Source organism: Methanothrix thermoacetophila PT (assembly GCF_000014945.1).
GTDB lineage: Archaea > Halobacteriota > Methanosarcinia > Methanotrichales > Methanotrichaceae > Methanothrix_B > Methanothrix_B thermoacetophila.
Window position 1 is genome coordinate 1,091,703 of record NC_008553.1, and the last position, 57,671, is coordinate 1,149,373.

The window sequence follows — 57,671 nt, forward strand, 5'->3', positions numbered from 1 at the left end:
ATGCTGAGCAGGCTTTTAAGCGCGATTGTTGTGCTGGAGAAACACAAGGATTTCTGGAGGACCCATGACATCAGCGCGATTCCGGATGATCTCCTTGTGGACATAGGTCTTCTAAGGGATGGTGAGATAGTCAGTGGAGACCCGGCCGCGATACTCAGGACGCAGCAGATATTCGTATCACAGCTCATCTCATCAAGAAGCATATATGGGGTATCGCCCATCATAATTCCAGAGTATCCCACAGCGATAGATACTGCTGTGAAGAACGGTGCGCATGTGGAGCTTGTTCTCACAGCTCCCATTGTTGAGATCGTTGCGAGAGAATACAGGGATATCCTGAAGGATATTCTCAGAAAGGATAACTTTGAGCTCTACAGGCTCGATGCTGAGGTCAGAGCAGCGTTTACAGTCATCGACTCCTCCCTCTCCCTCGGACTCTTCAGGCTCGATGGTGGCTATGATATCGGTCATGACCTGATATGCACAGGTCCTGGGGCCAGAGAATGGGGAATGAGGCTCTTCCTGCACCACAAGAAGAGGGCGGAAAGGATCACTTCAATATAAACATGTGCATCAGCAAAGCAGACTCATGAGACAGCCTGCTGCAGAATATTAACATTGAGGGCGGGCAGATCCCGCCTCGCCGCTCATACCAGGCCAGCGCGCTGGAGCCTCAGCAGGGCTGTTGTATCCAGCTTCTCTCCCTTCTTGAACTGATTCAGGATCTCCTCGGCCTCGCGCTTTGCAGCTTCCTTTGCGCGATCCTCTCTGGCATCGCGGCTCTTCTTCTTGAGGCCCATGATGATCTTATCAAAATCGCGGATCTCCCTCTGTGTCCTTATGAACTCTCTGTGCTGCTCATCCGCCGCCTCCTGAGCCTTTATGAACTCGCGGTGTGCAGCATCTGCCTCGGCCCGCTTCTGATCCGCCTCTTTGAACGTGGCAATCATCTTGTCGTGATACTCCTGGGCCAGCTCAGCGTATCTGGTGACGTCCTCGTGATGCTTCGAGGCCTGCTCGCGCAGCGCCTGCGCCTCCTCAAGCAGCTTCTTCAGCTCCTCGTTCTTCTCGAGCTGCTCCTTGCGGAGCTTGAACTCGTTGTGGAGCATCGCGATCCTCTCGACGAGCTGCTTCTCCTTATCCGGGCTGAGCACCTCGGTCTGCTGCCTGAACTCCAGATGGTCTATCTCCCTGCGAAGCTCGCGGATCGATCTGTCTCCTGAGAGATTGTACTTCTTCCTGATCTCGTCGATCTTCGCATAGATCTGGTTCGTCTTCTCGTTGAGCTCATCGCGAAGCCTCTTTGACTCCGCGACCTTGGTGTTGTACTCGTCGCGAAGCTTCTTGAGCTCCTGTGCCTTCTCTATGAGCTCCTTGGTCTCCTTGTTCAGCTCGTTCCGCTTCGCAGCCCACCTGCTGGCCTCCGCGTTCAGCTGGCTGCGTCTTTCCTTGAAGATAAGCGACTCCTGTTTGAGCTTGGCCTTCTTCTCTTCCAGTTCTGCAAGCATCCTCCTTTTTTCCTCCTTTTCCAGCACATGGCTGGGGTTCTGTCTGGGCCTGCTGCCCAGCACGCCCGTAGGCGTATCTACACCACTCTACGCTATGGGGTTCCCTCGACAGCACATCAGCAGGGTCCTGCACGTCAGATATCAGCAAATCAGTATTACCGCAATGCTATGGCGATGTTGTGATCGTATCGCATGTGCTCTCCACCAAAATACTTCCCTGTTGCGGACCATGCTGGCCAACTACTGCACAGACGTCAGATATCTTTAACGTATTAATCTTTTGGTGGGTCTATGGACCTGTCCGAATAAGGGCTGAATTCAGAGATCTGTTGCTTGCTGCTTTTGGATATGGTGGAGATACTTAATCCCTGCTCGGATCTATGGCAGGCGGAGTTTGCCACTCATGGAGACCTCTGCAATGGTGTGTATTTTGTATGTGATATCTGGCCGCTGCGATGACTGGGCTGAATTGTATGTCAGCGAAATGACCGTTCACAAATCCTGCGGCATCACATATTGATGAGCACAGTGATGATGTGTATAAGAGCGTCCTGTGATCTGTGATAACAACTGTGCTGCGGCATCACATATTGATGAGCACAGTGATGATATGTAAGTACAGGAGTGTGGTAGGCCATCATTTTACTTACAGACAATTATTTAATATCAGAATGCCATTAAAATACTGTTACCGGGATATTCCCGCCATACAGGACCTCCAATCCTGTTTCGGCGTGGCTTTCCTGTACAATATGTATCGCATGCAGAATGGTGTGGGGGTTTTCAGATAGCAGAGCTGCAACCACATTCCAGACATACAGAGGATGTACTGCATGAGCTGAACACTTCTGCAACAGGTCTCAGCCAAAAGGAGGCAGCTGAGCGACTAGAGCGCTTTGGCAGAAACACGCTTCCAAGAGCGAAACCTCTGGGTATATGGTCGCTATTTCTGCGGCAGTTTCTGAGCCCTCTCATTTACGTGCTCCTGGTAGCAGCAGTGGTATCTTTCTTCCTGGAGAGGCATACGGATGCCTTCTTCATCCTGGCTGTGCTTCTGATAAATGCAGTCATCGGCACGGCTCAGGAGTACTCAGCTGAGCGGAATCTTGAGTCTCTTAGAAATCTTGTCAGGACGTACGCACGTGTTGTCAGAGAGGGCGAGAGCTTCGAGGTGGATGCAGAGGAGTGTGTGCCTGGGGACATAGTCCTCCTGGAGGAGGGCATGAAGGTGCCTGCGGATCTCCGTCTCATTGAGACGCACGCGCTCAACGTGGATGAGTCCCTGCTCACAGGAGAGTCAGCCCCTGTATCAAAAGATGCATCTGCTGTGCTGAAATGGAATGCTGCTCTGGGCGATCGTGTCAACATGGCCTTTGCTGGGACCATCGTGACGCGTGGGCGTGGCAAAGGAGTGGTGGTGGCGACCGGCATAGAGACCGAGCTTGGAAGGCTGGCTGAAACCCTTACAGATGTGGAGTCTGCAAAGCCGCCTCTTACCCGGAGAATGGAGGTGTTCTCCGGTAATATAGCGAAGGCAGTCTTGATCGCTGTGCTTCTGATAATCGCCATCGAGGTCAGAAGAGGCATGGATCCGGCACAGGTCTTCGTTCAATCGGTGGCCCTTGCAGTCTCCGCGATTCCAGAAGGACTGCCTGTAGCGCTCACAGTGGTGCTTGCGGTTGCAGTCAACCGCATGGCACGGCGTAACGTCATCGTCCGTCGCATGGTTGCAGTGGAGACCTTGGGATCCTGTGACTTCATAGCATCTGACAAGACCGGCACGCTCACAATGAATGTGCTGACGGCGCGGCTGGTGGCCATACCAGGGCATGGATACATGGAGGTGACAGGAGACGGCATCTCACCAGAGGGGGAGATCAGAACAGCTCACGGGAGACCCACCGAGCGGGAGGAGCATCTCATTAAAAGAGTTGTTACTGCAGCGACTCTCTGTAACGAGGCATTCTTCGGTATGCGCAATGGTCGCTGGGTCCACCATGGGGATACGGTCGACGTGGCGCTTCTTGTCATGGCGCACAAAGTGGGAGTGATGCAGGCGGATGTTACCGCGAAGCACCCCATGGTCGCACAGATACCATTTGCCTCGGAGAGAAAGTTCGCAGCCACGCTTAACAGGGTGGGCGAGAGGCACCAGGTGTTCGTCAAGGGTGCGCCTGAGATACTGATAGAGATGTGCGATAGGATGGTGACAATAGATGGAGATGCACCACTGGAGAGAGATGCGATCGAGAGATGTGCGGCGGATATGGCGAACAACGGCTACAGGGTTCTTGCGATAGCTGATGGTGTGGTTGAAAGCGATGAGGAATTCTCGGACAAGCAGCTCAGAGGGCTCACATTCCTGGCACTGATCGGAATGATCGATCCCTTGAGACCCGAGGCAGAGCATGCGGTGGCAAGATGCAGAAAGGCCGGAATACAGGTTGCGATGGTGACCGGCGATCATCCGATTACTGCGCTGGCCATAGCTCGTGAGCTGGGGCTGGCCCAGAGCATGGAAGAGGTGGTGACAGGCCCGGAGCTCAAAAAGGCGGAACATATCGGAGATGAGGCGTTTGACGATCTCATTCGCCAGGCCAGGGTCTTCGCAAGGGTTGAGCCCAGACAGAAGCTGGACATCGTTCAATCTCTGATCCGCCTGGGGCATACAGTTGCTGTAACTGGAGATGGTGCAAATGATGCGCCTGCTATGCGCGCAGCCCATGTTGGCGTCGCTATGGGGATGAGCGGGACGGATATTGCAAAGGAGAGCGCGGAGCTTGTCATAACAGATGACAACTTCGCATCCATCGTAGCAGGCGTGGAGGAGGGCAGGGTCGCATACAGCAATGTGCGCAAGGTCATATTCCTCCTGGTATCGACAGGTGCTGCGGAGATAGTGCTGTTCTTCCTGTCTCTCTTTGCAGCGGTGCCCCTTCCGCTGCTTGCAGTTCAGCTCCTCTGGCTCAACCTCGTGACAAATGGTATACAGCACATAGGACTCGCTCTGGAGCCGGCTGAGGGCGATGAGATGAGGAGACCGCCAAGGCCTCATGGGGAAGGCATCTTCAACAGAATAATGGTCGAGAGGATACTGCTCTCATCCATCGTAATGGGCGGAATTACATTCATGCTTTACAGGTATCTCCTGAGCACCGGATCGAGCATGGATGAGGCGAGAAACAGCACCATGCTTCTCATGGTGCTCTTCGAGAACTTGCAGGTATTCAACAGCCGCTCAGAGCTGCGCTCCGCATTCAGCCTGAGCCCGATGAGAAACCCCATTCTGGTGATCGGCACTCTCGGAGCACAGCTGGTCCACATAACAGCCATGTACACTCCATGGCTCAGCGGTGTGCTGAACATCGGGCCTGTATCACTTGAACACTGGGCCAGACTTCTGGCACTTGCTCTCACGATACTGGTTGCGATGGAGGCGTACAAGATGGTGCGCCGCAGGGTTCCCAGTGCCTGAGGCTATCTCAAAATAGACTATCACATCGGATTGTTTTTGAGTGTGTCTCAGGGCGTGATCTCCCCGGAGTTCGCGCCATGCTACTCTGTCACTGCTCCTTCCTGAATCTCGGGTTTTCCGCAGACCCCTGCGCATCGGGATGCTCTATAAATCGGATTGCGGAAAAGGATTGCTGGCAGAACCTTTTGCAGCTCGGTTCTCCGAATCATCCATTCCGTTTTCAGCAGCTCTTCTCAAATCCGATATAATCTCTCGAACCTCAGGTCCGAATGTGAGATATCTCACAGGGTATGGTATAACTATTCCGTTCCTGTCGAACTCCTTTTTAATCTCGAAAAGCAGGTCTCGTGTCATATCGAATGCTGTGGACTGATCTTTTGCCCTGGTTAGCAATCTGAGGCTGATGCCCGAGTCCTCGAACGCCATGACTACTGCATTCGGGAGTGAGCCGGTTGGGAGGCAGTCTGGATGTCTCCTCGCCACGTCCACCATTATATCCATTGCTTTTTTGAGATCTGAGTCGTAGCTCACCTGCACATACACCGGAACGAGGACTGATGGATCAACTATGCTGTAGTTGGTCAGAACCTCGCTCTGGAGGACTGAATTAGGGATCACTAGCCTCCGGTTATCCCAAGTCCTCAGGACCGTATGCACAAGTCTCATATCCTCCACATAGCAGTACTCGTCGCGGAACATCACAGCATCGCCGATCCGGAATGGCTGAGATATTGATATCAAGATACCGGCCACCACGTTAGACAGGCTCGACTGGGCTGCCAGGCCCACGACTATTGATGCAAATCCAGCAGCCACAAATAGCGAAGTTATCATGCCAATGGCCTGTGGAAATACTGTAGTTACTGTCGCCATTGCACCGATCAGAGCCACAGATAGAACAACGACTCTTCTGAGGATGCTCAGAGTGGTCATCAGCTCGGGATGTGGTAAAACCAATTTGCTGATTAAAAATTTGTTTAAATAGTGTGCCACGATAAACGTTAGCGTCAGACCTGCTGCTAATTTGATCACAGAGAGCAGAAAGCCATTATCTATGTATGGTATTTGCATCGTGCAGCCTCCTGTGCCCCATATCTGCTGATCTCTCCTGAATATGGCTCACTGAATGAGGGAATAATGCAGGCAGCCGGTGTTATAGGCATGTTCCGGGGAGGTGATGCAGCTGATTTACGGATAATCGAATACATGAAACCCTCTTTCACAGTAGCCTCTCATTAATTTTATAACTTGCCCCGGCAGTAAGCCAGACTGGCAGGGAACTCGTCCCAAAAGGCTCATGAACCCCCAAACTTTTATGGAACAATCGATTACCCAGAATCCGGCATCGAGGCAGGGAAGAGCATGATGGTGAACCTCGGCGGCGTTGTGCCCCTATCCACAATCGACTGGCCCGGGAGACTCTCCGCAGTCGTCTTTCTGCGAGGATGTCCCTTCAGATGTCCATTCTGCCAGAACGCGGAGCTTCAGAGCGGCTGGACGCCAGTGGAGATCTCGGAGCTGATAAACCACCTCTTTCCCAGAAGGGGCGCAGGCCAGAGCATACTCCATGAGTTCAGCGGATCAGTGTGCATCGATTCCGTTGTTCTCTCCGGGGGCGAGCCGCTCGCGCAGAGTGATGCCGTCGTCGCGATTGCAAGGGAAGTCGATGTGCGCGGCCTCGATCTGGGGATTGAGACGAACGGTTACTATCCAGAGAGCCTGGAGGTTTTGATATCAGAAGAATATCTGGACATGGTCTTTCTCGACATCAAGGCAGCTCCTAGGGAGGATATGTATCAGAGGGCCACGGGGATCAGAGACGCTCTCCCACGGGTTCTCAGGAGCCTGGATGTGATCGTGGAGCACGGTATACCTTTCGAGATAAGGATCACGGTCTTTCCCGGGATGCCCTCGGAGGATGAGCTGAAGGAGGTCTCAGATCTTTTGTGGCGCCTGCAGCCCCGCTCCCTCGAGTCGGTCGTCCTCCAGCAAGGCCACCCTCCGCGTGGCGAGTTCGAGCCCGTGTCTGAGGAGGATCTCATCAGGCTTGCGCAATTGTTAAAGTTCAATATCAGGATCAGATCTGTGAGGGGGAGCCTTCCGTGAGGATCATCGGATTCGTGGGGATGCCCGGCTCTGGAAAGAGCGTGGCATCCGATGTTGCGAGGGAGATGGGCATCAGAGTCGTTGTTATGGGTGATGTGGTCAGAGCTGAAGCGAGGAGAAGAGGCCTGGAGCCGACGGATGCTAACCACGGGATGGTAGGGGATGAGCTCAGGCGATCCGAGGGGGAGGATGCGATCGCGAGAAGGTGCCTGGAAGGTTTAAGCAGGGATGAGACGATCGTGGTCGATGGAATAAGGAGCGGTGCGGAGGTTGAGTACTTCAGATCTGTTGCGGATCGGTTTCATCTCATAGAGATATTCACCCCGCCGGAGCAGAGGCTGAGGAGGATCGCGGCCAGAGGCAGGTCTGATGATAATAATTGCGGAGACCTCTCCGAGGCGCTGGAGAGGCGCGACGCCCGGGAGCTCGGCTGGGGGATGGGCGAGGCGATAGCCGCAGCCGGGATGAGAATATGCAACGACTGCACGCTCGATGAGTTCAGGGAGCGAATAAGGGTGGTGCTGGAGGAACTCTGCAGGTCTTGAACAACCTGAAAGGCATCCCTCGTCGGAGCGCCACCGATGTCTGCGGAACTTCATGGCATCGCTGGCAGTTTCATCAGTGAAGTGGGGTTTGCGTCTTCGCCCCCGCAAGTTAAATATCTTTGCAGCAAACAGACTCATGGAGGTGAGATCGAATGTGTACAGTTGGAGGTGGCCCGGATCTAGGCGCGATCGAGGAGGGTCTGTCCGCCAAGGATTACATATGCCTGGACTGCGGAAACAAGTTCAAGGGGATGGGCAAGAGGCCGATGTGTCCCTCATGCAAATCCAGAAACGTAAAGCTTGAGAGATGAGGATCAAGATTGCAGACGATGAGATAGCGTACCTTCGTGGCCGTACGGGAACGCTTGCGCTGGCCAGGACGCTTGGCAGGTATTTCTTTCTCGAGACCGAGCGAGAGGAGATCGTTTTATTCACAGATCCAGGGGATCTGATAGTCGCCTCATCATTCGGCACCGGCGATGCGGTTGAGCGGGGTTTGAGGTGCACGATATTCCACATCCGCGAGCTTGGCTCTCCTCTCATAGTGCTTCCGAAGGGACACCCTGCCTCCCCCAGGCTCAAGGTCGTCGTATCTGTGGGAAAGAGGACGCGCATCAGCTGCAGAATACGGCCAGGGACCCATCCTGAGCAAGATGTGCTCTGCGGGGCTGAGGAGATGGATGGGCTTGAGATACATGGAACGAATGATGGCGCAGAGGTCATTGGATTTGCTGGAGAGGTTTGCGTAGAAAGGCTATGACGCTATCAGCACGCCGCACCACATACGAGACCGACGTGGACGTTTGCATTGATCTCCATGGCAGGGGAGAGGCAGAGGTCTCGACGGGCATAGAGCTTCTCGATGATATGTTGAGGATAATTGCATCATCCGGGCAGTTCGATATCAGAATCAAAGCCAGAGGCGATGAGACCGGAGATCACCACCTCGTCGAAGATGTCGGGATAACACTTGGAATGTGCCTCTCAGCTGTGAAGAGCGGCACCGGTAGCGCGATAGTGCCATATGGGGAGTGCACAGCTCTTGCTGCCGTGAGCTTTGGAGCTCCTGGGTTCAGGGGGGATCTGAAGCTCTCCTTTGAGAAGATCGGCGGAATGGCGATGGAGAACCTGGTACACTTCATGCGGTCTATGGCATACAGCGGATCATTCACCCTCCACGTCATCACAGACGGCGGCGATGACAGGGAGAAGATAGTCTCCGCGATGAAGGCCCTCGGAGCTGCGCTCAGAAACGCGATAGGGGACGGCGGATTCGAGGAGCGACAGCTCTAATAGGAGGCTCTGTTTTGATGTTTCAGTATTGTCAAACTCCTTCCGCCCCTTGAGTTCCTTACCTCATCACTTTCGTGGAAAAATCATCGTGTATCTCAGCATGGCCGAAAGATGGAAATCCTGGATTTTCGTGTCAGAGACCGACAGAACGAATGCGATCGGGATGCATGAGTCTGCAGCTTTGAATTAGAGGGATGTGTGGCGAACGATGATGCTTGAAGTCAGCTCTTCCTGATGGGGTGGCTGAGCGCTCGCCCACACCGGGAGGTATTATGAAGGATATCGTGGAGGTTCTCAGGGATGAGGGCATAACAGTTGATGATATTGTTGCGACTGCTCTGGAGCTGTACGTCCCGCACCCGGGCGTCGAGACCCGTGAGAAGGCGGATGCTGTGTTCAGGAGGGAGCTGAATATTGCACTCTCGGATCCGAACCTGGCCCTTCTCATATACGCGGGGATTCTTCTGGAGGAGAGGGGTAGGATGAAGATGCTTCCGAACCTGAGGGGAGAGGATTACGAGAGGGATCTGACATATCTCATAGCAGATGAGGTTCTTGGCATGAGCATAGCAAAGTACATCGGAGGATACAAGGGAACATTCGAGTACGTCAGGTACGACAAGGCAAAACCCGGGATCCTCTCCAGGCTCGGCCCCTTCATGGACGATGTGATCGGCGGGCTCATCGGTGGCGTTTCCTCGAACATGTACACTAGGGCGGGATTCAGCTGAGAGATCTGCTCTTCGCGATGAGGTCGGGCTTCGGTTTCCTCTCCACGATACCAGTTGGGATAACCATGGAGGGGATCGAGGCCCTGATGAGACATGTCTACATCTTTCCGATCATCGGGATGGCACTGGGCCTGATCTTCGCAGCCGTGGCCTATCTCCTGGACCTCTTTCTGCCTCAGGATATCACGGCCGTATGCATAATGATCGCGATATACTGGGTTTGCGGAATAAACCACATAGATGGCCTCGCAGACTTCGGCGATGGCGTGACCGCGCACGGTAGCATCGAGAAAAAAATAAAGGCCATGAAGGACGTGAACCTTGGATCCGGCGGGGCTGTTTTTGTGATGATGGTTCTACTCTCGCTCTACTCCGCGATCAGGTCCATGGATCATTATATCCTGCCAGCTGCTCTTATTGTCTCTGAAATCTCAGCGAAGCAGTCGATGCTGGCGTTTGCAGCGTTCACAGAGCCGTTCCATTCAGGCCTTGGCCAGATCATGATAGACAGAACAGGAAAGAGGGAGTTCCTGATCGCTCTGATCATCACATCAATCGCATCAGCTCTCCTGCTGAATACAACCGGACTGATAATGGTCATCGCCTCAGTAATATCAGCGCTCTATCTGGTGCGCGTCTCGAAGAGAAACTTCGGCGGTGGGTCGGGCGATGGCATAGGCGCGTCGAATGAGATCGGCAGGGCCGTAGCGCTGTGTGCGGCGCTCGCGCTGGGGGTGAGTGGCTGGACTGCGTGGTGATGGCCGGAGGAAAGGGCAGCAGGCTTGGAATGGGCGAGAAGCCGATGGTCCGGCTCTACAAAAAACCACTGATCGATTATGTCGTGTCAGCCCTCAGACCATCGACCGAGAGGATAATCGTGGCCACGACCAGAGCCACACCTGAGACGAGAAGATGGTCTTTGGGAAAGAATCTGGAGGTTGTGGATACATCTGGATCGGGCTACATCCCGGATATGGTTGAGGCTGTGGAGCGCGCGGGTATATCCGGGCCCGTCATGGTGATAATGGCAGATCTTCCTTTGATCACAGAGGAGATCGTGAGAGAGGTTATTGATGCGTATAAATCCAGGCCGGAGCCTGCGCTCTCCGTCCATACCCTTCTGAGCCTCCACAGATCTCTCGGCAGAAGGCCTGATGTGATCTTCAACTACATGGGAGAGCTAATAGTGCCGGCTGGCGTGAACATTCTCACAGGATCGAGGATCTCCGATGAGCAGGAGGACTTTCACCTCATCATGAACAGAATCGAGCTCGCGATCAACATAAATACACCAGATGATCTCAGGATCTGCGAGAGGATCATAAAAAGACGGATGGAATCGCAGGGTGATATGGATTGAACGGAGACATCATCATAGATGGAGAGGTCTACAGGATCTCAGAACTTGAGCTCCTCACGGGCGAGAGGAATCCGAAGAACACCAGGGATTACATCCTGCTGCTCGCAAAGGTTCTGCAGAACCCTATGAGGCTTCCTGAGCTGCTCAGGGAGTTCTGCACGCTGAGGAACACGCTCAGCGAACCCGAAAAGGAGGAGTTGCGCATGGCGCTGCTCAGGGTGCAGATAGACAGCGAGCTCAGGATGCATGAGGACATCCTGCGGTTCCAGCAAAGGCGCTACGTGGCCCAGGTGATAGAGATCCTCATCTTCAAGGAGCTTCTGCTGGCGCCGAAGGAGATAGAGGGCGATTTTGAGTGACTGACATAGAACACACCCATGATCAGCTGAGTCCTGTCCGTGCTTAAGAGCCGCCCAGCGCGACTGCAGCATCTTGAAGAACAGAGGCGCATCTCCGCTTTGGTGAGCGCTGACACGATACTCCTTCGACCAGAGGGAACATTTTTCCATCAAAACGCTCATCCGAAATCATGGGCCAGTTTGTCATAACGCCAGCGGCTGGAAAGCGTCTGATAGCCAGGGCTGTGGCCGCGCATCCTGCGGTCCGTGAGGCGATGCGATCCGGTAATGTAGTGATAGTCGCAGGCACCACGAACAGTTACGTGGCTGAGGAGCTGCTCGAGCTGATCGGCCAGAGGGACGGATTCTCGAGGCGCAGGTTCTTTAGGGGCATCACGCTTCCTCCCTGGATGGAGACCAGCGAGACGGGCCGTCTTCCGGACGAGCTTGGCTTCCCCGGTGATGTGGTCATAAGGGAAGGGAAATGGAGCAGGGGGCTGACGCTCTTCGATGTGGTCGACGATCTCTCAGAGGGCGATCTGATAATCAAAGGTGCAAACGCGCTCGATCTCCGGCGGAGACAGGTCGCTGTCCTCATAGGGCATCCACGAGGAGGGACGATCATCGCTGCGCTCCAGGCCGCAGTCGGGCGCAGGGTCTCTCTGATGATTCCTGTTGGTCTTGAGAAGCGTGTAGATGCTGATCTCATGGATCTCTCGCGCAGGCTGAACGCTCCGGGATCGATGGGGCTGCGCCTTCTTCCTGTACCGGGTGAGATAATAACAGAGCTCGATGCGATACGCATTCTGACAGGCGCAGAGGCAGAGGTCATGGCCGCTGGCGGCGTCTGCGGCGCTGAGGGCAGCGTCTGGCTCCACGTCCATGGAGACGGAGAGAAGGCTGCCTCAGAGCTTATCAGATCGATAGCATCTGAGCCTGCCTTCGATCTGCAGAAATGACCTACAGAAATCACCATATTGATTGAGGGGAATCCAGCAACGGATGGGTGGGTTCACGTGAGGGTTCTCCCCATTGCAGGAGAGGCGGTCCTCATCGCAGAGGGCGAACACAGAGTCATGGTTGTTGCGGATCTGCATCTTGGCATCGAGTACGAGCTCTGGCTCGGGGGCGCGAACCTCCCGAGCCAGACAGGAAGGCTACTTGATCGGATTCTGGGTGTGATTGAAGCACATGATCCTGAGAGACTGGTTGTGCTCGGTGACCTGAAGCACAACGTGCCCAGAACGAGCTGGCAGGAAAGGGTCGAGGTGCCCGAGTTCATCAGCAAGCTCTCCAAGGTTGTAAAGGTCGTTCTGGTTCCAGGGAACCACGATACAGGTCTGCGGGATCTCGCACCAGGAGCAGAGGTCTGCGAGCCTGAGGGAGTGGTGATCGATGGCGTCGGGTACTTCCACGGTCACACCTTTCCCAGCCAGGAGGTGCTATCATCCGGAATTCTCATCACCGCGCACCTTCATCCATCCGTCAGGCTCGTGGATCCCCTGGGTGCATCGAGGAGCGAGCGGGTCTGGGCGAGATCATCCCCGAGGGGATATGAAAGCGAGATTATCATCATGCCGGCCTTCAACCCACTCTGCGGCAGCCTGCCCCTGAATGAGATGGATGAGAAGAAGGGCCCGCTCATGAAGCTCGTCGATTTGAATCGCTCCAAGATATACCTCCTCGACGGCACGTATTTGGGAAGGCTTGAGGAGATAATATCAGCTCAGAGACGCAAAAAGAGGTGAACAAAAGAAATACGTCGTCAGATGGCCAGCCCCTTCGCGTACGCAGATATGCAGCCGGAAATTGGCCACACGAACTTTATATCCATCAGATGCTCGTCCCAGGAGCTCAGCGGGAACCTGTCGATGTTGTTTCTCTCCTCGCCGCTCTGTATGTTGTATGGACTGCATACCTCCTGGCAGATGTGATCGCTGTAGTAGTTCCCCTCGCTGCCGTTGTCCCAGATGTTCCTCCCGTAGTAGACCGAGCTGTCCAGTGCGCTCTGCCTGTTGTCTATCATCGCATTGTGGTAGAGCGTGTTGGCCGTGCTGTAGATGTCCAGACGAATGCCCACTCCGTTCATCATCGCGCGGTTGCCGCGGATAGTGTTGTTCTCCGAGCGCGAGATGTCTATGCCAATTGCATTGCTGTGCACGCTGTTCCCGATCACCATGTTGTCCTTCGATCCCTCTATCCTGATGCCCGCGTCGTGGTTGCTGCTCGCGTTGTTCCTGTGAACTATGTTGCACCTGCTCTCATCTGAGATGAGGATGCCATCCTTTATGCTGCTGATGACGGTGTTGCTGGAGATCAGATTGTTTGTCGCGCGTTCTGTTTTTATCCCGAAACCATTTCCATTGAGGCTGTTTCCGGAGATGTTGTTCTCGTAGGATTCTATGACCTCTATCCCGCACTCTCCGTTTCCGTAGATGTCATTGCTCTCTATCACATTTCCGCTGGACATGTTCAGTATCTCTATTCCAGCACCATGACTCATAGATACGTTGTTCCTGGAGATCATGTTGCTAGAGCCCTCTATCTCCATTCCGTCGTGGATGTTCTCCAGCAGCTCATTGCTCTCAATTACATTGCCATCGCCATATACTATGATCCCACAATCATCATTTGCGTTGATCCTGTTCCACTGCACTGTATTATTGCTACCCCATATCTTCATGCCCACGAGGCTGTTTCTGGTGATGCTGCAGTTGATGATGCTGTTGCCGGAGCTTCTTATCACAACGCCAGAGCCAGCGCACTCGCTGACGTTGCATCCCTCGATCCGGCTGCCGTTCGACTCGATGACAATTCCGCCCCCGATGATGTTTATGCCGCTCAAGGCCACACCATCAGCAAGTATCCTGATCTCGCCATCGATTATCGCGCTCTCTTGACCTATAATGTTCACGGTCTTATTGACGATCAGGCTCTCACTGTACGTTCCCGGCTGGAGATAGATCGTATCTCCATCGGATGCGGAACTGAGCGCATCTCCTACTGATCCAGCGGGTTGGAGCTCTGCTGCACTTGCGTGGAGCGGGGTGTGTCTAATATGCTAATATTAGAATATGCTGTATTCCAAAGTTAAGCTAAGATAAATTTTAATATACCATAAAACAAGCAAATAACATGCTTAAGAGATGGGATACAAGATTATACGATATTAAGTTAATATTAGAAGTATTTGATTCGTTATCGTTAGATTTGCGATCAATAAATGCTCCAAAACCAAAAGTTTATGATTTGGAGACCATAATTAAGGCACTTTTGATAAAAGAGTTTGAGGGGCATTCTTTAAGATCAGCAGAAGTTAGGATTAAAGAAGTGCTTGGAATAAGAATTGATCATTCAGTTTTGCATTTCTGGGAAAAGAATTTATCTTCAAATATTGAAGAGATATTAAATAAAGTTCTTGAAAGGTTACAATCAATAGATTATACAGATAGTTTCATTGATTCCACTAAATTCTGCTGTGTTGGATAACTATTTAAACTAGGAAAATATATAATATATTTCATGGCCTATGAGGATAACCGCAATTGGCGCGAATACAATGAGAAATTGGTTAGGCGAGGATGGTTTTACCTTAGCACTGACTTTGTGAATAATTGGGATGAAGAGCTACTGAAGATGAATAAGAACAAGAATGGCAGACCCTATCGCTATCCTGAGACATTTATTCAATTTTGTGGTTTAGCATACGCCTTTCTTCATTTACCATACAGGCAGCTCGAAGGATTTATTCAGGCGCTAAGCGGATTTGTTCCTGGGCTGTTGGCTGCCGATTATTCGACATTATGGCAGAGGATTACGAATTTGGAGTTGAATATTCCAATACCTGATAACGATTTAGTGGTCGCAGTTGACTCAACAGGAATGAAGGTTACGAATAGAGGCGACTGGATGAGAGAAAGTCATGGTGTTGAACGCAGAGGCTGGATAAAAGTGCATATCGCCGTAGATGTTGAAACAAGGAAGCCCGTAACCTTCGAGATAACCGATGAGACCGTCACTGATCATGAGATGGTAAAACCGCTGCTGGAAGATGTTAAGCTTGAAGATTCACTGATGGATGGAGCTTATGATAAGGAGGGGGTATTCGATTTCATGAAAGAGAAGGGCGTAGATATGCCTGGAATCAAGATCAGGAAGAATGCTATCGTCAAAGCAGGCTCGTCCAGAGCCGAACCAGTTCTTGAGTTTATGAAGTATGGATACCACAGTTGGAAAATTGTGCATGGATATGGAAGAAGGTGGGCGGCTGAAAGTGTATTCTCAGCAATTAAGAGGATATTTGGCGAGACTGTGAGGGCCACTTCGAAGGAAGGCATGATTCGCGAAGTACGCAGGATGTTCACATTTTATACTATAATTTTAAGCGTATAACATTATGACGAAGATTCTTGAAAGAATAAGAGAGAATATATGAATATAAAGCTACTTATCCAACACAGCACTAAATTCGCAAATAAAAAAAGGATATCATAAAGATACAAGCAATAACCAGGAAAAATGAAACGATATTCCCTGTGGAAACGAGGATAAAATCGGAACTAACAGTGCCTGAGGGATCAGGCTATTTATTTGGTGACGGTGAATATGATTCCAGGAAATTTTTGAATGATGTTGTAGATAAAGGTTACATGCCTGTTATTAAACCGAGAAAAATAAGTGCCGGTGGTTTTGGATCCAGAATCAGAGATCGGATCTTTAATAGAGAAATATACAAACACAGATCAGTTTGTGAAGGATTCTTTGGTGCTTTGACCAATTGGTTTGGAGATAGAATACCATGTTTCCTCGAAGAGACAACTATTACAAGGATGCTTCTGAGAGTACTGGCTTATGCATTGAGAATTCTATCAAGATTTAGTATAAAATAAATTTGAATGATAGACACACCCGCGTGGAGCGTGAGCGTTATAAAGAGCAGAATGATTATCCTCAGAAATCTCATGGTCTCACCCGCTCAGGTCCGACTTCAGGCGGTCGTCCATGGAAGCACCATCCAGGTTGGCCTTCTCGAGCGATCTCAGTGTGAACTCATCGTACTCGATGTTGCGCAGGCTCGCCCCGCTCAGATCCACGTTCGTCATCTCGACCATGTGCATCGTCACATCATTCAGCACCGCCCCTGCGAGGTTCGAGTTTGTGAGGAAGACTGTGTCCATCTTCGCCTTTTTGATCTGCACCCCATGCATATCGATGTCCCTGAGGTCGAGATTGAAGAGCGATGTCTTGTACAGGATTGCTCCGCTGAGGTTTACACCTGTCGTCTTCACAGAATCCAGCACCACCTCTGAGATATCCGCGCCTGCCAGATTGGCCCCGCTGAGATCCGCGTAGCGCATCTTGCAGCCGCTTAGGTCCGTATCTCTCAGCTCTGCCTCTGTGAGGTCTGCATAATCCAGGCTTGCGTCACTCAGATCCGCGCCTGTCATTCTGGCCCTCATCATGTATGACCGCGTGAAGTCGGAGCCGCTGAGATCTGTACCTGTCAGGTTCGCTCCGTAGAGCTCAGCTCTGGAGAACTGGCTCTCCCTGAACCGGCTCCTGCTCATATCCGCCCAGCTCAGATGAGCGCCGACGAAGTTCGCATGGCTAAGCGATGCGCCGGAGAAGACCGCGCCTGTGAGATCTGTGCGAAAGAACCTGGTTCCAGTCATCTCAGCATCCTCAAGAGAGACATCGTCCATCAGGGCCTCTGTGCAGTCCGCCATGGTCAGATTTGCGTTTACCAGACTTGCACCACTAAGCCGCGCGTTCCTGAGCTTGGCCCTGGAGAGATCCGTGCCGCTGAGATTTGCGCCGCTGAGGTCCGCCATGCTCAGATCCGCGCCTGCCAGCGAAGCACCTTCGAGGTTTGCATTAACAAGCCAGGCGGATCTCAGATAGGCTCCGTTGAGGTTTGCACCCCTGAGATCCGCGCCCGTCAGGTCTGACTGGTTGAGACTTGCGCCGCTGAGATCCCGGCCGCGCAGATCAGAGAAACGGAGATCAGATCTGTCACATATATCCACTGCATATGCAGTGCTCATTAAAATCGTGAGAATTATTATCATTTTATAACCTGAGCTCATAATACCACCTGGGCGCAGGGATCCATTTGGCCGCTTGATTTGTGATCTCATCAAATCAGGCATACCTCCACTTCGGGTTCAGAGAATCCAGGTATTTTATGTCCGGGAAGCTGTACGGCGCTCTGTAGTAGCTGCTGTCTGTGACAACGCCGTAGTAGCTGTCGACTGCAAGCCACCTGTCGCTGTTATCGGGATCTTCAACGATTATCCACAGATGGCCCTGGTTCTCAAACCCGCTCGGGTCATACATGTACATTATTTTGTACCCGAACTGTGTATAAAGATTTGCCAGCTTTTGAGAACCATCGTAGCACATTCCGAGGGGAGTTACAGGAAAGATTGTGAGCCTGCTCACAGATTTGATAAACTCTTGATTGGTTGTCATATTGTAAGATCTGTCCTTCCTGATCTCCGCGATGGGTATCACCTGCATGATTCCTGTGCTCTTCGGTGGCTCCATCCAGAGGTCTGCAAGCCTTGGCGCCCCGCCATTGGGCGTGAGGTAAACGGTCTTACCGCTCGGAAGCTTGACCGTCACATATGACTTCTCAGGGGTCGCATCGTATCCATGTGATACCAGAAAAAACGCGAGGTCCTGTACAGTTATGCCGATATCCTCATAGCTGGAGATCAGCAGCCAGAGATCGTTGACATCATCCGCAGACGAATGGCCGATGCTCAATACGACCAGCAAAATGATCCACACAGTTCGACTGCTGAGCGCCACCTCGGCCATCCTATAATACCGTAAGCTGGCGGTATATATTATCTTTCGTCATGCCCGGATTAACAACATTCTGGGCGATTGTCGACCCGATCTTTCAGCGGTTTTTGCTGTGTTGAATAATTCGATGCCTTGTGGCCAATAGCTATCGATTCCTACTAAAGTCTCATGTTATATGAATTAGCTCTCTGCTATTGGATTTCCAAACATTATTCAACACAGCAGCGGTTTTGGCATGATGATCTCACAGATAAACAATCGCAACCTTTAATATGGCAAGGGTCGACCTGCCTGCTGATGGAATTCTGCCCTGCGTGTAAGAGCATGATGATCCCCCGAGAGGGGATGATGGTGTGCAGAAAGTGCGGGATGAGGGTACCGAAGAGCTCTAACAACCCGATCGTCTCAGTGACGAACAAGCTCGAGAGGACTGTGCCGGTGCTTGAGCAGGAATCTGCAGGTCTGCCCACTACAAAGGCGAAATGTCCGGAGTGCGGGAACGATACTGCCTACTGGTGGCTCAGACAGCTGAGGGCTGCTGACGAGTCAGAGGTCCGCTTCTTCAGATGCACAAAGTGCGGGAATACCTGGAGAGAGTATGACTGAATGATGGATCACATGGAAAACTATATTAAATACTAGATACTTCCTTTTCTGGAGGCGCTAGGATGCTGAAGGCAGTTATTGATGCAGAAACCCTGCGGGATGCGATCGAGGCAGTATCTTCCTTGGTCGATGAGGTCAAGTTTACGATAACTGAGAAAGGGCTCGAGCTCAAGGCGGTCGATCCGGCGAACGTCGCAATGGTCTCGCTCAAAATCGACGCATCTGCATTCGAGTTCTATCAGGCGACCCCGGGGGAGATCGGGGTTGATCTCGTGCGCCTGAGCGATCTGCTGAGCATGGCAGACAGAGGAGAGCGTGTGCGGCTTGAGCTTCTGGAGGACGAGAGAAAGCTGAGGATCGGTGTTGGATCTCTCTCGTACACGCTGAGTTTAATAGATCCGAGCGCGATACGCAAGGAGCCCAGGATTCCTGAGCTCGATCTGCCGGCGCACGTGGCGATCCCAGGGGCGGAGTTCAGGAGGGCGATCAAAGCTGCTGAGAAGGTGAGCGATCACGTCGTGCTGGGCGTGAAAGACGACATCTTCTACATGGAGGCTAAGGGCGACATAGACGCGCTCAAGCTCACGATGCGTAGTTCCGAACTTCTCGACATGAAGCCAGGCGAGGCCAGATCGCTGTTCTCTCTGGATTACCTCTCGGACATGAGCAAGTCCATAGGAAAGGCCCCTGAGGTCAAGCTTGAGATAGGCATCGATTATCCGCTGCGGATCAGCTTCATGTTGAAGGATAATGTCCATGTCAGCTACCTCCTAGCGCCGAGAATAGAGCAGGAATGAGGGCATTCTGGTATCCGTTCACACACGCAGCAGCAAAGGAGATCCGGCTTATCGATGCTCCGCTGGAGGACGTGCTCAGCAGCAGGGCGTTTCAGCCTGTCAGGCGCAGGGCAGTTGAGCGCGTCCGCGGAGCGCTGCATGGAGAGATACCTGATGCGGATGCATCAGACGGCGTGAAGCAGAACGTAGAGCTTTTATCGTATCCTCTCGCCAGGCTGATCGTCTCGTGCATTGATGATGACTACCTTCTGAGGCGCTATGTCCTGGCGGAGGCGAAGCTCGCCCACAGGAGGTTGAGAAGCTCAGACACAGAAGAGGTGCTTGAGATAGCCAGGGATCTGGGGATGAGTCCGATTTATGAGGGGGATAACTTCAGAATACATTTTACGGATTTTGTGATCTCCGCGGCGAGGTTCAGGAGCCAGAAGTGGAAGCTCATCAACAGAACCATCGACCACGGCTATCTCAAAGTTACCCGGGAAGAGCTGCTCCGCCTGATGCAGGAGAGAATCAGGGACAGGATACAGGAGGGGCTCCCGCTCGATGCTGGAAGCATATGTGAGGGGCTGTCGGATCACCTGAGATCCATAAGAGACGAGCTCGCATCATCGAAGCGGAGCTCGATGGTGGATCTCGGTGAGTTCAGCCGGGACGCTCTGCCGCCATGCATGAGATCGCTGCTGGAGCAGCTCGCTGCCGGCAGAAACCTTGCTCACACAGCGAGGTTTGCGCTCACAAGCTTTCTGCTCAACATAAATCTGGGTGTCGAGGATATAATCGGCATCTTCAACAACACCCCCGATTTCGATGAGGAGATGACAAGATATCAGATAGAGCACATCGCCGGCTCTACAGGAACGAGATACACCCCACCTTCATGCTCCACGATGCTCACATACGGTAACTGTCCTGGAGGCGATGAGCTCTGCAGGCGCATAAAGCACCCAATAAGCTACTACAGGCGTCGCCTGCGTGAATCGCGATCCTGAGGGCCCATGCGATCCGGTTCGGAATGTCTGATCATCTGGGACAGCCTCTGGCGAATGCACCGTCTCCGAGGTTTATGCCCGGTTATGTGGAGGCGCGCACGTTCGCTCCAAGCCTTCTCATATCCTCGAAGAATCCCGGATATGATACATCGACCGATTCCGCTGTATCAATCCTGGTATCGCCTGCCACGATCCCTGCTAGGGTCAGTGCCATCACGATCCTGTGGTCGTGGTAGCCGTGGAGATCCGCACCGTGCAGATCGCCCCCATCGATCTCCAGGCCATCAGGCCTTTCCCGTATGTTCGCGCCCATCTTCTTCAGCTCGACCGCCATCGCATGAATCCTGTCGGTCTCCTTGTGTCTGACATGCTCCGCGTTTTTTATGACCGTACGCCCCTCAGCCACTGCTCCAAGCACCGCGAGCGTTGGCACGAGATCTGGAGTCTGGCTCGCATCTATCTCTCTGCCCCTCAGATCAGCTCCAGACACCCTCACCTCTCCACTCTCCATGTCCCACGAGACCTCAGCGCCCATCTCTCTGAGAATATCGACTATCGCAGAGTCGCCCTGCCTCGACGGGAACAGACCCTCCACAGTCGCAGATCCCGCGAGCGCGGCTGCAGCCAGCGGATAAGATGCAGACGAGAAATCACCCGGCACTGTGTACTCCGCAAGCCTGTAACTCTGGCCTCCACGCATGCGGAAGATGTCTCCATCAGTGCATATCTCGGCTCCGGCCTTCCTGAGGATGTCCAGGGTCATCTCCGCGTACGGCCTGGACTTCAGCTCGCCCTTTATCGAGATCGTCGTCTCGCCGCTGGAGAGGGGGCATGCAATCAGAAGGGCTGAAAGGAACTGCGAGCTCACGCTGCCATCCAGAGATGTCGATCCGCCTCTGAGCCGTCCTCTTATGACAAGCGGAGCGCGATCGTTTCCCCGTATGGAGAACGCCTCGGCGCCCAGCTCATTGAGCGCCTTGAGGAGTGGGCCGTTCGGCCTGCTGCGTATCGAGCTGTCGCCTGTGAGGACCGCGCCATCTGTGAGCGCCGCCACTGCTGACATGAACCTTAGCGTCGTCCCGGAGTTCAGAACATCTATGACGTTCTCAGGGGTTCTGGGCGCGCCTGAGACTCCCTGGATCTCCAGAGAGTCCCCCCGCAGCTTCACATCGGCCCCGAAGGCATCACACGCGGATATCGTGGCTCTTGTGTCTGCAGATATGAGCGGCCTGTGCACGCATCCTGAATCTGATAGCGCTGTGATGAGCACAGCTCTGTGCGTGTAGCTCTTCGATGGCGGTGCGCAGACGGTTCCCGAGATGGAGGAGCGTGAGACGGATACGATCATATGAGATAGGATCACGGTATGATATATTAAGGATGCGTGAGGCTTCTGCTCTCATCTGCTGATCTGTGTCGCTGCGGGCTGTGACCTTCTGCAGGCTTTCGTATAAACCGGATCTCAGATAGATCTCACCCAGATCAGAGCGGAGATCAGGAGAATGAGCGCCAGCACAAATTCTGATGGATCTGATTCTACCTCCCTTTTCTGGATTGACCTGCTGGTCTCAACTACATGGCTATCTGTGATGTTTTTCCCGCTCGTGTTGATCTCCAGGTGTCTCTCGAGCCTGAGAGAGGGAACCTCACATCGGAAGATGTTGTTCTCAGAATCGAAGTAGATCAGATCTACCGGTGGAAGCGCACAGGAGCCGTTCGGGCAGCGGACCGACCAGCAAATGGTTCTGGACGAGCCGGCGGCAAGAGCGAAGCTGAGGTCGTTCTTTCCGTCCGATATCTCCACAGACTCCGGAAATATCCTGTAAGCTCGGACGCCTGCATAACGGTTGCCGGTGTTTTTGACTTCCATGCATACCTGGAACTCATCAGGATCTCCTCCGGATGTCGCATACCGTTTCGCCTCGATCTGGGGCCCGAAGACATCGACAACAGGACTCTCAGAGATCACGGTGTAGGTGCTCCCTGCTATTGAGTAGGTGCATCTCGCAGGTGGGAGAACCAGGCCCTCACCCGGATGCCTGGCCTTCACGGCGTAACTTATAATTTTACTCTCTCCCGGGATGAGCTCGAATTCCTTCACAGCCACTCCCTCTGACTGGAACTCATTACCCGCGGAGTCTGTGAAGCTCAGACCAAGCCTGACCTTTCCCGTGTTTCTGATTGAATTGATCACGTAGTACGTCCTGCCGAAGGTCTGTATCTCCTGCACGTGCTTGTGCAGCTCCACCGGCCCGGACACAGCAATGGGCAGGATGGTTTCAGATCTGTATCGATTGCTGTCTGCATCCAGATATTCTGCAGCAGCCACGAGCTCGATGCTATCTCTCTCGGGAAGGCTGGGGGTCTGGAAGCAGATCCTTTCCCTCCACACTTCTCCAGGCCGCAGAAGAGATCTGCGCATTTTTTTACCGATCTCTTTCATTGTTCCGTTCAACACATCTGAGTGAGGCTCGCTGAGATTGAGAAGGAGACGTATGCTCTCCGCATTCCCATCTCCTCTGTTCTCCACGAACACCTCCACCCTGATCTGATCGCCACTGCGGTAGATATCCCTGTCAGGGGACATGCTGATAGATATCTCGGGTCGCGATCTCATCCTGATCTCAAGAATCGCCCGGGATTCGTTGGAGAGGTATCCCTCCCTGCGGATCTCCTCCAGCTTTACACCAAGCTTCTCCCTGTTGTGCATGTCCTTCAGGACGAAAAACTCCCCTGCTCTCATGACGGTGGAGGATATGCTGCCATTGCTGTAAATGTTGATGAGAGCCGCGGGACTCTCGGGCACGACAGAGATATCGGAGAGCTCTACAGAATAACCATCCACCTCGACCATCTCGCCCGGCTGGAGCTCTGCCTGGATGCCCTCTCCCCAGCCGGAATAAGCGGGAATCGATAGAAGAATGAATATCAGGAGCGCGAGGACAGATCTAGCTCCGGAAGAGAAGATAAACCGCAAGGGCGACGATGAGCACATAAATGTACATGTGATCATTTGTAATGATGTTCTGCCCCTCCGCGTCCCTCTCAACGGTCTGCTTCGCTGTTCTGAGGGCGCTTACCTCAGTCTTTGGAGCAGTATTTGCAGAGCTGTTCTCAGATTTATTGCTCGATATCGTGCTGTCTGTTTCTTTTTTTAGGGAGCTCTGTGAGGACTGAGATGACTTCTCCTGAGCAGTCTTCTGGTCTCCACTGCGACTCGATTCCTTTTTGATCGCAACTCCTTTTGGAGCATAGATCACCACCGCATCATCGCCGATCAGATCCACGCTCCTGCTCTTCCTGTACTCGATCTCTGTATCGGGATCCTTCCAGCGCACGGATATGTTGTGCATCCCGCTCTCAAGCTTGATCTTGCCGACCTCGGTCATCGCGCTCTTCTTCGCATTTGTGCACCGCTCGAACTTATCGTCGATGTAGAGGCAGACATCGAGATCTCTATCGTTCTCGTTCCTGACCAGGACTGTCAGGTAGAACTTCTCCGGTTCATCATTCTTTTCCGTGTAGAGTGTCACTGGCATGTCATATTTTACAGTGGCTGTCACAGATGATTCGTAACTCTTCCTGGTATCCTCGTCCCACCATGTTATCGTGAAGCTGTGCTCGCCATCGTCCAGGTAATAGGTGCCGATTTCAGCCTCGTTCTCGGATGAAACCTCCTTCGAATCGACGAGGCTGCCGTCTATGAAGAGCGATACACGCAGACGATCGTCATCTCTGTTGAAGACATAGACGTGTGCCGCGCTCTTGCCCTCCTCGCTGAGGTTTCCCTGGTCAGATGCGAGAGCTGCAATGCTCAGAAGAGCTATGCAGGTGAGCAGAGCATGCAAGGAATATTTCTTACACATTTATCATAGATTATGTCATGCAGCACGCATAAAAACTTAATTGTTCTATTAAGTGACACTATTAATATTAATAATAGATTTTAATTCATATGACAAAAAGATTATATATCGCAGACGTTCGTTTATTCACGTGGGATCTTGAACGACTGGATTCTGGGCCTGCTGGTTGCAGAGGGCATACCTCTTCTGGCGCTTGTTTACTACCTGGAGCACAGGAGAAGGATGTATCTCCTCGAGAAGGGTTGTATGATCGTGGAATCTCCGGAGAGAAGAGCAGAGCGGAGGCTGTGCAACGGTCTGTTTCTCCTGCTCACCGGAGCCTTCGTGCTCTCGGTGCCCGCCCTCGCAAAAATCTTCGGCATCGAGGTGAGGGCAACTCTTGAGCAGGTTCTTGCAGGTTTTCTAATCGCATCAGCTGGGCTCGCACTCATCATAGGCACGATACTCATCATTAGAATGCCTCTTAAGCGCCCGGGGAATTACGAGTCGCATTCCGTTCCAGAGGCGGGCCGCGGGGCGTTGTGGAAGTGATGGGAGAGCGGCATGGAGGATCATGCGTCTGTGGAGCGAGCCCCTGCTGTGGATCCTGTCTTCCATTTTTCAACAGGCCCTCTGAACGTCACCATGCCGTCATGCAGCTCGCATACGGAGTCCGACATGAATCTCATCACGGCAGGGTGGTGCGAGATGTACAGGTAGCCGATGCCCCTCGTTCGCTGAATTTCCTTCAGGAGATTCAGAATCTGCGCCTGGACTGAGACGTCCAGCGAGGCTGTGGGCTCATCCAGTATCAGTATCCTGGGGTTCAGCAGAAGAGCTCTGGCGAGCGCGATCCTCTGGTTCTGCCCGCCGGATAGCTGTCTGGGAAAGCGACAGAGCACCTCCTCAGAGAGGCCCACGACCTCCAGCGCCTCTTTTATGATCCCTTCGTGCTCACCATCAGGTACCCTGAGCAGATCCAGCACCTCCCTGAGCGATCTCCCGATGGTCTTCATGGGGTTCAGCGAGGATTCGGGGTCCTGAAAGACCATCTGCACGGACCTTCTGAATTCCGTGAACTCGTGACCTCTCATACCACGCAGCTCTTTGCTGTTGAAGATCACCACTCCGGACGAGGGATGATCGAGCCCGGCGAGTATCCTCGCCAGAGTCGTCTTTCCAGATCCTGATGGCCCGAAGAGCCCCAATGTGTGCCCTTCCTCGATCTCGACCGTGACATCCCTGAGCACGCACCGTTTTCTCCGGAAGAACAGTCCCTCCTGATAGACCTTGCTCACGTTCTGCGCCCTCAGGTACACCTCCAGCACCTCACGTATCTTCCGCAGGAGTTGTTGAGAGATGGCTTTTCGCGCGAGCAGATGTCCATCTTAAAAGGACATCTCGGATGAAACCTGCATCCCTCTGGAGGATCGATCATCGATGGGGTGTTTCCGGGTATGGGTTTGAAACCGCGATCAGGCATGCTCTCACGAAGTGCTTTTGTGTATGGATGCTCTGGATCGCAGAGCACATTCTCTGTCCTACCCATCTCCACGATCTCACCGCAGTACATCACGGCGATCCTCTCGGAGATCGAAAGGGCGACATCGAGATCGTGGGTTATCATTATAAGAGATGCGCTGCTCTCGTCTCTCACAGATCCTATCAGCTCCAGCGCATTCTCCACCATGCTCTGGTCCAGGCCTTTCGTCGGCTCATCCGCCATCAGTATTTTTGGTCTGAGAACCGATGAGCATGCGATCATGGCACGCTGGTTCATTCCGCCGGAGAGCTGGAATGGATACAGACGCCCGGCTCCGTTCAATCCGAGGGCGATGAGGAGCCTATCAGCCTCATGCAGGGCCTTGTGTCTCGGGAGGTTGAGATGTATCAGCAGCGGCTCCGAGACCTGATCCAGGATTCTGTGGACGGGATTGAGCGCGGCAGACGGGTTCTGGAATATTATCGCGATCTCCCTGCCCCGTATGCGGGAGATCTCCCGCTCGCTCATCTTCAACAGATCCATCCCGCGGTAGATCACGCTGCCCGTGACACTCGCATTCTCTGGAAGAAGTCTCAGGATGGCGTTTGCGATCACCGATTTTCCGCAACCGGTCTCGCCCACGATCGCCAGGGTCTCATGCTCATCAAGAGCCAGGAAGACATCGGATGCTGCCTTCACAGACCCGGCAGGGGTCTCGAATCTCACTGACAATCCACGCAGCTCAAGAAGCGACATGCTCACCCTCCCTAGCCTCCTCGAGAAGCATGCTTATGCTCACAAGTGAGAGGATTGAGAGCGTTATGCATATCCCAGGGGGCAGGTACCACCACCAGCATCCGTTTAAAAAACCACCTCTTGAGAATGCGAAGTTTATTATCATCCCCCAGCTCTTCGCGTTCGGGTCCCCGAGTCCCAGGAATGAGAGCGAGGCCTCGGCGATCATCGCTGATGCAACGGTCAGCATGAACTTCGGCATTATCACATGAATTGTGTTTGGGAGAACATCTGTGAGGATTATGTGCCTGTCTGAGAAACCAACGACCCTCGCGGCCTCCACGAATGCCATCTCTCTCACCTGGAGGACCCTGGACCGCACGATCCTGGCGAGAGAGGTCCACCAGAGGATGCCCATTATCAGTGTTATTGTGATGGAGCTCGGCTTCAGGAACGCAGCAACTACAATCACCAGAGGTATCTGGGGTATCATGAGAAAGATGTCCGTGATCCCCATCAGCACCTCATCCACCCAGCCCCTGAAGTAGCCTGCAGAGGCGCCAATGATTGTGCCCAGCAGGGTGGCGATGAGCGCAGAACCGAGACCGATGCCGAGAGATGCCCTAGAGCCGAATACGAGCTCGGAAAGTATGTCATTGCCCATGTCGTTCGTCCCAAGAGGATGATCCCAGCTCGGCCCCAGATATGGCTCATACCGCTTCCATGGATCGTGTGGCGCCAGGTACGGGGAAAGGATAGCGATGAGCAGAAATGCGAGAAATATCAGAGCGCCGGGATTTGAGAGCAGCGATCTTTTTGCTGATATCCCGCAGCTCATCTGCCCCTCACCCTTGGATCAAGAATGCCGTAGAGCACATCCGCGATCATGTTCGCCGTTACCACCATCATGGTTATTACGAGAAATGAGCCCTGCAGGACGGGATAATCCCTGTACATGAGCGCACTGTAGATGAGATTTCCCATACCGCGCATCGAAAAGACCATCTCTATGAACAGCGCCCCGCTGAATATGAATCCGAAGTCGAGGGCGATCAGCGTTATTATCGGGAGGATTGCGTTTCTGAATAGATGCCTGAAGAGGATCTGGCTGTCGTAGAGACCCTTCGCCCTCGCATACAGTGCATACAGAGTCCGCCTCTCCTGGATCACGCTGCCCCTCATGATCATGTAATTCCGGGAGGCTGAGAAGAGGCTCATGAGGATCACAGGGAGTATGATATGATGAATTATATTTTCCGGAGAACCTGTGCTGTAGAACCCCTTCATCGGAACCCAGCTGAGATGGAAACCAAATATGTAGAGAGACAGGAGCGCCAGAAAGTACGGCGGCGTGGAGTAGATGGTGAGAAAGATGAAAGTCTGGAGGCGGGAGCTGGGGGACTCCCTCCAGCCAGCGAGCGCCCCGAGCAGCGTTCCGAGAAGAGCTCCTATGATCACAGGAGGGGCTGCGAGAAGAAGGGTCCATTTCATTCTCTCAAGAACGAGTGGCAGAACAGGAGAGTGGAAGTGGTACGAGTAGCCAAGATCAAGGTTGAGGATGTTTTTCCAGTACATGATGTACTGCTCTTTCAGGGGTAGATCCAGCCCCATCTCCCTCCTGATCTCCTGCACAAGATCATCGCTCAGAATCACATCCTCTCCGAGGAGGTTCGTCATGGTATCGCCGGGCATCGCCCTCGGTATGGCGAAGTTCAGCGAGAGTATGACAAAAAGCGAGATCACGTACCGGGCGAGGTTCATGGATCCTCCCAAGGCGCAGGCAGGGGCGAATTCGCCTCAAGATGGAGCTGCTATCCTTCAGCTCTCCACGTCTCCTAGAGTGTGGAGCAGCGCATCGCTGCTGTGGAAGCTGACCATCATATCCTCATCGAGCCTGTCTGTGTTGCGCAGGTAATCGATTATCTCCTCTGGAGATCTCTCTGAGTACCTGTACTGCTTCAGCACATATCTGATGGGAAGCCTGTAATCCCTGGGAAACACATCGACCTCAAAATCATACCCCATCTCTCTCAGAATGCTTTGCAGACATCTGTAATCGAGATGTGGTTTTGGGCCATACGCGAAATCGGTAAGAGGATCTGGAGGCTCTGCCCTGAAGACTATGAAGACTCCCGAATGAGAGACATCGATCATTCTCCTAAGAAATGCCTCTATGTCTTCATGGAATAAACTGTAAGCGGCGAGCGTGTAATCGATATCGTCTCCTATCTCTGCGTCAGGCCACCTGTCGCATATGGCTTTGATGTTATCTATTCCCCTGGCCTTTCGCATTAGAATCTGCAGCTGGTGCTCGGAGGGATCCAGAGCTATGATCCTTCCTGCGATCCTGGAGAGAGGGATGGAGAAGGCGCCAGTGCCAGCGCCTATATCGAGAACAGTGGAGCCGGGATGGATCAGGGAAGAGATCCTGTCGAGGATCCTCCCCGGATATCCCATAAGACCCAGGATCTCATCGTAGATCTCGTACTCCCTCCAGAACTGGTCGTTCGATATGCCCCTCTCTCTCAGATGGCGCATGTAGCTTGTCTTCTCGATGAACTCCCTCCACTGATCCGTCCAGAAACTCATGCCACCCTCTCTACGTTCAGGAAGTTGTCTAGGTTGTAGATGCCGTACAGCGGATCTGAGTTCCAGCCGGTCCATCTCTTGTTGTACGGCGTGAAGACCTTGTTCCAGTACAGCGCGATCCCGGGCAGGTTCTCAGCATAGTAATCCTGGAGCATGTACGCGTACTCCTCAAGTTCCTCATCACTTGTGGCCGCGAGGATGTCATCGCAGAGCTTCTGGAACTCGGGGTCGCTCAGGACGTGGAGCACGCCCTCACCGGTCCTGCGTGAGTCGAAGTACCCGGTCCCCCAGTTCGCGTGCATCATCATTCCCCACGGAGTTGTCCTCGTGATGGTGAGATCATACTGATACTCATCCTTGAGCTTTATCCATGTCGCATCGTCGACGACCTTGAGCTCCACATCAATGCCGACCGCGGAGATGTACTCCTTCACGAGCTCTGCGACCCTCTGGAACTTCGAGCGGGCCAGCAGGAGGAGCTTCACGTCATTGCCGCTTGGATCCTCCAGAATCCCGTTGCCGTTTCCGTCCCTGTAGCCTGCCTCCTCCAGGCTCTCCCTGGCTTTTTTGGGATCATACTTGAGAGCCGGTGTATCCTTGAAGTAGGCCATGCTCGGCGGAACGAAGCCGCGGTTCGGAACGGAGCCGTATCCGAGGGCATCGATCTTGAGGATCTCCGTGTAGTTTATGGCATAAGCCATGGCTTCTCTGAACTGGAGATCTGACATCGGCTCCTTGTTCAGATTGAATCCCAGGAAGACCAGGCCGACGTTGTCCTTCTCCACGAAATCGAAGTTTCCAGTATCCTTCAGCTTTTGAATGCCTGTGTACGGATATGTGCCAGCGTACTTGTAGTATGCATCAACATCTCCCTTCTCAAGTGCCATTGAAAGAACATCTGCATTCTCATACATGTGCAGCTCTATCGAATCGATCTTCGGCTCCTTGCCCTTCCAGTAGGGGTTTCTCTTGAAGTATATCACGCCAGCTCCGAGGTCTGTCTTTTCAATGACGAAAGGACCGCAACCTATCATGGGACCTTCATTGGTGTATTCGGTCGGCTTCTCGATGTTCTCCCAGACATGCTTCGGCAGTATGTTGTATGTGGTGAACTCGAGGTTCAGACGGGAGTAGGGCTTGTTTAGTTTGAAGACGACTGCATTACCGTCCACGGATATCTCATCCACCGTATTTTTGATCCAGCCGGCTGGTGGGTACTTCTCTGAGATGTACTCGAATGTGAACTTCACGTCCTCTGGGGTGAGCTTCGTGCCATCGCTCCAGTAGAGGTTATCGTCTATCTCGAATCTCCAGGTCATCCCATCCTCTGAGACAGAGTAACTCTTCGCTGTCTGGCCGCTCAGAGTGCCGTCAGGGTTCATCTTCATCAGGGGTGGATTGGAGAGGTGTGCGAATACCCCCATGCTGGAATCTCCTAGGAGACTGGCGGATTTGACCACGTCCTGGGTCCCTATCCGGAGCACAGTCTCCTCAGCAGAGGCGCATTGGAGTATTGCTGTAGTCGCTAAAATCAAAACAAGTATCGCGATCTTTTTATGCATGATATTCATCGGGCTTTACCTCCGTTGCTACGAAAAATACTATTTTACATAAATATGTTCCGGTAACTTATTATAAAAGCGCAGAAACTACATCAAAACCTGTACACTCACGGATGGGCATGTTTCTGAGAGTGCTCACGCAGACCAGAAGAAATACTCTGTCATACTCTGGCAGGACATGTCCGAATAGAGTTTTAGTATCTCAGGCATCCAAAAGCAGTAAGGCCTAAACATCTGGCCTTAGCTTTTATCCGGACAGGTCCCTCTGGCAGTGCGCCAGCACTCCTCTAGGACTCTTCGCCAGGTATCAGGATGCAACTGGGTATATAAACTCTGGCGAAGATCTCTTGGCGAGCAGAAGCAGCTACGCCAGAAGAGCCGAGTCAGGTGTGGTGATCTGTTCTTGGGATCTCACCGGGATGCATTGTTTGAGATGTCTGTACCCATCACCTCAAGTGGAATCAGAAAAACCATCAGATGTCTTTGGTTTGATCATTTAACAAGCAGACTTCATCAATTAAACGAAAATTAATTGTAATAGTAGCGCCAATTTATCCCACATTCCGCATTAACGCTCCATTCCGTAGTATTTTTCGCATTCTGGTCCAAACAGTTTTATTATTTTCAAAGTATTCTCGTTGAGGTTAGCGATTTCCTGGTGTTTCTCGCCGCGCAGCCATATGTTGACTTCGGTGACACCGAGGAACATGAACGCGATCCACTTGAGAGTTGGTTTTTGTGTGGGTTTCTTCAGCTGATTTGGTATGGATTGATTTGATTCTTGCAACCTTTTTCTGATCAGCCACTCTGCCACGGAATAGATCATGAGTGAGAGGACCATGATCATGGCGAGAGCTTCGATGCGTTCTTCTTTTTTGAGGTAGACCTCTGCGACTCGGAAGCTTTTGTCTTTGAGGAACCTGAATCCGCGTTCTACCTCTTGCTGTCCTTTATAGTAGCTGAGTAGTGTATCAGGGTCGATATTGAGGTCGTTAGTTGCGATTATAAACCTTCCGAGCCTGGATTTCGTTTTTTCGACTTTTTCCTGGTCGAGTTCGATATCCGCGTCTATAAAATATATTTCGATGAGTTTTTCGCCGTTTTTAGGTCGTCCTCGTTTTTTATCTGCTCGTTTGCAGACCTTTTTGAGAGAGATATGGCTGAACCTGTAGAGCGGATGGTCTCTGGCCCACAGTTCAGTTTCTTTCAGTGCGTCTGCTTCGCATGCGAACTCACGCCGTTTCAGTTTTGCCAGAGACCGTCTTGCTTTTGTCCCGTCCTTTTCAAGATGATTCTCGAACCTCTCTGCCTTGAGATCTCGCATCGGTTCTGACTGGTAAAGGACCCACTTCTGCTGTACTCCGCCGTAATCAGAGGTCGTCGAGAAGCATCTGTACCTGGCGTCGCGACACTCAACCATCTCAACATCGCTGTCAAGAAGCATCTCACACTCCTTTATCGTGGCCGGGACACGTGTTATCCATTTCATCTCCCTGCCGAGCATCCTGATGTTGGGCTCGGTGTAGACTGCACTGTCTGCTATGTAATACGCGCAGTCTTCAAGGTTGAGTCCGGATTTGATCTTTAAAAACGACTCTATGATCGTGTTCCTGTCGGATGCGTTACCTGAATGCGCTTTTGCAAAAAGCGGTATACCGTCCTGGTTCGTCACAAGACTGAGAACAAACTGTTTCAGATCCATCCGGCTGTCCTTCGAATGGCCCAACGTTATCTCAATCGATCTACCGCCATTGAAACCCTCATAGCTGCCATGAACGCTGAAGCTTGTGGTGTCTGCGTGCAACCTCTGGACTCCAAGCTCGAGCTCTCCCATCACCTTCAACGCTATCTCGTTGAAAAGATCCGTAGCACCTTGCTCATAAATCGCATCCAGCGTCCTGCCTATCGCATCATCGTTCAAATCAGATGCGTTAACTCCATCCCCAAGAAGCCTCTCAACAGGCAGCCTCTCGTAGAACTCCGGAAACAGGTACAACCTCTGACCCACAAAACCAAGACCGTTCAGAACCATCGCCTTAACAATCACCGAATGTTCCAGCTTGTGCTGCCTCAACTTCGGCATACGCGAATCTATAACATCCGCTATGCCAAGCCGGTCGAAAACCGCCGCAACTATCCCCAAATGATCCAGCGATCGCGTGTCTGTCTCCATCTAAGCTGCTCCTCAGAACAAAACCCTTGGTGCAGCTTAAAACGTTTGCCACACGCCCCATCCCAGGAAATTGTTTGGAAAATCAACGTTAATGCGAAATGCAGGATGTATCTAGAGGTGGCAATTTTCTGATCATGCCATTGCACCTTCAGTCGTGGGCAGCCTCAAAGCCACCTCTTGAGAAAAGAGATTACTGCCATAAAGTAATCCTCTCGATATGGACGTCGAAAGCTCTCAAGACTCATTCTCTCTCTGAGTGTGAGATCGTATGACTCTGCGATCTGCTGGAAGCTGTGGTCCGCATCTGGGATAATGGCCAGCTCCACATTCTCGTTGCCGTGCTTTTTCAAATCCCGCTCGATCATGAAGGCATCCTCAACAGGAACATTCAGATCGCAGGCCCCATGGATTACAAGAGTGGGCTTTTGTATGTACTTGAACAGGTTCCTCGGAGCGTGTTCCGGTAAATAGCAGATCGGGTCGTGCCAAATCCTCCACGTTCTTCCCTTATAGCTGAACTGGTGTTCGACCTCGCCCATCCTCGCCCTCTCCATCAGCGTGTAGAGGTTCAGTCCAATTACCAGGCCAAGTGGGTCGTTCTCTTCCACCCATCTGAGGTTCTCAGGGCTCTTTGAGGCGTAATCCACTACCCTTAGGTAGTTGAAGATCATCATCTCCTCATAATCCCTGTAAAGACCACCTTGGAGAATGTACGCTTTCGGTCTACTCTCCTTTTCAGCCAGGAGACATGCTGTATAAACTCCAGCGCTCTGACCCAGGACCGCGACTCTTTCAGGATCTACGAGATCGAGGGAGGAGAGAGCCTGATAGGCGGCCATCGCATCTATTCCATCCTGAAGGTACCCGCCATCACGGATAGAAGACTCGCTCTCTCCAAAGCCTCTTCTGTCCCATGAGAATGTTGCGAATCCCTCCGCTGATAACCTCTTCGATATCTCCAGGAAGAAGTTCTTTTTGAATATTGGTCTTCCATCCGGTCTGTTTAATAGATTTCCGTCCCTGTCCTGCTCAAGTGATCCGTGGATCAGAAGGACCGCAGGTGCAGGGTCTTTAATCACAGATGGGTATCTGAGGACCCCAGCAAGCCGAGAGGATCCGCTGTAAAAGGTTACAGGCTTTTCAACCATAACTTTTTCTTCAGACATGGCTATTCCCATCCAGTATCTCTGGTCATCATCAGGTAGAGAAACATCGGAACTCCTACAAATGAGATGACGATCCCAATGGGGATGATTATTGGCGCCAGGATCGTTCTACCGACGAGATCTGCTCCGATCACCAGAATGGCGCCGACGATACAGGACGCGAGAAGTAGAAACCTGTGGTCGCTCCCAAGCACCATCCTGGCAACATGTGGTGCAACCAATCCCACAAAGCCGATTATCCCAGTGAAGCAGACAATTGCGGCCGTGATGAATGACGAAAGAAGGAGAGATACATTTCTCACGCGAGCCACGTTTATCCCCAGGCTTTTTGCTGCCTCATCTCCTCCAGTGAACATTATATTCAGGTCCCACGAGAAACGCACAAGCACTGGCATCACCAGAAGATATGCTGCAGCAACTATCGTCAGCCTGTGCCAGTCCGCGCCGGAGAGCGTTCCGAATGTCCAGTTGACCATGGCGTTGAGCTGCTGCTCGTTTGCGAAGAACTGGAGTATCGCTGTCAGCGAACCGAAGAAGTAAGTCAGCGCTATACCAGCCAGGACCATCGTCTCCGGGGAAGATCGCTTCAATCGGCTTATAAAAAATACCAGGAAACCACAGCCAATGGCGGATATAAAGGCGCTCAGGATTATGACATATGTTCCGGCGGCCGTGTAACCCACCCCGAACATTATCGCCATGGATGCACCGAATGCGGCGGCAGAGGATATGCCAACAGTGAACGGACTGACAAGAGGGTTTCTTGTCACCCCTTGCATCACCGCCCCTGAAACTCCCAGCCCAGCGCCTGCCACTATGCCCATAAGTATACGGGGAAGCCTGAGATGCCAGACGACTGATTCCACGAAGGGATCGCTTTCTATTGAAGGAATGTATCTCGATAGCATTGCATAAAAAACCTCGATCCCGCTTTGGGTGGCGCCTCCGAGGGAAGCAGATAAAGCAGTGAGAAACAGCAGGACAACAAGGCCCACAGCTAAAAGAAGGATTTTCCTTGCAACAAACTCTGAATAGGCTTGCCTGGGATCGTCGCTGTCAGCCTTTCTTTTTTCATTAAAAGACATATTCATAAATATCTTAATCATGTATAAGATCTCTCGTTCCCAGGATGATGGCCGTACCGCAGGCGATCGTATTTGAGCATAATATGACGGATGCGGGAAGAGCTACAGGAGCCTATTCAAAATTTCATGGGTTTGGATAGAGGTATACACCTCTGTACTCCAACCCCTGGAATCTCCTCAGATACTCCCTGTAGAACTCCATCGGATCCATATCCTGGAACTTCTCCGGATAGAGCACCTTGGCCAGGAAGACAGGCCCGAACTTCTTGCCAGCCCCTCCTGCTACGTCGAAACTTATTACGTAGACCTGGCCGTTCTTAACCGCATTTGTGTTTGCCAGCTCAGGACGGCTCATTATCTCATCCCGGATGGCCTTGAACTCCTCCTCGCTCTCTGCATCCCATCCCAAGGTGGTGCCTTTGAATATCACATCGGGATTCCTTCTGGCGACATCCTCAGGATCGACCTCAAAAGCCAGCTCAGACCTCTCAGGATAAAGATCCTTACCACCGGCAGCGCGGATCATATTAGGTATGCCACTGCCATAACCTGCTCCACCGTATGTGAGGTATTTCTTGGCGCCCTCAAAATAGACGGTCTTCCGATCTGGGTCTGGTATCGTGGCGAGTGTCTGGTTGATACGGTCGTAATAGCTCCTGAAGAACGACATATACTCTTCAGCCTCGGCCTCTTTTCCGAGCATCTTCCCCAGTGTTCTTATCTCATCGAACCAGACCTCGGTCCTGTAGAAGTCCAGTCCGACGACTTTTATCCCAAATGGGTCCAGCTTCTCCTGCACCTCATCTGGCTCTGGTGGATACCCAGCTGAGAGGCATATGACAACATCAGGTTTCAGCTCGGCGATCTTCTCGTAGTTTGGCTCCTCCTGAGTTCCCACCACAGGTACGTTCGTCAGCTCTGGGAGTGTCCCCTTATCTACCTCATCCTTCGTGGACTGATCCATGCCCACAATTCTGTCCACCGCCCCCAGGGCTCTCATCTCTTTGGCCGCATTGCTCCAGAGAACAACCACAGACTCCACCGGATACGGAACCACCACCTCTCTTCCAGCAGAGTCTACTATGGTTATGAGATCGTCCGGTTCCGATGCATGCACACTAGTTCCAACTGCCATCAAAATCATGGCAGCCAGGAAAATGTGGATCGATTGGTTCACTCTGATGAACATTTTTACACCTTTATGAATTAAATTCATAATAAGTAGTTGTTTTATCAATTTATATATGAATATTTCGGTATGATGTTGCGTATGAATGCCATGAATTCTATTTTGCTCAATATCGTGATGTACTTGAGTTACTGGTCGGGTGATACTGATCAGGTGAAACCACTATAAGCGGGCACGGTCGTTAATCAAGAAATCTGTCAATAGGACATTTAACCTAACGTATTGAGTATGTTCAATAAGTTACAAAAATGACACTTAAATTACAAAAATAGTATGACATCTTACCGACTTGAAGGCAGACTCTATAATCCCAATGGCCATCAGACCGCACGCTCACCTCTCGAAGATCTCCAGTATCTTTTTTGATATGAGTTCTGCAGCGCCCTCCGGGTCCAGAGTGGTCGTGTCCACCACTATCTCCGGGCTCACCGGCTCCTCGTATGCCACACTCACGCCGGGGACCTTGGCGCCTGAGGCGGCCTTTTTGTATATCTCCTTCGGCGCGAACTCTGCTTTTCTGAGCGCCTCCCGCTCCATGCACACATCCAGAGGGGCCTTTATGTAAACCTCCGCGAACCTCTCCACGAGTTTTCGGGCGAGATCTCTGTACCTTCTGCGGTTTGCGGTTGCATCGATGATCACATTGACCCCTGCATCGCAGAGAAGCTTCGCCATGTAGGCGAGGCTCGCATAAACGATATCCCGCTCCTCATCTGTGTACCTCGGATTTGGTGTTACCACCCTTCTTATCTCGTCGAGCTCTAGTATCTTGACCTTAACGCCCATCCTCGAGAGGTGCTCCTTTGTCCTTCTGGCGATCGTGGTCTTGCCGCATCCGGGAAGTCCGGTGAACCATACTGCCCAGGCCATGACCAAAACTGTGTGGGCGATCCAATAAAAACTGCGCGTATAGTCATTAGGAGCAGTCCGGATAAGAGCAGAGGCCAGAAATCTGGACCTTACCGCAATCTGCAGGTTGGAAACGCCTAATTCGCATTCGGAAACGTCCAGAAATTGAGATGTGCCCGAATAGGAGCAGAAGTCAGAAATCTGTGGCTTGTTTCTTTTGGCTGGAGGAGATACTCAATCCTCATTCGGACACGTCCGACTTGCACACCATCCAAGCTGCTGAACGAAGATTGATCTCATTTTTGGCATGATGGTGAACGCCGAATCCGGACACTTGTTCGGTGATCTGGGCCACAGCCCACTTCTTTCAGCCCTCTGGCCGTTCAACTCAGCATGTCTATTAGCCCATGGCCGATATGATGACTTTTGCACTGCACCAGGTAGCGGTTCGATAAGGCACTGTGCCTGCTGAGAAGATGATTGAGGTTACGCCTCGGCCACCTCGTAGTCTGTGTCCATGGTATCCTGGAGGCCGTCTTTGGATATGTGGGAGACCATCCTCTCAGAGACGTCCTGATCTGACAGTATCTCCTCGAACCTCTTGAGGTATCCGTCCCTCTCAGCAGCCCTTTGGCTCTCGAATATGTTCTTGTACTCGCTCACGGTGGATGGAGCCACATGAAGGACCTCGCTCATCTCCTTCACAGACTTCCCCTCCTCCCAGAGCTTTATGAAGAGCTCCCTGTCGAAGGGCGGCTTGAGATCCGAGTCACGGAAGAGATGGAGCTTTATCCGCGCTCTGCTCACGGTCTTGTTGAGCGCGCGATCTCCTAGCTGCTCTGCGATCTCGGTATCGCTGAGGCCTTTGTAAAACAGTCTTACAACAGCCGCGAGCTGTTTTGGTGTGAGCTTTGTCTGTATGTTATATGCCTTAATCATCTCAGAGACGACGCCAAGAAGTGCCTGCTCGATCTCAGAAGTGCTTCTCAACGTTCCATGCTTTTTGGCAGGCTTCTCGACGACCTTGGTCGTGGGGGCGATCTTCAGGACGAGCTCTCTTAAATGATCGGTCTTGCCGCTCAATTAATCACCCATCGTGAAACTACTCTGTTTATAGTATAAAGAGATTTCCATTGTATTATTGTTTATGATAGCATGTATGGCGGTTCAGATTCACAATAATGCCTCTGATTGAAAACCAGGTACTTGGAGGCATCGATCGTGGATCTGAAAATAAATAAGCGTTGCCCCTCTTCACTTGCCCTCTTGGAGCGGGGCTGTGGCATCTCAGACTATCCGCTCTCCCGCGCCCGGTCCCCACATCGCGTTGTATATCTCCTCTACTTTAAATACAACTGCAGCCTTCGCGGGCAGCTTTGGATTCACGCCGTGAACCCACTTGACCATATCCTCGTAGATAGGCCCCGACTTGTGGACCTCCACAGATCCCTTTATCTGGAACGACTTCTTGGTCTCGGAGTTGTAGCAGACGATAGACATCTTCGGGTTTTCATGAAGGTTCGCTGCGGTCTTGTTGAAGAAGTTGTCCGCGATCAGGAGCCTCTCATCATCGAGTATCTTGAGGAGACCTATGAAAACAACGTTTGGAACGCCATTTTTGCTGGCGGTCGCTATCGGCACGGGCTTCTGCTTCTCCAGTGTCTGCTTCACATCCTCTGGCATTTTCGCCATTTTAAATCACCATACCAATCTGAAGAGAACAACATATTTATTTTTTCCCCGGAGAGGATATGGTGCAGTACCGCGATCGTCGGGAATAATCGTGCATGTCCTCCAGTTCGAACCGCAGGAATCCGGTCGGGCTCGATTCACGAATGCCTTCTCAGGACTCGGCATTCGATAATCCTTGATCTCAGTGGAGTTGCAACGGATTACAGCCGGAATCCCTCGACTCAGGACTGCGCGTTATGAACCTCATGAGTCGATCTGGAGACGTGCACAATTTCCTGTAATCTTCTCGGATCGCGACTGTGTGTTACGGAACCTCGTCAGCAGCGCCTCGTAGAACGTCCTCTCCTTCCCTTCTGTTGTTCTGACAAGCCTGTCGAGTATGAGCTCTGGCGTTGATCTGGCCAGATGGTTGTACCTCGGACTCCTGCTGAGTATGAGGTTGTTCCTCTCATCCAGGCCCTCTGCTTCTATTCCATCCACCCTGACAGCTGTCCTTGAAAATCTGCGTATCTCATCTGCGAGATGGCTCACGAAAAGAGCCACAGAGCCGTTCTCCTGGACCATATCAAGTATCGATGCGATTATCCTGGCAGATGCCCCTGGCTCTGTTATCGCTTCCAGCTCGTCCGCGAGCACGAGCTTTCTTTTCTCGGTTGCGAGAGCTGAGAGCTTTCTCATTGTGCTCTCGAACGCCCCCGCACTGAGAGTGCCACTGCTCTTTGCAAAGAAGTAAAGCTCATCGAATATCGATATCCTGCACTCACTGGCAGGAACAGGCAGGCCCATGTGTGCGAGTATCGCTATCTGCGCCATCAGCTCAAGGAGCGAGGTCTTGCCGCCGGAGTTCACACCGCTCAGTATCGCTGCCTTTTCAGTGTACTCCCGGATCCCACATGCACCCAGACTGTAGCTGACAGGCTCCGGGTTCTGTATGAATAGATGCCTGCCATCGCGGAATCCTATCCCAGGATCGTGGATGAGCTCAGGCATTGTGAGACCGCATGAGATGGCGAAGTCTCCGATGGCGTAAAGAAAATCGAGCTGTATGAGTTTTTTTATGAGATTCGCTGTGAGACCATCCATGTTCGCCAGGGATCCGGCGATCTCTCTCTTCCTCCTCAGCCCTTCTGCCTCCCTCCTCCTCCTCAGCTCAATCTCAAGCTGGCGCAGAGCTCTGTGGTTGATCTCCAGAGGGTATTTTATCTCCTCGGGTATGATCTCCTCCAGCCAGATTGCCTCTCCTTTAAGGTTCAGATCAGCAGCGACCCTCGCCCTCGCCTCTGATATCACAGATTTGAAGATCCCATGCATCTGCGTCTCAAACACATCCCTGATCATATCCCCGCGCCCGAGCGCTCTGAGGAGATCCGGGCCTCCAAGGGTCACAGAGCTCGTCTCTATGCGCTTGCGGAGCTCTGTGTTCGCCTGGGCGAGCGCTGAATCAACCGCCGCAGGTAATCTTTTAAGAAGATCATCAATGCGTGATATGTCTGATTGATCTTCATCATCGAACAACCTTCTGAGCGCATTCCTGAGCTTACTCAGATCCTCAAAGTGCTCGATGCCTCTCTCCTCAAGCACTGCTGCGAGCTCCATGGCGGCCTCCAGAGCGTCTCTGTTCTCTGTATAGAAGCTCAGCACTGCCTCGGGGGCAATGTACCAGATGTCAAGCTGCTCCGCGATCTCCACACCTGGGAGGGGTACTCCAGGGTCGCTGAGAACGATCACATGATCGTAGCCGCTGGCGATATCCCGTAGCTCTCCTGGGCTCTCTGCCAGATGTATGTCGAGGAGGCGGTCAAAGCCCATCGACCTCGCCATTGCGAGCTCCTCTGGGGATCTAGCGGCGATAGCCCTCCCTTTTATTCTCTGAGCGCCCCTCCGCCTGAGCGGCTTTATCCTGCGCAGGAGATCTCTTACATCTCCGAGCCTCCTGCGAAGATCCATGGCGCGCAGCGAGACCGAGCGCATCTCTTTTATGAGCTCTGGAGATCCTGAGGGGAAAAGGGTGGAAATCCGCATGATGGCATACGCCGTATTCGCATGCTCCGCTATTCTGTTCAGGATCGTTCTGTATATCCGCTCGGCCTCATCAGTGGCCAGGAATGACTCGGGGGAGACACCGTACCTCAGGCCTCTGGCTGCTCTGACAGTGGCTATGGCATGGCGCTCGCCGATCGCCGCTCTCAGATCATTCATATCCTCATCTGCGATCGCCCTGAGGGCCATCTCCTCGCTCTCGAAATATGAGAGTAAGCGCTCCCTCAGGCGGGGCCCCACCCCGGGAATGTCCTGCAGTCTCACAGCATGGAGTGAAATGCTTTCTATATATGAAAGTCTCATATGACCTGGAAGGGGAAGATCATGAGCAATCCTGGCAGGCCAGAAATCTTCGTGGCCGGATTCGGCACTGGTGCTGATCTCGTGCGCCGGCTGGCCGTGAGCAGGGATGGCATTGCGGGCGATGTGATATACACCGATCGCAGATCCTGCGTTATATCGATTGATGATGGGCAATCAGTCGATATGCGTGCACCCTGCTGTGTGAAGGGTCTGTTTGAGCTCCTGGGAAGTGCAGCGGTTGTTTTCATGATCTCCGATTGCAAAGAATGCATACGCACGTCACGCCTCGCAACCAGGATTGCGGAAGAGAGTGGTGTCGCAGTCATGGTTTTTATGATTGAAGATGAAGATGGTCAGCTGGAGATGCCTGATGACCTGGGGCTCCACAACTGCGACCATGAATGGATCTGCGAAAGAAGCTCTGTGGTGGTTGTCGACGTTCCCTCTGATTTGGATGATGAGCTGCGTCTTGCGAAGATGATTGTATGCATATCAAAGATGCTGCTTGAGCCCTCTACAATAAATCTCGACCTTGCGGATCTCAGGACGGTAATGCGCTGCGGCACAGAGGCATGTATAATCTCCGGAACAGGCAGATCTCCTGAGCTCGCCCTCCAGGACGCTCTCGATAAATCGCTGAGCCTCATGGCTCCAAGTCGAGTGAGAGGCTGCCTCCTGCACATAACAGGTGGATTGAATCTGACGTTGAGGGATGCGAACCTCATAGCAGAGAGCATGACTGGGGCGCTCGATCAACATGCGAATATTATCTGGGGTATGAGGGTGAGGGATGAGCTGGATGTGATAGAGATCACAGCGGTGCTCACAGGGAAAAATATAAAATTACAGAGTTCCAGAAGGAGTTCTGAAAAGAGGGCATGCAGCTGGAGGGTCTGAGGGATGGAGAATTTACATCTCAGTCCGAACCGGATCGGTTCGCTCGCAGTTGCTGATGCTGAAATATGGTGAGGTTGGTATGACAGCAGAGCTCGGCGCGCTGGCAGTTTCTCTGATCCTGATAGCGGCTCTGGTCTACAGCATAAAGCTCTACATGGATGTATGAGATTGGAGGGATTTGACCCGCTCCCTGACAGGAGCGAGTATCTTTATCATGTACTCAGCGCAGGCCTTCTTCAGATCCAGCGGATGGAGCGAGCCGTTAACAAATGATTCCTCGAGCGCTCTGTAGCTCTCAAATGTGGCATCTCCTCCAAACTTTGCCGGCCGTCTCACGGTGACCGAATCGACCCTCGGGAATATGTGGTACTTGAATATCTCTGTTATCGGGTTGTTCTCTGTTATCTTTGCGGGGCAGTATGCGGCCAGGATCTTCCTCTCTATCTCCTCTGCAGGCTCGTCTACAGCTATGTTGTTTCCCTTTGAGGATGACATCTTCTTTCCATCAAGGCCCGGGATGAGGGGTGTGTGGATGCACACTGGCGCTGGAAACCCAAGCTTTGGCAGCTCCTCCCTCGCGAGCATGTGTATCTTTCTCTGATCCATGCCGCCCACTGCGACATCTATCTTCAAATCGGCTATATCAACAGCCTGCATCAGCGGGTATATCATCTGAGAGACCATGGGATTCTCAGCGCTCCTCGACACCTCATCCATGCTTCTCCTCGCCCTGTTCAGGGTCGTGTTCCTCGCCATCTGCAGGACCTTTATCACATACTCAGGTCTGAGCTGATACTCTGTTCCATAGACGAACTCCGTCCTTTCCGGGTCAAGTCCCAGCGCGATGAAGCACTCTCTGTTGTAGTCGGCGATCCTCCTCACCTCCTCCAGAGATCCCTTCTCATTGAGGAAGGCGTGAAGATCTGCCAGCAAAACGACCACATCGAATCCTGCTCTCTGCATATCGAGAAGCTTGTTCGCGGTGAGCATGTGGCCCAGATGTATGTTTCCGCTCGTCTCGTAGCCGACATACGCCCTCGGATGCTCCCTGGCATCAAGCATCTCCTGAAGCTCCTCAAGCGTCACAACCTCTTCAGTGTTCCTTATCACCAGCTCCAGCCGATCCAATGAACTTCACCACCGAGCCGGTGGAAATCAACCGGTATAATGTTTTTGGTCACTGGTTTGGAAAGCGAATCGCATCAGTGGACGTCTCTGATAAGTATGTCTATCGTTGTGAACAAGCGTGTGACATAGAATTCGTGGGCCAAAAAGAGTCGATTCCCGCTGACATGCCATTCGATAATCGAAGCCTGCCCCAGAAACATACAAAAGGCATGAAAATTGCTGGGATTGCTCGAGCTTCTGTGGTGAGACAGACTGTTCAGTTAAAAGTCAAGCTCGAGCTCGTTGAATCGGAGATCTCAGCAAGGCCGGGCTGCCCTCCGTTGGGTACAAGCGTGTATGTTGAATTACCTGCAACGACAACGACATAACCATCCACGGGGGTTGCGTTGTATCCGTGTGTGACGAGCAAGAACGCCAGGTCCAGAGATGTCATGAGAGGATCATCATAAGAGTAAAGCAGCTCCATGAGCCCAGTATCCACACAGCTCGCTGGAATCAGCAGCACCAGCATTGCAAGGGCAACAACATTCATATACCTGTACATCTGTCTCACCGCACTTTCTGTTCTACTGGAATGTATTTAAACTTCACAGAACATGAGATCAGTACTCCAGGACATTATGGATTGTACGTAAGTGCGGTCTGTACGCCGAAATCGGGTTCGTCAATGCAGCAGGAATCAATTTCACAAACCTTTTATACCATGCCTGGTGTTTAGCTTTTACGGAGGAAAAACAATGACCGGCGAACCGTTGGCAGTGGACTATTATATCCCGATTATTCTGTTTCTGGTGATGGGTGCCATCGTGCCAATTGTTGCTCTAGCTGCCGTCAAGATCATCTCTCCTCTGAGACCTAACCGGCGTAAGGCGTCAGTGTACGAGGGCGGACTCAAACCTGTCCGCGACCCGAAGATCCGGTTTAATGTTCAGTATTATTTGTTTGCTATCGTGTTCGTGATCTTCGATGTCGAGGTTCTTTTCTTGTATCCATGGATTTACGTCTACGCTTCTGAGTTCATGAAGAGGTTTGTGATCTTCGGCTTCATCAACATGGCAGTGATCGAGATGGTGCTTTTCATCGCGGTACTGGTCGTCGGACTGCTGTATGCTATAAAGAAGGAGGCGTTGCGTTGGGTATAAGCGATGTAATACCTGTACCCGTGGCCATCGACGAGGAGATCGAGAAGTGGACGATCTGGGGCCGGCCGGTGATGGACGTCTGGTTCACCACCACCGAGAAGATCCACCAGATCATCCAGATGGGCCCGATAAAGAACGTGCTCAACTGGGGCCGCAAGAACTCCCTCTGGTTCCTGATGCAGCCGATGGGCTGCTGTGGTGTGGAGATGCTCGTCTTCGGCTGCCCGCACTACGACTGCGATCGATTTGGGATAATCCCCAGAGCCACCCCCAGGCAGGCCGACGTGATGATCATCAGCGGCTACATCACGAGAAAGTACCTACCGGCCATCAAGAACCTCTGGGAGCAGATGCTCGAGCCCAAGTGGTGTATCGCGGTAGGAGAGTGCGCCATATCTGGAGGGCCGTTCTACGATTCCTACAACATAATACAGAACACGAGCGACTTCTTCCCGATCGATGTCTACGTCCCTGGATGTCCGCCGAGGCCAGAGCAGTTCATAAAGGGCTTTGTGGAGCTTCAGGAGAAGATCAAGCAGCGCAAGGATAAAAGAGGCTACTAGGAGGGAGGTCTCTGCTTACGGCTGGCGATATATTGAGTGCGATCCAGTCGGCCTTTCCAGGAGCGGTTCTTGAGTCGAAGGTCGAGTCTGATCGCCGCCTTTGGATAACAGTTGATCCGAAGAGGCTCGTTGAGATAACGCAGTTTCTGAGGGACAAGAAGGACTTCGACCACTACTCCGGTGCTGCAGGCATTGACAAGATAAACGATAACCTCTTCGAGGTCGTGGAGATCCTGACGAGCCATGGGGCGCATCAGGTCGTCGTCATGATGAAGGTGAAGGTCCCCAGGGACAGTCCCTCTGTCAGGTCCCTCACAGGTCTCTACTGGAACGCGAATTGGTACGAGCGCGAGATCTGGGAGATGTATGGCATTAACTTCGAGGGGCATCCGGAGCTGTATCCTCTCTTGCTGCCGGACGAGCTCGTGGGATACTGGCCCTGGAGGAAGGACTTCAAGGGATACCCGGATACGACAACAGGCGAGCGCGCTATAGAGCAGGTGGGTCCGGATGGCTACACAGAGTTCAAGATAATGCCCCACCCGGAGATGATAAAGGCTGGCGTGGTGCCGGAGAGGCCAAAGTATCCGACGTTCAGGGAGCGCGAGGAGGCTGAGATAAAGTCCGACTCTGAGATGATCATGCACATGGGTCCGCAGCATGCGATCGTCCCTGGGCCGTTCCTGCTCGATCTTCTCATCGAGGGCGAGAGGGTAAAGAAGGCGTTCCTGGATGTGGGATACATCCACAAGGGCATAGAGAAGATAATGGAGAACAGGACGTACCTGCAGGGGATTGTTTACACGGACAGGATGTGCTACCTCGCGTCCATAACAAACAACGAGGCCTACTGCGGTGCTGTGGAGAAGCTTCTTGGCATAACTCCTCCTGAAAGGGCGCAGTACATCAGGGTGATACTCGCAGAGCTATCAAGGATTCAGAGCCATCTCCTTGGAACAGGCGAGTTCCTGACGCTGCTCGGCGCTGCGACATACTCCCCATTCCAGTACATGATCATAGACAGGGAGGACATAGTGTATCTAATGGAGAGCATCACCGGCGCCAGAATCACGCATACATTCGTGAGGTTCGGAGGGGTCAGAAACGATCTGCCTGATGGATTTGCAGATAAGGCCCGCCCGATACTGAAGAGGATGAGGGAGAGGACAGAGGAGTACATGGATCTGCTCCACAGCGATCCGATATACACGAGAAGGATGCGCGGAATAGGCGTTCTCTCGCCTGGAGATGCGCGCAGGCTTGGCGTCTCCGGACCGCCGCTGAGGGCATCAGATACGCCGTATGATATGCGCAGGGAGGATCCGATTCTGGTCTACCCTGATCTGGACTTCAAGGTCGTGACGAGAAAGGCGGGAGATGCTGAGGCCAGGGTTGAGGTCCGCCTGGAGGAGATCCTGGAGAGCATCCACATCATAGAGCAGTGTCTCGACCAGATACCGGATGGGCCGATACAGGAGAAGCTTCCGAAGAAGATCAAGCCCGAGCCAGGAGAGGCATACTACAGGGTCGAGGATCCGCGCGGCGAGATGGGATTCTATGTTGTGAGCGATGGATCGGAGAAGCCCTACAGGGTGAAGGTCAGGGGTCCGGTGTACGCATACATGCAAGCTCTTCCGCCGCTTCTCGAGGGCGCTTATGTTGCTGATGTGGTCGCGATAGCAGGCAGCATGGACGCATGCACAAGCGAGGTGGACCGCTAAGGGGGATTCGAGTTGTATTTATCGACAATCATAGAGACCGTATCTGCCTGGGCTGCCCAGGAGCCGAAGATATACGCCCTGGCCATAGGCCTCATAGGGGCTGCCATAATATCTGCAGTTATCAACATCGGCGCCATGGCTGTGGTCTGGCTCGAGAGGAAGTTCCTGGGCGATATCCAGGCCAGGTTCGGTCCCAACAGAGTTGGCAGTAGATGGGGTCTGCTGCAACTGGGTGCTGATGCGATAAAGCTCTTCACGAAGGAGGACAGCATACCCAGAGGCGCGGACAAGCCTGTCTATGTCTGGGCGCCGATAATAGCGAGCATAACAACAATGCTTGTGGCAGCCGCAATACCCTTCGGCGCGCTGAGGATCGACGGGAAGGACTATCCTCTGGTCGTTGCAAACATGGACATCAGCGCGTTCTATGTTGAGGCCGCTCTCTCCATAATGACGATCGCGGTCTTCATGGCGGGCTTCAGCTCCAACAACAAGTACTCGATGCTGGGCGCGTTCAGAGGAATCGCGAGGATGATCGCCTACGAGGTTCCGATGGGCGTCTGTGTCATAGCTGTTGCTCTGATGGCTCACAGTCTCAACCTGGTAGAGATCGTTGAGAGCCAGACTCTCTGGTACGCATTCGCCCAGCCGCTCGGGTTCATAGTATTCACCATAGCTCTTGTGACGGATCTCGGCAGGATACCCTTCGACCAGAGCGAGGCAGAGGAGGAGATCATAGCCGGATACACAACAGAGTACGGCGGCATAAGATGGGGCCTGCTGTATTTCCAGGAGTACATCAACATGCTCCTCGGATCGATACTTCTGGTGCTGCTCTTCCTCGGCGGCTGGAATGGTCCGAGCATACCCGTGATAACAGTGCTCTCTCCGATGGTCTGGTTCCTGATGAAGGTCCTGATAGTGCTGATCTTCCTGATCTGGGTCAGGGGCTCTCTGGTGAGATTCAGAATCGATCAGGTCACGGATCTTGGATGGAAGTGGATGCTTCCGCTCTCGCTGGTAAACCTGGCGTGGGCAGCGTTTGTGGGTCTTTACTTCGCATGAGGTGATCCGGGATGGTGCTCAAGTCGTTGAAGTACACTCTGAAGACAGCGCTCACCACAACAGAGGTCACCAGGCTGTATCCAGAGGTCATGATGGAGCTGCCCGCAAACGAAAGGGGCATACACGAGCTCGACGCCACGACGTGCATAGGCTGCGGCTCATGCGCTAGGGTCTGCCCGAACAGCTGCATCGAGATGGTTCCGTATAAGTATGGCAACCCGCTGAAGAACAGGAAGATGCAGTTCCCGCAGATCGATTATGGAAGGTGCACATTCTGTGGCCTTTGTGTCGATGAGTGCCCAGTCTCCTGCCTGAAGATGGGAAAGAGGACAGAGATCGCCGGCTGGGATAGAAAGGACATAGTATACGGGCCTGACAGGATCGCGGTGAAGAAGTTCTCCGACAAGGAGGTCGCTGAGCTAGAGGCTGAGGCAAAGCGGCAGGCTGAGGAGAAGAAGAAGGCTGCTGCGGCAGCAGCAAAGGAGAAGGCCGCAAAGGCGAAGGGGAAGGAGAACAAGGCAAAGACGAAGCCGAGCGAGGGTGGTGAGGCCTGATGGAGAAGGATTCTCTGAAATACATCAAGTATCTCTTCGAGCTGATCCTGCTTCTGATCGCGCTGGGTGTGATATTCGGAGCGCTTGCGTACATCGTTTACATCTCCCCGTGGAGCTGGAGGATGCTGGACAGGATCTACGATATCAGGTTCCTCATAGAGCTCGGCGTCTTTGCAACGCTCTCGGTTCTGATCCTCGGGCTCGCGGTGCTCACGGTCTACTCCAGAAACATAGTGCACAGCGCCCTGTATCTGATAGGAAGCTTTGCGGGTGTTGCAGCCCTGTACATATCGCTGAACGCGCCCTTCCTGGGCGTTGCACAGGTTCTGGTCTACATAGGCGCTGTGGGTGTGCTGATACTCTTCGCCGTGATGCTCACGAGACGCACGATAATGGAGGAGTCCCATGGTTAAAGCGAAGACTACGATACTCTTGGTGATCTTCCTGGCGGCACTGATCGCATCGATATCAGTGACACCATGGGAGTACGGAGAGGTGAAGAAGCAGTACAGCTTCCAGCCGGCCAAGGAGGGTGTCAGGATGCCGGAAAGCGGCATCGGGGATGTAGGGGCGGAGCTGTTCACGATCTACATGTTTCCGTTTGAGCTGCTCTCCCTGGTCCTCCTGGCAGCCCTGATCGGAGCGATATACATAGCAAGAAAGGAGATGGCCTGAGGGAGGCAGAGAGATGAGAAGGAGGGAGAGATACGATCCCGCTTGAGTTATACATTATGCTTGCCGCTGTCATGTTCTCCATAGGTCTTTATGGTCTTGCGACACAGAGGAACGGCGTCAAGCTGATGATGTGCGTTGAGCTCATGCTCAACAGCGCCAACATAAACCTGGTGGCCTTCTCAGCCTACCAGCCGAACGTGAGCGGCCAGGTTTTTGCTCTGTTCTCGATAGCTCTGGCCGCGGCTGAGGCCGGTATAGGGCTTGCCATACTGATAACCCTGTACAGACTGTACGGAACCATTGATCTCGATAACATAAACGCTCTGAGGTGGTGACATTGTACGCCGATTACGCTTATCTGATCGTGGGGCTGCCGGTTCTGGCATTCATTCTCACGATCTTCTTCGGCTGGCATCTCCCGAGGGGCGGAGGATTTCTCACGGTGCTTGCGACCTTTGCAGGTTTCATAATATCCGCTGGAATCTTCACGGAGATATTCCCTGAGAAGGTCGTGCATCAGTCGATGCACTGGTTTGCGACGCTGAACGTGGGAATACTGATAGATCCTCTGGCCCTTGTGATGCTGCTGATGGTCACATTCGTCTGCACACTGATACACACATATGCGCTGGGGTATATGAACGGCGATCCGGGCATGGCGAGGTACTTCGCTGAGGCAGGTCTCTTCACGGCGGCCATGCTCGGCCTGGTTTACTCTGACAACCTGCTGCAGCTCTTCATATTCTGGGAGCTTGTGGGCCTCTGCTCGTACCTGCTGATCGGATTCTGGTACAGGAAACCCTCTGCAGCATCTGCTGCCAAGAAGGCGTTCCTGACCACAAGAGTCGGCGACGTGATGTTCCTCGCCGGAATAATCCTGCTTTACAACAACATGGCGAAGCTTGGACTTCCGGAGGGGACATACCTGCTCCAGTTCCCTGTGATATACGAGAACCTGACCAGGATCGACCCGACGCAGCTCACGCTGGTATCGCTGCTCCTCCTCGGAGGCGCTGCGGGCAAGTCAGGCCAGTTCCCCCTGGATATCTGGCTCCCGGATGCCATGGAGGGCCCGACAACAGTCTCTGCGATGATCCACGCTGCCACAATGGTCACTGCAGGAGTGTACCTGGTCGCGAGGATGTTCCCGCTCTTCTACGCGGCCCCCTACGGGCTTCTTGCAGTCGCATACGTCGGAGGGTTCACAGCGCTGTACGCTGCGACGATGGGCCTCGCAGCATTCGACATCAAGAGGGTCCTCGCGTTCTCGACGGTCAGCCAGCTGGGCTACATGATGCTCGCGCTGGGCGTCGGGTCTGTCGTGGGCGCAGCAGCAGTTGGAGTCTCGATGTTCCATCTGATAGGCCACTCGTTCTTCAAGGCGCTCCTCTTCCTCTGCGCCGGCTCGGTCATACACGCGGTCGCGACGAACGACCTGCGCGAGATGGGCGGCGTCGGGAGGTACATGAGGTGGACGGCTGGAACGATGGCCATAGGAGGTCTCGCACTCGCAGGATTCCCCGGAACGACAGGATTCTTCTCGAAGGACGAGATTCTGGTCACAGCCTGGGAGTACGGCGCGATGACTCACGACTACCTGCCGTACATCTTCGGCATAGTGGGAGCGCTGCTCACAGCGTTCTACACCTTCAGGATGTGGTTCCTGACGTTCACAGGAGAGCCGCGCTCTGATTACCACAAGCATGAGTCGCCTTGGATCATGCTGGGGCCGCTCGTGATACTCGCGCTCTTCGCGCTCTTTTTCGGCATGCCTGCCCAGGAGGGCTTCTACGAGACAGTCGGCAACAACTTCGCCCACTACGGCGTGGACTTCGAGGAGCTCGCGCCGATCGGAGGGCATGTGGTGGAGCATGGAGGAGAGGAGGCGGCGGTGCACGAGCCGTTCATAATCAAGATACTCCCGATACTGGTGGGAGTCGGCGGCATAATCCTGGCACTGCTCTTCTACTCGCCGTGGAAGAAGCTCGATATCAGGAAATTCGTTGGCGAGAAGGATCTGCTGAGGACCATCCTGGTGAAGAGGTACTACCAGCATGAGATATTCACAGCATGGTTCGCTGAGACCGTTGTGTACGGAATATCGTTGATCGCGAACATATTCGATATAAGGATCGTTGATGGTGTGCTGAACAAGATCAGCGAGACGACTCTTGGTTTCGCGAATTCGATCAGAAGAGCGCAGACCGGAGTCATACAGAACTACATCACAGCACTGGTCTTCGGGATCGTGGTGCTCGTGATTGTGATCAAGCTGGCGATGGAGGTGGGCCTGTGATCTCAAACGCCATATCCATAATGATAGCGGTGCCGCTGGTAGGCGCGGTTCTGGCGTTCCTCACCAGAAGCAGGGGGCAGGCCCGGCTGGTTGCCCTCATAGCCTCACTGGTTCCACTGGCACTGGCGCTTCAGATGTACACCGAGTTCGACAAGTCCTCGAAGCTGATGCAGTTTGTCGAGAGCTACGACTGGGTGCCATCGATAGGCGTCAGGTACACAGTCGGCGTCGACTGCATAAGCTTCCCGCTGGTGCTGCTCACCGCCATAGTCTCCGTGCTGGTGGTGATATATGCGTGGGGTGAGAACCACAGGCCCAACCAGTTCTTCGCGCTGCTCCTGCTCAACGAGGTTGGGGTTCTGGGAGTCTTCACGGCCCTGGACTTCTTCCTGTTCTACATATTCTGGGAGATCGTCCTGATACCGATGTTCTTCCTGATCGGCATCTGGGGCGGGCCGAGAAAGGACTACTCAGCGATCAAGTTCTTCATCTACACTCACGTTGCGAGCCTGGTGATGCTTCTCGCGATATTCGCGATGTACTTCACCTACAGGCTGCCCGATGGCTCGAGGACATTCGACATGCTGACGCTGCTCCAGGCGACCTCTGACAAGACCGTCTTCCCGCCGGGGCTGATAAACGCGATATTCGCGGGGCTTCTATTCGGCTTCCTGGTCAAGATGCCCGCGTTCCCGTTCCACACGTGGCTCCCGGATGCACACGTCGAGGCTCCGACCGCTGGTTCTGTGGTTCTGGCGGCGCTGCTGCTCAAGATGGGCGGCTACGGTATATTCAGAGTGATACTTCCAATGCTTCCGCATGTCGACAAGGCGTTCGTAACTGTGATCGCTGTAATAGGGGTTCTGAGCATAATCTACGGAGCGTTCCTGGCTCTGGCGCAGAAGGACATCAAGAAGCTTGTAGCGTACTCATCGATCAGCCACATGGGCTTCGTCACCCTTGGCGCTGTGGCGTTCACCTGGCTCTCGATACAGGGAGCGATGTTCCAGCAGTTCTCTCACGGCATCATAACATGCGCCCTGTTCATGTCAGCGGGAACGATACAGCACTCTGTGGGCACCAGGATAATCTCAGAGCTTGGTGGGCTTGCTGATAGAATGCCCAAGTTCGCGTCGCTCATGCTCGCGGCCTTCCTTGCTTCCCTAGGCCTACCGGGGATGAGCGGGTTCGTCGCCGAGTTCATGGTTCTGACAGGATCATACCCGACGTTCCCTGTGTACACGATGCTTGTGGTCTTCACGAGCGTCGGTGTGACCGCAGGTTACCATCTCTGGGCGTGCCAGAAGGTGCTCTTCGGGCCGATACTGAAGAAGTATCTGGACCTGCACGATCCGCATGCTTACGAGATACTCGCCATGAGCGCGATTGTCTTCCTGACGCTGCTCTTCGGCCTGCAGCCCGCGCTGATCACGGATATGATGGGGACTGCGGCTCATCAGGTGATGGAGCCTGTTGTGACCCTCTCGCAGATGGGGGTGATCTAAGGTGGATCTTGGACACTACGCCCCTCTCGGGGCAGAGGCTTTGCTTACAGCGGTTTCACTGCTGGTCGTGCTTGTCGGCCTGTTCACCAAGGGGAGGAGCTCGCTCCCCGGATACCTGAGCCTTGCGGCGCTCGTAGTGGCGATGTGGATGGTGCTCACAGCCGAGACCAACACGGTCTTCTTCTACGACTCGCTCAGGGTCGACGGGTTCTCCCAGTTCTTCAAGGCTGTCTTCGTGCTGGTCTCGCTGCTCGTCGTCATAGCGTCGCTAACCCGTTACAATGGTCGTGTCGGGGGAGACGAGTACTTCGCCCTGCTCCTGATGGCGACCGTGGGCATGATGGTGGTTGCGAGCGCCATAGATCTGGTCTCGCTCTTCATAGGCTTCGAGCTGGCGAGTTTATCCACGTACGCGATGGCCGGGTTCGACAGGACGAAGAAGAACCTCGAGGCTGCGATGAAGTACTTCCTGTACGGCGCGGCCTCGTCAGCGTTCATGCTCTTTGGCTTCTCGATGCTCTACGGCATGACAGGGAGCACCAAGATCGCGGATATCGCAGCTGCGTCGCTGGCCGCGTTCAATCCGGCGATACTGATCGCGCTGATATTCGTGGTCGTCGGGTTCGCGTTCAAGATGGCTCTGGTGCCGTTCCACATGTGGGCTCCCGATACATACGAGGGCGCTCCTGCGCTGGTCTCGGCGTTGCTCGCTGCAGGCTCGAAGAAGATGGGGTTTGCTGCTGCGTTCAGGGTGATACTGATCGCGCTCCTGGCCCTGAAGCTCGAGTGGTACATGGCGTTCGCGATACTCGCGGCCGTGACTATGACTGTCGGAAACCTGGTCGCGTGCTGGCAGAACAACGTCAGGAGGATACTGGCATATTCGAGCATCGCGCAGGCAGGTTACATCTCCATAGCGTTTGTGGTCCTCGGAGTTGCATCTGAGGGCATGACAGGCCCGAACAACCTGCCTCTCGACCAGTACGCGCTCGCCGGCGGTCTGCTTCTGGTCCTGGGGCACGCGATCATGAAGACCGGTGCGTTCATTAGCACAGCACAGGTTGCATCGATCGCGAAGAACTCAGAGGATCCGGACGACATCTCTAACTACGCTGGTCTGGGAAGAAGAGCGCCGATAACAGCGTTCTGCATGACGGTCTTCATGTTCGCGCTCGCGGGGATACCCCCGACTGCAGGCTACTTCGGGAAGTTCGTCGTCTTCGGGTCTGCGATATACGGCGGGCTTGTGTGGCTTGCGGTCCTCGCGATACTGAACAGCGCGCTCTCGCTCTACTACTACCTGAGGATCATAAGCTACATGTACCTCAGGGAGCCTGCTGGGCCGAAGATCTCGGAGTCGAAGGGCTATGTGCTATCGTTGCTCCTGGCCCTGATCGGGACGTTCTGGATCGGCGTGCTACCGGACGGATTCTTCAACTGGGCGATGCAGGCGGCAGCTGCGCTGCTGCCTTAGCGTCGCTTTGCTTTATTTTTAATTCAGAACCGATGCGCAGTGCATTTTGTGGTTTCATCAGGATTCTGGTGGACCCATCTCCTGATATGACCTTATCAATAAAGATATTCTGGGATTTGGCATCTAAAAATGGAGCGCTGGGAACGAATGCGCATCTTTAAAAGTAAAAGGGGATGATAGACCCATAAGGAGGCAATCCATTGGCGTCTATCAAGAGTTTGTTGTACATATGTGGTAAATATTGCTTTCGGGACGTATTTGCTCAATATCGTGAGCGTGTTCAATGTGGCGTCGGTTAAGGTTGTCTAGCTCAAGAATCGATTATTGATTTTTTTACAAGTGGGGTATCTTGAGATTAATCATTGTCGCGATTGCTATCGATATAACCATGCGGCGCCAATATCTTATAATAGTAAATTGTTAAATATATATTATATTATTTTGCATATGGTTCCTTAACTGGTGACCGATGGAGCGTACTTGAGTTACTGATCAAATGAAGCCGCTATCATCGGGCATACCCGTTCATACAGATATCTTCCATGATGGCAATTTACCTCAACGTATTGAGCATGTTCGCACTTTACAGGGATCCATTTCAGGGTGAATCTTTTGAGCAGATGAGCTTGCAATTTGTTACCAGCACCATCGCGCGTTCTTCGAACCTGGGAATGTATTAATATACATCCTCTCAGACCTTCATCACATGATCGAGATTACAGATGCGGCCGCGATGGTCATGAAGGAGCATCTCGTTCCTGGGAAGGTCGTGAGGATGTTTCTCGCAGCAATCGATGAGACAGGCGCGAACTACGGTCTTGCTGTTACCGATCCTGCTGAGAACGATGTGCTCTTCGAGAGCAACGGGATAACGATACACATGAGCCCTGAGGATGCCGAGATCCTGAGCGAGACGATCATCGACTTCATCGATGACCCTGATATCGGCAGGGGATTCATCATCTACGGTCCCGGCGAGGAGTCCTGCGGCTGCGGCCATGAGCATGATTACGGCTGCGGATGTCATTGATCTGACGGGACACAGGTGGTTTGATTGACCGCTCTCGTCACCGGAGGTGCTGGATTCATAGGCTCCAACCTGGTCGAGGAGCTTGTGAGAAGTGGCGAGGATGTGATCGTCCTGGACAACCTCCAGACAGGGAGCCTGAGGAACCTCGAGGGTCTCGATGTCGAGATAGTGACGATGAGCTGCAACGACATCCCGCGGCTTGATGTAAATGCTGACAGGATATTTCACCTCGGCATACCATCATCATCTCCGATGTACAGGGATAACCCGTTTCTCGTGGGCGAGGCGCTGAACGGCTTCGTCGCGGTGATGGAGCTCGCGCGGAGGTGCGACGCCAGGGTCGTCTACGCGTCCACCTCGTCCCTCTACAACGGTCTCGAGCCGCCGCACCGCGAGGATATGGAGATAAAGGTCACGGACTACTACACAGAGGCGAGGTTCGCGATGGAGCGGATCGCAGAGCTCTACAGAAAGCTCTTCGGGGTGAGCTCACTGGGGATGAGGTTCTTCTCCGTATACGGCCCGAAGGAGGAGTCAAAGGGGAGATACGCGAACATGGTCACGCAGTTCCTCTGGGGCATGATGAGAAAAGAGACGCCTGTAATATACGGAGACGGATCACAGACCAGGGACTTCATCTACGTCAGGGATGTGGTGAGGGCGCTCATCCTCGCGATGGATTCTGATTATAACGGTGTGCTCAACATCGGAACCGGCAGGGCCCACAGCTTCAACGATGTGATACACATCCTGGGCAGAAGGCTTGGTGTTGAGGTGAGGCCGAGGTACGTCGAGAATCCGATAAAGAATTACGTGCAGCACACGCTGGCGGATATCAGTAAAGCTGAAATATGCTTGGGATTCCGTGCGGCTTACAGCCTTGAGGATGGGATCAACGAGATCATACAGTACTACACTACATGTATTAGACGGTGATGCCCTTGGATATTAGAAACAAGAACATCCTCATAACGGGAGTAAGCGGTTTTGTTGGCTCGCGGATGGCCAGGCGGCTTGTTGATGCGGGTGCATCTGTTTACGGGCTCGTGCGGCGCAGGTCTGATGGCAGGATGCCAGTCAACCTGGAGCGACTTGGGATCAAAAAAGATGTCCGGCTTATAGAGGGCGATCTTGAGAATATCTCCAGCATAGGAAACGCGATAACAGCAAGCGATCCGGATATAATATTCCATCTGGCTGCACAATCCTTTGTGCCAAGGTCATTTGTTGATCCTAACGAGACTATGCTCTGTAACTGCTGGGGGACCTCGAACCTTCTGGAGGCAGTTCGGCTTAAAGATGTCGATGCCACCGTGGTCTTCGCGGGAAGCAGTGAGGAGTATGGGCTAGTCATATCCTCTGAGGAGCAGTACAAAAGAGCGCTTGAAAAGTACGGAGCAGTGTTCCCTGAGCCTGAGCGCATACCCGAGCTTCCGATATCTGAGACAAACCCTCTGAGACCCATGTCTCCATATGCGGTGAGCAAGGTCTACGGCGACTACCTGATGAGGAATTACTGGCATTCCTATGGAATACCGACTGTGGTCTCCAGGGCGTTCAACCACGAGGGAGCAGGCAGAGGGATAATGTTTGTGACATCAGTCATAACCAGCCAGGTTATGAAGCTCAAGCTCGGCGAAATAGATGGTATTACCATAGGAAATGTGAACGCCTTTCGCGACTGGAGCCATGTGGACGATATCATAGATGGTTATATTTTGCTGGCAGTGAAGGCCAAACGTGGCGATGTTTACAACCAGGGGTCAATGCGGACCAACTCTGTGCTGAGCTATATTCTCATGAGCCTTGAGGAGGCAGGCTATCCTGTAAGCAGGATCGAGACCTTCCACGGCGAGAAGATTGTGGACGATCCCACAGAGCCTGACAGCTCACCGATATTCGGCCTGAACTTCGACAAAACAACGGTGGATGGCATGATGCTTCGCGGGGAGCTAGAATTTGTGCAAGAGGATGGAGGGATTATAGCACACTCCGGAGAGAGACGTATAAGGATAGTATTCGAGAGGGAGCGGTTCAGGCCTGCCGAGGTACCTATTCTGCTATCAGATACCAGAAAGATAGAGTCGATCGGATTCATGGTGAGGCATACCGTAAGAGATATCATAAGAGATCAGCTGGATCAATTCCTATCTGACAAGGAAAGAAAGTGATCCTGGTGAGAGTTGCGATATTTCTCGATTACATCGGGGCTATCGGTGGAGGCGAGCGTGTCGCACTGATGCTGGGGCGGGCGCTGGGAGCAGATATCATAACCACGGATCTGAATCCGGAGTTGGTGGATCGCCTCGGATACGGGGATGTTACAATAAAACGGCTTGGAGATACGATCAA

General features: G+C 52.9%; 60 protein-coding genes (2 of these 60 cut by a window edge). 36 read left to right on the forward strand and 24 right to left on the reverse strand.

Features of this window, described 5'->3' with window-relative positions:
• A protein-coding gene (locus tag MTHE_RS05255) for a helix-turn-helix transcriptional regulator (RefSeq protein WP_011696186.1) crosses the window boundary here: on the forward strand, window positions 1-564 show its 3' portion. The gene continues 246 nt to the left of window position 1, outside the view; only the last 564 of its 810 coding nucleotides appear in the window; its start codon lies off the left edge, out of view; the stop codon is at window positions 562-564.
• Window positions 565-647: 83 nt separating this feature from the next.
• Here MTHE_RS05255 and MTHE_RS05260 read toward each other — a convergent pair whose 3' ends face one another.
• A complete protein-coding gene (locus MTHE_RS05260; RefSeq protein ID WP_011696187.1) occupies window positions 648-1,508 on the reverse strand; it encodes a coiled-coil protein in 861 nt (286 codons plus the stop codon).
• Between the two features lie 796 nt (window positions 1,509-2,304).
• Between MTHE_RS05260 and MTHE_RS05270 the strand changes: the two genes are divergently transcribed.
• Window positions 2,305-4,983, forward strand: coding sequence for a cation-translocating P-type ATPase (locus MTHE_RS05270; RefSeq protein WP_268741207.1), 2,679 nt, complete (start codon window positions 2,305-2,307; stop codon window positions 4,981-4,983).
• A gap of 144 nt (window positions 4,984-5,127) precedes the next feature.
• On the opposite strand, the gene MTHE_RS05275 is transcribed toward MTHE_RS05270, so the two are convergent.
• Entirely contained in the window at window positions 5,128-5,940 is an 813-nt protein-coding gene (locus MTHE_RS05275) for a mechanosensitive ion channel family protein (RefSeq protein WP_175265827.1), read from the reverse strand.
• A 405-nt stretch (window positions 5,941-6,345) separates the two neighbouring features.
• Here MTHE_RS05275 and MTHE_RS05280 point away from each other — a divergent pair, with 405 nt between their 5' ends.
• The 11 genes from MTHE_RS05280 to MTHE_RS05330 all read left to right on the forward strand — a co-directional run bounded on the left by MTHE_RS05280 (window position 6,346) and on the right by MTHE_RS05330 (window position 13,104).
• Window positions 6,346-7,089 (forward strand): anaerobic ribonucleoside-triphosphate reductase activating protein, encoded by a 744-nt coding sequence (locus MTHE_RS05280; RefSeq protein ID WP_011696190.1) that lies wholly within the window; start codon window positions 6,346-6,348, stop codon window positions 7,087-7,089.
• On the forward strand, window positions 7,086-7,634 hold the full coding sequence (locus tag MTHE_RS05285; protein WP_011696191.1) for an AAA family ATPase: 549 nt from the start codon (window positions 7,086-7,088) through the stop codon (window positions 7,632-7,634). Before MTHE_RS05280 ends, MTHE_RS05285 begins: the two co-directional genes overlap by 4 nt.
• Window positions 7,635-7,786: 152 nt before the next feature.
• Window positions 7,787-7,945 (forward strand): hypothetical protein, encoded by a 159-nt coding sequence (locus MTHE_RS05290; protein WP_011696192.1) that lies wholly within the window; start codon window positions 7,787-7,789, stop codon window positions 7,943-7,945.
• Complete coding sequence (locus MTHE_RS05295) at window positions 7,942-8,394, forward strand: hypothetical protein (protein WP_011696193.1); 453 nt, start codon at window positions 7,942-7,944, stop codon at window positions 8,392-8,394. Before MTHE_RS05290 ends, MTHE_RS05295 begins: the two co-directional genes overlap by 4 nt.
• A complete protein-coding gene (locus tag MTHE_RS05300; protein WP_011696194.1) occupies window positions 8,376-8,927 on the forward strand; it encodes a histidinol-phosphatase and imidazoleglycerol-phosphate dehydratase HisB in 552 nt (183 codons plus the stop codon). Before MTHE_RS05295 ends, MTHE_RS05300 begins: the two co-directional genes overlap by 19 nt.
• Before the next feature lie 272 nt (window positions 8,928-9,199).
• Window positions 9,200-9,658, forward strand: a complete 459-nt coding sequence (cobZ, locus tag MTHE_RS05305; protein ID WP_011696195.1) for an alpha-ribazole phosphatase CobZ — start codon at window positions 9,200-9,202, stop codon at window positions 9,656-9,658.
• A gap of 17 nt (window positions 9,659-9,675) precedes the next feature.
• The gene (gene cobS, locus MTHE_RS05310; RefSeq protein WP_011696196.1) at window positions 9,676-10,416 is read left to right on the forward strand and encodes an adenosylcobinamide-GDP ribazoletransferase; all 741 of its coding nucleotides are present in this window, start codon (window positions 9,676-9,678) and stop codon (window positions 10,414-10,416) included.
• Window positions 10,416-11,018 carry an NTP transferase domain-containing protein gene (locus tag MTHE_RS05315; RefSeq protein WP_011696197.1) on the forward strand — a complete coding sequence of 201 codons (603 nt, stop codon included), beginning with the start codon at window positions 10,416-10,418 and terminating at the stop codon, window positions 11,016-11,018. Before cobS ends, MTHE_RS05315 begins: the two co-directional genes overlap by 1 nt.
• A complete protein-coding gene (locus tag MTHE_RS05320; RefSeq protein WP_011696198.1) occupies window positions 11,015-11,377 on the forward strand; it encodes a hypothetical protein in 363 nt (120 codons plus the stop codon). The genes MTHE_RS05315 and MTHE_RS05320 overlap by 4 nt, the downstream gene beginning before the upstream one ends.
• 170 nt (window positions 11,378-11,547) lie before the next feature.
• Complete coding sequence (locus MTHE_RS05325) at window positions 11,548-12,315, forward strand: hypothetical protein (protein WP_011696199.1); 768 nt, start codon at window positions 11,548-11,550, stop codon at window positions 12,313-12,315.
• A gap of 57 nt (window positions 12,316-12,372) precedes the next feature.
• A complete protein-coding gene (locus MTHE_RS05330; RefSeq protein ID WP_011696200.1) occupies window positions 12,373-13,104 on the forward strand; it encodes a metallophosphoesterase in 732 nt (243 codons plus the stop codon).
• A gap of 17 nt (window positions 13,105-13,121) precedes the next feature.
• On the opposite strand, the gene MTHE_RS05335 is transcribed toward MTHE_RS05330, so the two are convergent.
• Window positions 13,122-14,270, reverse strand: coding sequence for a right-handed parallel beta-helix repeat-containing protein (locus tag MTHE_RS05335; RefSeq protein WP_011696201.1), 1,149 nt, complete (start codon window positions 14,268-14,270; stop codon window positions 13,122-13,124).
• A 221-nt stretch (window positions 14,271-14,491) separates the two neighbouring features.
• Here MTHE_RS05335 and MTHE_RS05340 point away from each other — a divergent pair, with 221 nt between their 5' ends.
• From MTHE_RS05340 to MTHE_RS05350, 3 genes are all read left to right on the forward strand, one after another.
• Window positions 14,492-14,845 (forward strand): hypothetical protein, encoded by a 354-nt coding sequence (locus MTHE_RS05340; RefSeq protein ID WP_175265828.1) that lies wholly within the window; start codon window positions 14,492-14,494, stop codon window positions 14,843-14,845.
• 33 nt (window positions 14,846-14,878) lie between these two features.
• On the forward strand, window positions 14,879-15,748 hold the full coding sequence (locus MTHE_RS05345; protein WP_011695394.1) for an IS5-like element ISMth3 family transposase: 870 nt from the start codon (window positions 14,879-14,881) through the stop codon (window positions 15,746-15,748).
• 143 nt (window positions 15,749-15,891) lie between these two features.
• Window positions 15,892-16,245: a transposase gene (locus MTHE_RS05350; protein WP_175265684.1), complete on the forward strand. Its 354-nt coding sequence runs from the start codon at window positions 15,892-15,894 to the stop codon at window positions 16,243-16,245.
• 78 nt (window positions 16,246-16,323) lie between these two features.
• On the opposite strand, the gene MTHE_RS05355 is transcribed toward MTHE_RS05350, so the two are convergent.
• Window positions 16,324-17,442, reverse strand: a complete 1,119-nt coding sequence (locus tag MTHE_RS05355; protein ID WP_175265829.1) for a pentapeptide repeat-containing protein — start codon at window positions 17,440-17,442, stop codon at window positions 16,324-16,326.
• A 55-nt stretch (window positions 17,443-17,497) separates the two neighbouring features.
• Window positions 17,498-18,178 carry a hypothetical protein gene (locus MTHE_RS05360; RefSeq protein ID WP_175265830.1) on the reverse strand — a complete coding sequence of 227 codons (681 nt, stop codon included), beginning with the start codon at window positions 18,176-18,178 and terminating at the stop codon, window positions 17,498-17,500.
• Window positions 18,179-18,463: 285 nt separating this feature from the next.
• On the opposite strand from MTHE_RS05360, the gene MTHE_RS05365 reads away from it, so the two are divergent.
• The 3 genes from MTHE_RS05365 to priL all read left to right on the forward strand — a co-directional run bounded on the left by MTHE_RS05365 (window position 18,464) and on the right by priL (window position 20,558).
• Window positions 18,464-18,772: a transcription factor S gene (locus MTHE_RS05365; protein ID WP_175265831.1), complete on the forward strand. Its 309-nt coding sequence runs from the start codon at window positions 18,464-18,466 to the stop codon at window positions 18,770-18,772.
• A gap of 62 nt (window positions 18,773-18,834) precedes the next feature.
• Window positions 18,835-19,569, forward strand: a complete 735-nt coding sequence (locus MTHE_RS05370) for a DNA polymerase sliding clamp (RefSeq protein ID WP_011696205.1) — start codon at window positions 18,835-18,837, stop codon at window positions 19,567-19,569.
• Window positions 19,566-20,558 carry a DNA primase regulatory subunit PriL gene (gene priL / locus MTHE_RS05375; RefSeq protein ID WP_011696206.1) on the forward strand — a complete coding sequence of 331 codons (993 nt, stop codon included), beginning with the start codon at window positions 19,566-19,568 and terminating at the stop codon, window positions 20,556-20,558. Before MTHE_RS05370 ends, priL begins: the two co-directional genes overlap by 4 nt.
• Window positions 20,559-20,640: 82 nt before the next feature.
• Here the strand turns inward: priL and aroA are convergent, their stop codons facing one another.
• The 3 genes from aroA to MTHE_RS05390 form a co-directional block, all read right to left on the reverse strand.
• Window positions 20,641-21,906: a 3-phosphoshikimate 1-carboxyvinyltransferase gene (aroA, locus tag MTHE_RS05380; protein ID WP_011696207.1), complete on the reverse strand. Its 1,266-nt coding sequence runs from the start codon at window positions 21,904-21,906 to the stop codon at window positions 20,641-20,643.
• Window positions 21,907-22,020: 114 nt separating this feature from the next.
• Window positions 22,021-23,535 carry a COG1361 family protein gene (locus MTHE_RS05385; RefSeq protein ID WP_175265832.1) on the reverse strand — a complete coding sequence of 505 codons (1,515 nt, stop codon included), beginning with the start codon at window positions 23,533-23,535 and terminating at the stop codon, window positions 22,021-22,023.
• Window positions 23,507-24,424 (reverse strand): hypothetical protein, encoded by a 918-nt coding sequence (locus MTHE_RS05390; RefSeq protein ID WP_175265833.1) that lies wholly within the window; start codon window positions 24,422-24,424, stop codon window positions 23,507-23,509. The genes MTHE_RS05385 and MTHE_RS05390 overlap by 29 nt, the downstream gene beginning before the upstream one ends.
• Window positions 24,425-24,562: 138 nt before the next feature.
• On the opposite strand from MTHE_RS05390, the gene MTHE_RS05395 reads away from it, so the two are divergent.
• Complete coding sequence (locus tag MTHE_RS05395) at window positions 24,563-24,955, forward strand: hypothetical protein (protein WP_011696209.1); 393 nt, start codon at window positions 24,563-24,565, stop codon at window positions 24,953-24,955.
• A 20-nt stretch (window positions 24,956-24,975) separates the two neighbouring features.
• On the opposite strand, the gene MTHE_RS05400 is transcribed toward MTHE_RS05395, so the two are convergent.
• The 14 genes from MTHE_RS05400 to MTHE_RS05465 form a co-directional block, all read right to left on the reverse strand.
• Entirely contained in the window at window positions 24,976-25,722 is a 747-nt protein-coding gene (locus tag MTHE_RS05400) for an ABC transporter ATP-binding protein (RefSeq protein WP_011696210.1), read from the reverse strand.
• Window positions 25,713-26,642 carry an ABC transporter ATP-binding protein gene (locus MTHE_RS05405; RefSeq protein ID WP_011696211.1) on the reverse strand — a complete coding sequence of 310 codons (930 nt, stop codon included), beginning with the start codon at window positions 26,640-26,642 and terminating at the stop codon, window positions 25,713-25,715. Before MTHE_RS05405 ends, MTHE_RS05400 begins: the two co-directional genes overlap by 10 nt.
• Window positions 26,629-27,459 (reverse strand): ABC transporter permease, encoded by an 831-nt coding sequence (locus tag MTHE_RS05410; protein WP_011696212.1) that lies wholly within the window; start codon window positions 27,457-27,459, stop codon window positions 26,629-26,631. Before MTHE_RS05410 ends, MTHE_RS05405 begins: the two co-directional genes overlap by 14 nt.
• On the reverse strand, window positions 27,456-28,382 hold the full coding sequence (locus MTHE_RS05415; RefSeq protein ID WP_011696213.1) for an ABC transporter permease: 927 nt from the start codon (window positions 28,380-28,382) through the stop codon (window positions 27,456-27,458). The genes MTHE_RS05410 and MTHE_RS05415 overlap by 4 nt, the downstream gene beginning before the upstream one ends.
• A 57-nt stretch (window positions 28,383-28,439) precedes the next feature.
• Window positions 28,440-29,210 carry a class I SAM-dependent methyltransferase gene (locus MTHE_RS05420; protein ID WP_011696214.1) on the reverse strand — a complete coding sequence of 257 codons (771 nt, stop codon included), beginning with the start codon at window positions 29,208-29,210 and terminating at the stop codon, window positions 28,440-28,442.
• The gene (locus MTHE_RS05425; protein WP_011696215.1) at window positions 29,207-30,781 is read right to left on the reverse strand and encodes an ABC transporter substrate-binding protein; all 1,575 of its coding nucleotides are present in this window, start codon (window positions 30,779-30,781) and stop codon (window positions 29,207-29,209) included. Before MTHE_RS05425 ends, MTHE_RS05420 begins: the two co-directional genes overlap by 4 nt.
• Window positions 30,782-31,340: 559 nt before the next feature.
• Window positions 31,341-32,945, reverse strand: a complete 1,605-nt coding sequence (locus tag MTHE_RS05430; protein ID WP_011696216.1) for an IS1634-like element ISMth2 family transposase — start codon at window positions 32,943-32,945, stop codon at window positions 31,341-31,343.
• 164 nt (window positions 32,946-33,109) lie between these two features.
• On the reverse strand, window positions 33,110-34,111 hold the full coding sequence (locus tag MTHE_RS05435; protein WP_011696217.1) for an alpha/beta hydrolase family protein: 1,002 nt from the start codon (window positions 34,109-34,111) through the stop codon (window positions 33,110-33,112).
• Between the two features lie 2 nt (window positions 34,112-34,113).
• Window positions 34,114-35,106: a FecCD family ABC transporter permease gene (locus MTHE_RS05440; protein ID WP_232840825.1), complete on the reverse strand. Its 993-nt coding sequence runs from the start codon at window positions 35,104-35,106 to the stop codon at window positions 34,114-34,116.
• Between the two features lie 214 nt (window positions 35,107-35,320).
• A complete protein-coding gene (locus MTHE_RS05445; protein WP_232840826.1) occupies window positions 35,321-36,331 on the reverse strand; it encodes an ABC transporter substrate-binding protein in 1,011 nt (336 codons plus the stop codon).
• A gap of 387 nt (window positions 36,332-36,718) precedes the next feature.
• On the reverse strand, window positions 36,719-37,255 hold the full coding sequence (locus tag MTHE_RS05450) for an adenylyl-sulfate kinase (protein WP_011696220.1): 537 nt from the start codon (window positions 37,253-37,255) through the stop codon (window positions 36,719-36,721).
• Between the two features lie 465 nt (window positions 37,256-37,720).
• On the reverse strand, window positions 37,721-38,317 hold the full coding sequence (locus MTHE_RS05455) for an RNA polymerase sigma factor (RefSeq protein WP_011696221.1): 597 nt from the start codon (window positions 38,315-38,317) through the stop codon (window positions 37,721-37,723).
• A 204-nt stretch (window positions 38,318-38,521) separates the two neighbouring features.
• Window positions 38,522-38,926 carry a pyridoxamine 5'-phosphate oxidase family protein gene (locus MTHE_RS05460; RefSeq protein ID WP_011696222.1) on the reverse strand — a complete coding sequence of 135 codons (405 nt, stop codon included), beginning with the start codon at window positions 38,924-38,926 and terminating at the stop codon, window positions 38,522-38,524.
• Between the two features lie 243 nt (window positions 38,927-39,169).
• Entirely contained in the window at window positions 39,170-41,230 is a 2,061-nt protein-coding gene (locus MTHE_RS05465; protein WP_232840827.1) for a MutS-related protein, read from the reverse strand.
• Window positions 41,231-41,269: 39 nt separating this feature from the next.
• Here MTHE_RS05465 and MTHE_RS05470 point away from each other — a divergent pair, with 39 nt between their 5' ends.
• Entirely contained in the window at window positions 41,270-42,166 is an 897-nt protein-coding gene (locus MTHE_RS05470) for an FtsZ/tubulin family protein (RefSeq protein WP_175265837.1), read from the forward strand.
• A 150-nt stretch (window positions 42,167-42,316) separates the two neighbouring features.
• Here the strand turns inward: MTHE_RS05470 and MTHE_RS05475 are convergent, their stop codons facing one another.
• Together MTHE_RS05475 and MTHE_RS05480 are read right to left on the reverse strand one after the other, a co-directional pair.
• Window positions 42,317-43,294 (reverse strand): tyrosine--tRNA ligase, encoded by a 978-nt coding sequence (locus tag MTHE_RS05475; RefSeq protein ID WP_011696225.1) that lies wholly within the window; start codon window positions 43,292-43,294, stop codon window positions 42,317-42,319.
• 256 nt (window positions 43,295-43,550) lie between these two features.
• Window positions 43,551-43,838 carry a hypothetical protein gene (locus MTHE_RS05480; RefSeq protein WP_011696226.1) on the reverse strand — a complete coding sequence of 96 codons (288 nt, stop codon included), beginning with the start codon at window positions 43,836-43,838 and terminating at the stop codon, window positions 43,551-43,553.
• A gap of 193 nt (window positions 43,839-44,031) precedes the next feature.
• On the opposite strand from MTHE_RS05480, the gene MTHE_RS05485 reads away from it, so the two are divergent.
• The 15 genes from MTHE_RS05485 to MTHE_RS05555 all read left to right on the forward strand — a co-directional run.
• On the forward strand, window positions 44,032-44,436 hold the full coding sequence (locus tag MTHE_RS05485) for an NADH-quinone oxidoreductase subunit A (RefSeq protein ID WP_011696227.1): 405 nt from the start codon (window positions 44,032-44,034) through the stop codon (window positions 44,434-44,436).
• Window positions 44,427-44,999, forward strand: coding sequence for an NADH-quinone oxidoreductase subunit B (locus tag MTHE_RS05490; protein ID WP_011696228.1), 573 nt, complete (start codon window positions 44,427-44,429; stop codon window positions 44,997-44,999). The genes MTHE_RS05485 and MTHE_RS05490 overlap by 10 nt, the downstream gene beginning before the upstream one ends.
• Window positions 45,000-45,031: 32 nt before the next feature.
• On the forward strand, window positions 45,032-46,720 hold the full coding sequence (fpoD, locus tag MTHE_RS09185) for a F420H2 dehydrogenase subunit FpoD (protein WP_235619449.1): 1,689 nt from the start codon (window positions 45,032-45,034) through the stop codon (window positions 46,718-46,720).
• 12 nt (window positions 46,721-46,732) lie between these two features.
• Window positions 46,733-47,785, forward strand: a complete 1,053-nt coding sequence (gene fpoH / locus MTHE_RS05500) for a F420H2 dehydrogenase subunit FpoH (RefSeq protein WP_011696230.1) — start codon at window positions 46,733-46,735, stop codon at window positions 47,783-47,785.
• Between the two features lie 11 nt (window positions 47,786-47,796).
• The gene (locus tag MTHE_RS05505) at window positions 47,797-48,339 is read left to right on the forward strand and encodes an NADH-quinone oxidoreductase subunit I (protein WP_011696231.1); all 543 of its coding nucleotides are present in this window, start codon (window positions 47,797-47,799) and stop codon (window positions 48,337-48,339) included.
• Entirely contained in the window at window positions 48,339-48,752 is a 414-nt protein-coding gene (locus MTHE_RS09240; protein ID WP_268741188.1) for an NADH-quinone oxidoreductase subunit J, read from the forward strand. The genes MTHE_RS05505 and MTHE_RS09240 overlap by 1 nt, the downstream gene beginning before the upstream one ends.
• A complete protein-coding gene (locus MTHE_RS09245) occupies window positions 48,745-49,014 on the forward strand; it encodes an NADH-quinone oxidoreductase subunit J (protein WP_011696233.1) in 270 nt (89 codons plus the stop codon). The genes MTHE_RS09240 and MTHE_RS09245 overlap by 8 nt, the downstream gene beginning before the upstream one ends.
• 56 nt (window positions 49,015-49,070) lie before the next feature.
• A complete protein-coding gene (gene fpoK / locus MTHE_RS05520) occupies window positions 49,071-49,349 on the forward strand; it encodes a F420H2 dehydrogenase subunit FpoK (protein ID WP_011696234.1) in 279 nt (92 codons plus the stop codon).
• Window positions 49,350-49,351: 2 nt separating this feature from the next.
• The gene (gene nuoL, locus MTHE_RS05525; RefSeq protein ID WP_011696235.1) at window positions 49,352-51,310 is read left to right on the forward strand and encodes an NADH-quinone oxidoreductase subunit L; all 1,959 of its coding nucleotides are present in this window, start codon (window positions 49,352-49,354) and stop codon (window positions 51,308-51,310) included.
• Window positions 51,307-52,815: a complex I subunit 4 family protein gene (locus MTHE_RS05530; protein ID WP_011696236.1), complete on the forward strand. Its 1,509-nt coding sequence runs from the start codon at window positions 51,307-51,309 to the stop codon at window positions 52,813-52,815. The genes nuoL and MTHE_RS05530 overlap by 4 nt, the downstream gene beginning before the upstream one ends.
• Window position 52,816: 1 nt before the next feature.
• A complete protein-coding gene (locus MTHE_RS05535; RefSeq protein WP_011696237.1) occupies window positions 52,817-54,289 on the forward strand; it encodes an NADH-quinone oxidoreductase subunit N in 1,473 nt (490 codons plus the stop codon).
• 706 nt (window positions 54,290-54,995) lie between these two features.
• The gene (locus tag MTHE_RS05540; RefSeq protein ID WP_011696238.1) at window positions 54,996-55,319 is read left to right on the forward strand and encodes an iron-sulfur cluster biosynthesis family protein; all 324 of its coding nucleotides are present in this window, start codon (window positions 54,996-54,998) and stop codon (window positions 55,317-55,319) included.
• Between the two features lie 24 nt (window positions 55,320-55,343).
• Window positions 55,344-56,255 (forward strand): NAD-dependent epimerase/dehydratase family protein, encoded by a 912-nt coding sequence (locus MTHE_RS05545; protein WP_011696239.1) that lies wholly within the window; start codon window positions 55,344-55,346, stop codon window positions 56,253-56,255.
• A gap of 5 nt (window positions 56,256-56,260) precedes the next feature.
• Window positions 56,261-57,490, forward strand: a complete 1,230-nt coding sequence (locus tag MTHE_RS05550) for a GDP-mannose 4,6-dehydratase (RefSeq protein ID WP_011696240.1) — start codon at window positions 56,261-56,263, stop codon at window positions 57,488-57,490.
• Between the two features lie 5 nt (window positions 57,491-57,495).
• Window positions 57,496-57,671 carry the 5' portion of a glycosyltransferase gene (locus MTHE_RS05555; protein WP_175265839.1) on the forward strand. 907 nt of this gene lie beyond the right edge of the window, so 176 of the gene's 1,083 nt are visible here — the first part of the coding sequence; it begins with the start codon at window positions 57,496-57,498; the stop codon falls past the right edge of the window.

Excerpts from the sequence above, each read along its gene's own strand:
- MTHE_RS05260 (WP_011696187.1), bottom strand. The coding sequence starts at position 1,508 with ATGCTTGCAGAACTGGAAGAGAAGAAGGCCAAGCTCAAACAGGAGTCG.
- MTHE_RS05280 (WP_011696190.1), top strand. The coding sequence starts at position 6,346 with ATGATGGTGAACCTCGGCGGCGTTGTGCCCCTATCCACAATCGACTGG.
- MTHE_RS05290 (WP_011696192.1), top strand. The coding sequence starts at position 7,787 with ATGTGTACAGTTGGAGGTGGCCCGGATCTAGGCGCGATCGAGGAGGGT.
- MTHE_RS05295 (WP_011696193.1), top strand. The coding sequence starts at position 7,942 with ATGAGGATCAAGATTGCAGACGATGAGATAGCGTACCTTCGTGGCCGT.
- cobZ (WP_011696195.1), top strand. The coding sequence starts at position 9,200 with ATGAAGGATATCGTGGAGGTTCTCAGGGATGAGGGCATAACAGTTGAT.
- cobS (WP_011696196.1), top strand. The coding sequence starts at position 9,676 with ATGAGGTCGGGCTTCGGTTTCCTCTCCACGATACCAGTTGGGATAACC.
- MTHE_RS05315 (WP_011696197.1), top strand. The coding sequence starts at position 10,416 with ATGGCCGGAGGAAAGGGCAGCAGGCTTGGAATGGGCGAGAAGCCGATG.
- MTHE_RS05325 (WP_011696199.1), top strand. The coding sequence starts at position 11,548 with ATGGGCCAGTTTGTCATAACGCCAGCGGCTGGAAAGCGTCTGATAGCC.
- MTHE_RS05340 (WP_175265828.1), top strand. The coding sequence starts at position 14,492 with ATGCTTAAGAGATGGGATACAAGATTATACGATATTAAGTTAATATTA.
- MTHE_RS05345 (WP_011695394.1), top strand. The coding sequence starts at position 14,879 with ATGGCCTATGAGGATAACCGCAATTGGCGCGAATACAATGAGAAATTG.
- MTHE_RS05355 (WP_175265829.1), bottom strand. The coding sequence starts at position 17,442 with ATGAGCTCAGGTTATAAAATGATAATAATTCTCACGATTTTAATGAGC.
- MTHE_RS05360 (WP_175265830.1), bottom strand. The coding sequence starts at position 18,178 with ATGGCCGAGGTGGCGCTCAGCAGTCGAACTGTGTGGATCATTTTGCTG.
- MTHE_RS05365 (WP_175265831.1), top strand. The coding sequence starts at position 18,464 with ATGGAATTCTGCCCTGCGTGTAAGAGCATGATGATCCCCCGAGAGGGG.
- MTHE_RS05370 (WP_011696205.1), top strand. The coding sequence starts at position 18,835 with ATGCTGAAGGCAGTTATTGATGCAGAAACCCTGCGGGATGCGATCGAG.
- priL (WP_011696206.1), top strand. The coding sequence starts at position 19,566 with ATGAGGGCATTCTGGTATCCGTTCACACACGCAGCAGCAAAGGAGATC.
- aroA (WP_011696207.1), bottom strand. The coding sequence starts at position 21,906 with ATGATCGTATCCGTCTCACGCTCCTCCATCTCGGGAACCGTCTGCGCA.
- MTHE_RS05390 (WP_175265833.1), bottom strand. The coding sequence starts at position 24,424 with ATGTGTAAGAAATATTCCTTGCATGCTCTGCTCACCTGCATAGCTCTT.
- MTHE_RS05405 (WP_011696211.1), bottom strand. The coding sequence starts at position 26,642 with ATGTCGCTTCTTGAGCTGCGTGGATTGTCAGTGAGATTCGAGACCCCT.
- MTHE_RS05410 (WP_011696212.1), bottom strand. The coding sequence starts at position 27,459 with ATGAGCTGCGGGATATCAGCAAAAAGATCGCTGCTCTCAAATCCCGGC.
- MTHE_RS05415 (WP_011696213.1), bottom strand. The coding sequence starts at position 28,382 with ATGAACCTCGCCCGGTACGTGATCTCGCTTTTTGTCATACTCTCGCTG.
- MTHE_RS05420 (WP_011696214.1), bottom strand. The coding sequence starts at position 29,210 with ATGAGTTTCTGGACGGATCAGTGGAGGGAGTTCATCGAGAAGACAAGC.
- MTHE_RS05425 (WP_011696215.1), bottom strand. The coding sequence starts at position 30,781 with ATGAATATCATGCATAAAAAGATCGCGATACTTGTTTTGATTTTAGCG.
- MTHE_RS05430 (WP_011696216.1), bottom strand. The coding sequence starts at position 32,945 with ATGGAGACAGACACGCGATCGCTGGATCATTTGGGGATAGTTGCGGCG.
- MTHE_RS05435 (WP_011696217.1), bottom strand. The coding sequence starts at position 34,111 with ATGTCTGAAGAAAAAGTTATGGTTGAAAAGCCTGTAACCTTTTACAGC.
- MTHE_RS05445 (WP_232840826.1), bottom strand. The coding sequence starts at position 36,331 with ATGGCAGTTGGAACTAGTGTGCATGCATCGGAACCGGACGATCTCATA.
- MTHE_RS05450 (WP_011696220.1), bottom strand. The coding sequence starts at position 37,255 with ATGGCCTGGGCAGTATGGTTCACCGGACTTCCCGGATGCGGCAAGACC.
- MTHE_RS05460 (WP_011696222.1), bottom strand. The coding sequence starts at position 38,926 with ATGGCGAAAATGCCAGAGGATGTGAAGCAGACACTGGAGAAGCAGAAG.
- MTHE_RS05470 (WP_175265837.1), top strand. The coding sequence starts at position 41,270 with ATGACCTGGAAGGGGAAGATCATGAGCAATCCTGGCAGGCCAGAAATC.
- MTHE_RS05480 (WP_011696226.1), bottom strand. The coding sequence starts at position 43,838 with ATGTACAGGTATATGAATGTTGTTGCCCTTGCAATGCTGGTGCTGCTG.
- MTHE_RS05485 (WP_011696227.1), top strand. The coding sequence starts at position 44,032 with ATGACCGGCGAACCGTTGGCAGTGGACTATTATATCCCGATTATTCTG.
- MTHE_RS05505 (WP_011696231.1), top strand. The coding sequence starts at position 47,797 with ATGGTGCTCAAGTCGTTGAAGTACACTCTGAAGACAGCGCTCACCACA.
- MTHE_RS09240 (WP_268741188.1), top strand. The coding sequence starts at position 48,339 with ATGGAGAAGGATTCTCTGAAATACATCAAGTATCTCTTCGAGCTGATC.
- MTHE_RS09245 (WP_011696233.1), top strand. The coding sequence starts at position 48,745 with ATGGTTAAAGCGAAGACTACGATACTCTTGGTGATCTTCCTGGCGGCA.
- fpoK (WP_011696234.1), top strand. The coding sequence starts at position 49,071 with ATGCTTGCCGCTGTCATGTTCTCCATAGGTCTTTATGGTCTTGCGACA.
- MTHE_RS05540 (WP_011696238.1), top strand. The coding sequence starts at position 54,996 with ATGATCGAGATTACAGATGCGGCCGCGATGGTCATGAAGGAGCATCTC.